The 47971-nt window shown below is 72.4% G+C and carries 39 protein-coding genes; 16 read left to right on the top strand and 23 right to left on the bottom strand.

Annotation, left to right across the window (positions count from 1 at the left end; genetic code table 11):
- Positions 1-478: 478 nt before the first annotated feature.
- The 3 genes from AH6_RS36070 to AH6_RS36060 form a co-directional block, all read right to left on the bottom strand.
- Entirely contained in the window at positions 479-1021 is a 543-nt protein-coding gene (locus AH6_RS36070) for a hypothetical protein (protein ID WP_067489319.1), read from the bottom strand.
- A gap of 88 nt (positions 1022-1109) precedes the next feature.
- Entirely contained in the window at positions 1110-1493 is a 384-nt protein-coding gene (locus tag AH6_RS36065; RefSeq protein ID WP_067489316.1) for a DUF6578 domain-containing protein, read from the bottom strand.
- Positions 1494-1563: 70 nt separating this feature from the next.
- The gene (locus AH6_RS36060) at positions 1564-2532 is read right to left on the bottom strand and encodes a TIGR03557 family F420-dependent LLM class oxidoreductase (protein ID WP_067489314.1); all 969 of its coding nucleotides are present in this window, start codon (positions 2530-2532) and stop codon (positions 1564-1566) included.
- 156 nt (positions 2533-2688) lie between these two features.
- On the opposite strand from AH6_RS36060, the gene AH6_RS36055 reads away from it, so the two are divergent.
- Together AH6_RS36055 and AH6_RS36050 are read left to right on the top strand one after the other, a co-directional pair.
- Complete coding sequence (locus AH6_RS36055; protein WP_067489312.1) at positions 2689-3978, top strand: erythromycin esterase family protein; 1290 nt, start codon at positions 2689-2691, stop codon at positions 3976-3978.
- Between the two features lie 73 nt (positions 3979-4051).
- Positions 4052-4471 (top strand): hypothetical protein, encoded by a 420-nt coding sequence (locus tag AH6_RS36050; protein WP_067489305.1) that lies wholly within the window; start codon positions 4052-4054, stop codon positions 4469-4471.
- Positions 4472-4477: 6 nt separating this feature from the next.
- On the opposite strand, the gene AH6_RS36045 is transcribed toward AH6_RS36050, so the two are convergent.
- Together AH6_RS36045 and AH6_RS44390 are read right to left on the bottom strand one after the other, a co-directional pair.
- Entirely contained in the window at positions 4478-4972 is a 495-nt protein-coding gene (locus tag AH6_RS36045; protein ID WP_083983812.1) for a GNAT family N-acetyltransferase, read from the bottom strand.
- Positions 4973-4986: 14 nt separating this feature from the next.
- The gene (locus AH6_RS44390) at positions 4987-5838 is read right to left on the bottom strand and encodes a hypothetical protein (RefSeq protein ID WP_157431931.1); all 852 of its coding nucleotides are present in this window, start codon (positions 5836-5838) and stop codon (positions 4987-4989) included.
- A gap of 204 nt (positions 5839-6042) precedes the next feature.
- On the opposite strand from AH6_RS44390, the gene AH6_RS36035 reads away from it, so the two are divergent.
- From AH6_RS36035 to AH6_RS36020, 4 genes are all read left to right on the top strand, one after another.
- Positions 6043-7014, top strand: a complete 972-nt coding sequence (locus tag AH6_RS36035; protein ID WP_067489296.1) for a YihY/virulence factor BrkB family protein — start codon at positions 6043-6045, stop codon at positions 7012-7014.
- 110 nt (positions 7015-7124) lie between these two features.
- On the top strand, positions 7125-7619 hold the full coding sequence (locus AH6_RS36030; protein WP_067489294.1) for a (2Fe-2S)-binding protein: 495 nt from the start codon (positions 7125-7127) through the stop codon (positions 7617-7619).
- Complete coding sequence (locus AH6_RS36025; protein WP_067489291.1) at positions 7616-10096, top strand: xanthine dehydrogenase family protein molybdopterin-binding subunit; 2481 nt, start codon at positions 7616-7618, stop codon at positions 10094-10096. Before AH6_RS36030 ends, AH6_RS36025 begins: the two co-directional genes overlap by 4 nt.
- Positions 10093-10950 (top strand): FAD binding domain-containing protein, encoded by an 858-nt coding sequence (locus AH6_RS36020; RefSeq protein ID WP_067489288.1) that lies wholly within the window; start codon positions 10093-10095, stop codon positions 10948-10950. Before AH6_RS36025 ends, AH6_RS36020 begins: the two co-directional genes overlap by 4 nt.
- Positions 10951-11181: 231 nt before the next feature.
- On the opposite strand, the gene AH6_RS36015 is transcribed toward AH6_RS36020, so the two are convergent.
- From AH6_RS36015 to AH6_RS35995, 5 genes are read right to left on the bottom strand one after another with little or no spacing between them, the layout of a single operon-like run.
- The gene (locus AH6_RS36015) at positions 11182-12891 is read right to left on the bottom strand and encodes a hypothetical protein (protein WP_067489285.1); all 1710 of its coding nucleotides are present in this window, start codon (positions 12889-12891) and stop codon (positions 11182-11184) included.
- A 15-nt stretch (positions 12892-12906) separates the two neighbouring features.
- A complete protein-coding gene (dprE2, locus tag AH6_RS36010; protein WP_067489282.1) occupies positions 12907-13662 on the bottom strand; it encodes a decaprenylphospho-beta-D-erythro-pentofuranosid-2-ulose 2-reductase in 756 nt (251 codons plus the stop codon).
- Positions 13659-15017, bottom strand: a complete 1359-nt coding sequence (gene dprE1 / locus AH6_RS36005; protein ID WP_067489280.1) for a decaprenylphosphoryl-beta-D-ribose oxidase — start codon at positions 15015-15017, stop codon at positions 13659-13661. Before dprE1 ends, dprE2 begins: the two co-directional genes overlap by 4 nt.
- Positions 15010-15948, bottom strand: coding sequence for a decaprenyl-phosphate phosphoribosyltransferase (locus tag AH6_RS36000; RefSeq protein WP_067489277.1), 939 nt, complete (start codon positions 15946-15948; stop codon positions 15010-15012). The genes dprE1 and AH6_RS36000 overlap by 8 nt, the downstream gene beginning before the upstream one ends.
- A complete protein-coding gene (locus tag AH6_RS35995) occupies positions 15945-16628 on the bottom strand; it encodes a phosphatase PAP2 family protein (protein WP_067489274.1) in 684 nt (227 codons plus the stop codon). Before AH6_RS35995 ends, AH6_RS36000 begins: the two co-directional genes overlap by 4 nt.
- Before the next feature lie 220 nt (positions 16629-16848).
- Here AH6_RS35995 and AH6_RS45545 point away from each other — a divergent pair, with 220 nt between their 5' ends.
- Together AH6_RS45545 and AH6_RS35980 are read left to right on the top strand one after the other, a co-directional pair.
- Positions 16849-17949, top strand: a complete 1101-nt coding sequence (locus AH6_RS45545) for an SRPBCC family protein (protein WP_067489271.1) — start codon at positions 16849-16851, stop codon at positions 17947-17949.
- A 1583-nt stretch (positions 17950-19532) separates the two neighbouring features.
- Positions 19533-20234: a class I SAM-dependent methyltransferase gene (locus AH6_RS35980; RefSeq protein ID WP_067489265.1), complete on the top strand. Its 702-nt coding sequence runs from the start codon at positions 19533-19535 to the stop codon at positions 20232-20234.
- A gap of 22 nt (positions 20235-20256) precedes the next feature.
- On the opposite strand, the gene AH6_RS35975 is transcribed toward AH6_RS35980, so the two are convergent.
- The 8 genes from AH6_RS35975 to AH6_RS35940 form a co-directional block, all read right to left on the bottom strand.
- Positions 20257-21777 (bottom strand): hypothetical protein, encoded by a 1521-nt coding sequence (locus AH6_RS35975; RefSeq protein WP_067489263.1) that lies wholly within the window; start codon positions 21775-21777, stop codon positions 20257-20259.
- Entirely contained in the window at positions 21774-22940 is a 1167-nt protein-coding gene (locus AH6_RS35970) for a glycosyltransferase (protein ID WP_157431929.1), read from the bottom strand. The genes AH6_RS35975 and AH6_RS35970 overlap by 4 nt, the downstream gene beginning before the upstream one ends.
- A gap of 150 nt (positions 22941-23090) precedes the next feature.
- A complete protein-coding gene (locus tag AH6_RS35965) occupies positions 23091-23786 on the bottom strand; it encodes a class I SAM-dependent methyltransferase (RefSeq protein WP_067489257.1) in 696 nt (231 codons plus the stop codon).
- Positions 23787-23844: 58 nt separating this feature from the next.
- Positions 23845-27435 carry a bifunctional glycosyltransferase/CDP-glycerol:glycerophosphate glycerophosphotransferase gene (locus tag AH6_RS35960; RefSeq protein WP_067489254.1) on the bottom strand — a complete coding sequence of 1197 codons (3591 nt, stop codon included), beginning with the start codon at positions 27433-27435 and terminating at the stop codon, positions 23845-23847.
- 76 nt (positions 27436-27511) lie between these two features.
- The gene (locus tag AH6_RS35955) at positions 27512-29467 is read right to left on the bottom strand and encodes an arabinofuranosyltransferase (protein ID WP_067489251.1); all 1956 of its coding nucleotides are present in this window, start codon (positions 29465-29467) and stop codon (positions 27512-27514) included.
- Positions 29468-29476: 9 nt separating this feature from the next.
- The gene (locus AH6_RS35950; protein ID WP_067489248.1) at positions 29477-31015 is read right to left on the bottom strand and encodes an NAD(P)/FAD-dependent oxidoreductase; all 1539 of its coding nucleotides are present in this window, start codon (positions 31013-31015) and stop codon (positions 29477-29479) included.
- A 167-nt stretch (positions 31016-31182) separates the two neighbouring features.
- Positions 31183-34674 (bottom strand): bifunctional glycosyltransferase/CDP-glycerol:glycerophosphate glycerophosphotransferase, encoded by a 3492-nt coding sequence (locus tag AH6_RS35945; RefSeq protein WP_067489246.1) that lies wholly within the window; start codon positions 34672-34674, stop codon positions 31183-31185.
- Positions 34675-34809: 135 nt separating this feature from the next.
- The gene (locus AH6_RS35940; protein WP_245679623.1) at positions 34810-35715 is read right to left on the bottom strand and encodes a hydrogen peroxide-inducible genes activator; all 906 of its coding nucleotides are present in this window, start codon (positions 35713-35715) and stop codon (positions 34810-34812) included.
- 179 nt (positions 35716-35894) lie between these two features.
- On the opposite strand from AH6_RS35940, the gene AH6_RS35935 reads away from it, so the two are divergent.
- The 3 genes from AH6_RS35935 to AH6_RS35925 all read left to right on the top strand — a co-directional run bounded on the left by AH6_RS35935 (position 35895) and on the right by AH6_RS35925 (position 38148).
- Positions 35895-36449: a peroxiredoxin gene (locus tag AH6_RS35935; protein WP_067489240.1), complete on the top strand. Its 555-nt coding sequence runs from the start codon at positions 35895-35897 to the stop codon at positions 36447-36449.
- Between the two features lie 247 nt (positions 36450-36696).
- Entirely contained in the window at positions 36697-37239 is a 543-nt protein-coding gene (locus tag AH6_RS35930) for an alkyl hydroperoxide reductase (RefSeq protein WP_067489237.1), read from the top strand.
- A gap of 123 nt (positions 37240-37362) precedes the next feature.
- The gene (locus AH6_RS35925; protein WP_169807961.1) at positions 37363-38148 is read left to right on the top strand and encodes an SAM-dependent methyltransferase; all 786 of its coding nucleotides are present in this window, start codon (positions 37363-37365) and stop codon (positions 38146-38148) included.
- 86 nt (positions 38149-38234) lie between these two features.
- Here the strand turns inward: AH6_RS35925 and AH6_RS35920 are convergent, their stop codons facing one another.
- Positions 38235-39266 carry a zinc-dependent alcohol dehydrogenase family protein gene (locus tag AH6_RS35920; RefSeq protein WP_067489230.1) on the bottom strand — a complete coding sequence of 344 codons (1032 nt, stop codon included), beginning with the start codon at positions 39264-39266 and terminating at the stop codon, positions 38235-38237.
- A 101-nt stretch (positions 39267-39367) separates the two neighbouring features.
- Here AH6_RS35920 and AH6_RS35915 point away from each other — a divergent pair, with 101 nt between their 5' ends.
- Positions 39368-39724, top strand: coding sequence for an ArsR/SmtB family transcription factor (locus AH6_RS35915; protein ID WP_067489227.1), 357 nt, complete (start codon positions 39368-39370; stop codon positions 39722-39724).
- 62 nt (positions 39725-39786) lie between these two features.
- Here AH6_RS35915 and guaA read toward each other — a convergent pair whose 3' ends face one another.
- Entirely contained in the window at positions 39787-41355 is a 1569-nt protein-coding gene (gene guaA / locus AH6_RS35910) for a glutamine-hydrolyzing GMP synthase (RefSeq protein WP_373861860.1), read from the bottom strand.
- Positions 41356-41570: 215 nt separating this feature from the next.
- Between guaA and AH6_RS35905 the strand changes: the two genes are divergently transcribed.
- The gene (locus tag AH6_RS35905) at positions 41571-42500 is read left to right on the top strand and encodes a zinc metalloprotease (protein ID WP_245679622.1); all 930 of its coding nucleotides are present in this window, start codon (positions 41571-41573) and stop codon (positions 42498-42500) included.
- Here the strand turns inward: AH6_RS35905 and guaD are convergent.
- Complete coding sequence (guaD, locus tag AH6_RS35900; protein WP_218006010.1) at positions 42488-43768, bottom strand: guanine deaminase; 1281 nt, start codon at positions 43766-43768, stop codon at positions 42488-42490. The two genes, AH6_RS35905 and guaD, sit on opposite strands and share 13 nt — an antisense overlap.
- A gap of 2 nt (positions 43769-43770) precedes the next feature.
- On the bottom strand, positions 43771-44484 hold the full coding sequence (locus tag AH6_RS35895; protein ID WP_083983808.1) for a DNA alkylation repair protein: 714 nt from the start codon (positions 44482-44484) through the stop codon (positions 43771-43773).
- Positions 44485-44633: 149 nt separating this feature from the next.
- Between AH6_RS35895 and AH6_RS35890 the strand changes: the two genes are divergently transcribed.
- On the top strand, positions 44634-45518 hold the full coding sequence (locus AH6_RS35890) for a zinc metalloprotease (RefSeq protein ID WP_067489224.1): 885 nt from the start codon (positions 44634-44636) through the stop codon (positions 45516-45518).
- Positions 45519-45734: 216 nt separating this feature from the next.
- On the top strand, positions 45735-46019 hold the full coding sequence (locus AH6_RS35885) for a hypothetical protein (protein ID WP_218006009.1): 285 nt from the start codon (positions 45735-45737) through the stop codon (positions 46017-46019).
- A gap of 345 nt (positions 46020-46364) precedes the next feature.
- On the opposite strand, the gene AH6_RS35880 is transcribed toward AH6_RS35885, so the two are convergent.
- Entirely contained in the window at positions 46365-46802 is a 438-nt protein-coding gene (locus AH6_RS35880; RefSeq protein WP_067489218.1) for an ATP-binding protein, read from the bottom strand.
- 208 nt (positions 46803-47010) lie between these two features.
- Here AH6_RS35880 and AH6_RS35875 point away from each other — a divergent pair, with 208 nt between their 5' ends.
- Positions 47011-47856 carry a GntR family transcriptional regulator gene (locus AH6_RS35875; RefSeq protein ID WP_067489215.1) on the top strand — a complete coding sequence of 282 codons (846 nt, stop codon included), beginning with the start codon at positions 47011-47013 and terminating at the stop codon, positions 47854-47856.
- Positions 47857-47971 lie beyond the last annotated feature (115 nt).

Genomic DNA, 47971 nt, shown 5'->3' with positions numbered 1-47971 from the left:
GGGGGTCTACACGAGACCGCCCAGCTCAGCCCCGCGCGGGGTTGGTGCACGTGCCCAACCAGCTCAGCCCGCGCGGGGTTAGGGACAGGTGCTCAACAACCTCACCCCGTGCGGGTTTTCTGTACCTGACCACCAACCCCAACCCCGTGCTCCGCACCCAACCAACAACCCCAACCCGCGCGGGGTTGATCCAGATACCCAGCAGCCCCAGCCCGTGCAGGTTTTCCGCACCCGAGCACCTACCTCAACCCCGCGCCCCGCACCCAACCAACAACCCGAGCCCGCACAGGGTTGATCCACATGCCCACCAACCCCAGCCCGTGCGGGTTTTCTGCACCCGAGCACCTACCCCAACCCCGCGCCCCGCGCCTGGCCAGCGACCCTGGCCCCGCGCGGGTTGGTGCACATGCCCAACAACCCCAGCCCGCGCGGGTTGATACAGGTGCCCACCAGCCCCAGCCCCCCGCCCACTGCCCCCTCAGCGAGTGCGTGCAGCCTCCGCGCCCACCTCACCATCCACCACACCCCCGGATGCGCGCTTCTCAATCTCCGCGCGCATCCGGGACACGCGCTTGCGCTGGAAAATCTGGCTGACCAGCACGAATACGCCAAGCAGGGCCCAATAAACAGCCGAAGGCCAGCCCAGCCCCTTGGGGAACCCCGTGAAGTAGCCCACCACGCCACCCAGCACAGCCACGACCGGGGCGAACCAGACGCCGTGGGTCAGCCGCTTGAGTCGGTCATCAGCCCACACCAGGGCGACCCGGTCCAGTTGCGGGTCCTCAGGCGCGCGTCCCTTCCGCCCTGCCCGCCAGAGATCCGCCAGCTTGGTCTGGTCGAGCCCGGTCAGCTCGCGCTGCCGTCGCCGCTCCTCCCTCGTCCACAACACGGCCGCGGCCATGCCGACCACGAACACCACCACGCCGGGCAGCACATTCACGAGCCGCCCGAGAAGCAGCCCGCCGAAGATCCCCAGAGTGCCCACCGTGCCGTACGACCACGCCTTCGCCTCAGTCCGCATGGTGAAAGTGATCCCCGATGATCCCGCCGCATGCCCTTCTGACCGTTAACGGCCAACGACGATTCGCGCGAGGCACGGTCGGCGGTGGTCAGTGTTCGGCGATCTGGACCAGGTAGCCGACGAACCTCAGGTCGTCCCGGTCAGGGGAGCCGTCGTTCGTGCTGGTCAGCCTGGTCAGGACCGTGGTGCCCGCGACCGGCCAGTAGGTCCGGGTGTCGCCGCCCGGTCTGGGTGCGTAGCGGCAGTGCACGGCGGAGATCGACTTCACCTCGCCGCTGATGCGTGCGACCCGGTCGGTGTCGGTGTGGTGTTCCTCGGTTGCATTCACCTTGGCGGCGGTCTCCGCGCCCAGGACCGTGGTCAGCCAGGCGCGGTCCAGGTCGCCCAGCGTCCACGTCACCGTCGAGCCGACCGAGTAGGGGTCGCCGCAGCACTCCATTTGCCACGCGTCCATCCACACGGTCTTCTTCATGGCGGCAGTATCGCGTTTCGGTTGAGAGTGTCGGTTCCTCGATGGCACCTCGTCCTCGGTGGCACCTCGCTCACCCAAACCGTTCGCGCAAAGCCGGCAGCAACTCCGCCTTCGCCCAATCCCTGAAGTCCTGCTGCCGGTCCGCCCCCACCTGGCAGAACGACATGTGCGTGAAGCCCGCGTCAGCCCACTGCTGCACCGTCTCCAGGTAGTGGTTCACGTCGTTGCCGCACGGCACCGCCTCCGCCACGTCCTCCGGGCGGACCGTCTTCGTGCTCGCCTCGAAGTTGACCGGGCCCGGCAGTTCCGCCATCACCTTCCAGCCCGCCGTCCCGAACTTCCAGAGGCGGTGGGCGTTCTGTTTCGCCTCCTCGTAGTCGGTGCCGTACGAGACCGGGATCTGGCCGTAGACCGGCTTGCCCGCGCCGCCGTCCTTCTGGAAGAGCGAGACGACGTCGCCCACCGGCTGGTCGGAGATCAGCACGTCGGCGTACTGGGCGGCGAGGCGGCCCGCGCGGGAGCCGAAGGCCGCCATGCCGATGGGCACCGGCTCGTCGGGCAGGTCGTAGATCTTGGCGGAGTCGACGGTGAAGTGGCGGCCCCGGTAGTTCACGTAGTCGCCGCCGAACAGCTCCTTGATGATCTGCACGGCCTCGGCGAACATCTCGTGCCGCACGTCCACCGACGGCCAGCCCCGGCCGATGATGTGCTCGTTCAGGTTCTCGCCCGCGCCCAGCCCCAGCGTGAAGCGTCCCTCCGACAGCACCCCCACCGTGGCGGCCTTCTGCGCCACCACCGCCGGGTGGTAGCGCATGATCGGGCAGGTGACGAAGGTCATCAGCGGGATGCGGTCGGTGGCCTGGGCGAGCGCGCCCAGCACTGACCAGACGTAGGCCGAGTGGCCCAGCTCCTCCAGCCACGGGAAGTAGTGGTCGGAGATGACCGAGTAGTCGAACCCGATCTCCTCCGCCGCGACCAGGTCGGTGACGAGCTGGCGGGGCGGGGTCTGCTCGCAGAGCAGCGTGTATCCGAATTCCATATGGGCTGCCCTTCCCGGGGGCAGGGCCGGGGATAGCCAAGGGTGTGGGCCGGTTCGTCCGGTGAGGTAAAGACGCCACGAAATGGGAGTAATCGCCAAGGTTGTCGTGGTGGGGCGGGGTAGAGGTACCCCTGGCGACCGGTCTGGGGGATCGGCATGAGCGATATCGAGGACGTGCGGCGGACCGCCCTGCCCCTGACGGGCGAGGAGGATCTCGATCCGCTCCTAGAGCGGATCGGCGGGGCCCGGTGCGTGCTGCTGGGCGAGGCCAGCCACGGCACCCACGAGTACTACGCTTGGCGGGCCGCGATCACCAGGCGGCTGATCAGCGAGCACGGGTTCTCGTTCGTGGCCGTGGAGGGCGACTGGCCGGACTGCTGGCGCGTCGGCCGCAGCGTCGCGCTGGCCTCCGGCGCGCCTGGAGATCCCCGCCAGGCCTTGGACGCCTACCACCGCTGGCCGACCTGGATGTGGGCCAACGACGAGACCACCGAGTTCTGCCGCTGGTTGCGACGGCACAACGAGGACCTCCCCGAGCGGGAGCGCGTCGGCTTCTACGGCCTCGACGTCTACAGCCTGTGGGAATCGTTGCGCGCCGTCATCCTGCACCTGTCGGAGCACCGGCCCGAGTACCTGGAGACCGCGCTCGCCGCCTACCGCTGCTTCGAGCCACACGGCGAGGACCCGCAGGCGTACGCGCGCGAGATCGCCCTCGCCCCGGACGGCTGCCGCCAGGAGGTTCTCGACCTGCTCACCGACCTGCGCCGTGCTCCCCCGCCGGATAAGGCCAGCGGCCCCGTCGAGGAGCTGAACGCGCGGCAGAACGCCGAGGTCGCGGCGGGCGCCGAACGCTACTACCGCGCGATGATCGACGGCGGCCCGGAGTCGTGGAACGTCCGGGACGGCCACATGGCCGACACCCTCGACCGCCTGCTCGACTTCCACGGCGGCAAGGCCGTCGTGTGGGCGCACAACACGCACGTGGGCGACGCCCGCGCCACCGATATGGTCCGGGCCGGAATGACCAGCCTCGGGCGGCTCGCCCGGGAGCGGTACGGCACCGGCAACGTCGCCCTGGTCGGCTTCGCGGGCGGCTCCGGGACGGTGATCGCCGCGCCGCGCTGGGGCGCGACCATGGACGTCATGACCGTCCCGCCGCCGCGCGCCGGGTCGCTGGAGGCGCTGCTGACCGACGCCGCCCCGGACCGCGCGCTGTTCGTCCCGCCGTCCGGACGCGACTGCCCGTCCTGGCTCACCCGGACGCTGGGCCACCGCGCCATCGGCGTGGTGTACGACCCGGGCCGCGACCACCACCAGTTCGTGCCCACCAGGGTCGCCGAGCGCTACGACGCGCTGTGCTGGATCCGCGACACCTCCGCGCTCCGGCCCCTGCACCTGGAAGCGGCCCGCCGGGGCGAGCTGGAGACCCTGCCGACCGGCGTCTGACCAGGTCCGGGGCTTGCGGGCGGCGGTTCCGGGGTAACTCCCCTCGTGGATCTTCCAGCGTGCAGGGGGCACCATGGAGTACGAGGCAGAACGGGCCATGCCCGCCGGCAGCGGCACCGTGTTCGGCGTCGCCGCCGACGTGGCGACGATGGAGCGCTGGCTCCCCCGCGAGATCGACGTGCAGCGGATCGCCGACGACCTGGCCGAGGGCGAGGTCGGCGACGACGGCGCGGACGTCCTGATGCGCGCCGTCCCCGACCAGCTCCGCCTGGAGTGGGGGCTGCGCAGCCGTCCCGACTACACCGGCTGGATCCAGGTCATGGACCGCGCCGACGGCGCGAGCAGCGTCGTGGCGCACCTGTCCTTCCTCGGCGACCAGCCCCAGGCCAGCGGCGCAACGCGGACGCGCGAGGCCACGCAGCAGCTCCTGGAGCGGTCGCTCGACCGGCTGGCGGACGAGGTGGAGCGCCAAGCGTCGCAGTCCAAGGGCTGAGACGCCTTAATCGTCCACGCGGGCGAGCAGGTGGCGCGTCCAGGAGCCGAAGCCCAGGCGCTCGTACAGCCGCACCGCGTCATGGTTGGCCTCGACCACGCCGATCGTCCAGTACGTGGTGCCACGGCTGCGCAGTTCTTGTTTGCACGCCTCCAGAAGCGCCGAGCCGACGCCGCTTCCGCGCGCCTCCTCGGAGACCACCAGGGAGTGGACCTCGCCGTACGACTCGCCGAGATCGAAGGTGGGTCCGGCGGGCTGGACCTGGCAGAACGCGTAGCCCACCGGCTCGCCTCCGTCGGCGGGACGGGCCACGAACAGGAATCCGCTGCCCTCGTCGAGCCACTTCAGGTAGTCCTTGCGGCACATCGCCCAGGATTCCGCGCGGCCCCGCACCGGCCACTGCCCGCCGACCACGTCGCGATGGTGCTCGACCATCGCCAGCCAGAGCGACTCCAGCGCGCCGACGTCGTCCACCGTCCCGGCCGAGATCTCCATGTCCATGATCCGACGATAGGTCAGAGGAGCATCTGCTTGAGGGTGGCGGCCATCTGGCGGCGCTCGGCGGGCGGGACCACGTTCGGCGTCTTGCGGCCCGAGAACGACAGGGTGTAGCGGCCCACGCGCTTCACGTCCGCCGGGTCCTTGACGGAGAGCTGGTACGCGCGCGCCTTCTCGACGGTCACGAACTCCGCGATCGTCACCCGGTCGGTGGTGATGAGCTGACGGCAGCCGCGCTTCACGCACTTGGGGGTCGTGTCGCGCGGGTTGGGGAGGCGGTAGGTGGCGGTCAGCTGGGTCGCGAGTTGTTGCGCGGTCAGCTCCGGCGCGGGGGTGGGCGCGCTGGCGGGGGTGGGCGCCGCTGACGTCGTCGTGGTCGTTTTCGTGGAGTCGGTCGTGGCCTGACCTGCACGTTCGACCGCTATGCCCGCGCCGCCCAAGACCAGCGCCGCGCCCAGGACCGCGCCGCCTACTACGGCTGCTTTGGAGCGCTTGCGCTTGACGGGGGTCGGCTTGGGCCTGGGTGAGGTGGGGGTGAGGTGGACCGGCTCGGGACGCGTGGGCTCGGGACCTGCCGCCCCAGGGCGCGCGGATTCAGGGCGGGCCGACTCCGGACGGGCTGCCTCCGGGCTCACGGCCTCGGGGCGGGCCGTCTCAGGGCGCACGGGCTCGGGACGCCAAGATGCCCCGGGAGCGGACTGCTCGGCAAACGACCCGGAAGCGGGCCGTTCGAGAAGCGCGCCTGCCTCAGGCGCGGCGACCTCCGCCGCGCGCGCCCGCCCCGCGTTCTCCCTCAGCAGCCGCGCCAGCACCACGCCGCCCGCCGTGGCGGCCAGCAGCAGGCCCAGGCCGACCGGGTCACGACGCAAGGGCTTTCGTCCACCCCTACCCGGGACGCCCGCATTGACTGGCATGCCACATATTGAACCGCGTTCCCGGCCCGCCCGCTGCGCTCGCGCGCCAAGAGTCCGCCACCGTTTTCCCCGCACCCCTCTTGCGGCCCGCGCCCCCGCCTGATCCACCCGCCCCCACCCCCGCCGGTTGACCCGTCCCGAGGTGGGCAAAGTGCGCCCATGAGCGTGGTCGAACGGGTGGACGCCTACCAGCAGCGGCACACGTGGGCGGGCCTCCCGCTGGCGGTGGTCTACAAGTTCTTCGACGACCAGGGCGGCTACCTCACCGCGCTCATCACCTACTACGCCTTCGTCTCGCTCTTCCCGCTGCTCCTGCTGCTGGTCACCGTGCTCGGCTTCGCCCTCCAGGACGACCCCGGCCTCCAGCAGAGGGTCCTGGACTCCGCGCTCGCCCAGTTCCCCATCATCGGCGACCAGATCAAGAACAACATCCACTCCTTCAAGGGCAACACGTTCGCCCTGGTCACCGGTGTCCTCGGCAGCCTCTACGGCGGGCTCGGCGTCATCCAGGCCACCCAGAACGCGCTCAACAAGTTGTGGGGCGTGCCGCGCAACTCCCGGCCCAACCCGATCTTCTCCCGGGTGCGCAGCCTGGCGCTGCTGCTGGTCGGCGGGGGCGCGGTCCTCGCGCTGACGGTGTTCGCGTCGATCAGTTCGAGCCTGTTCGGCGGGGGCGCGTGGGCTGCCGCCTCGATCACGGGCGTCGTCGCCGTCAACGCCGTGCTGTTCACCGTCGCCTTCCGCGTGCTCACCGCCCGGGAGTTGTCGATCGCGCAGGTCCGGACCGGGGCGATCGCCGCCGCCGTCGCCTGGCAGGTCGTGCAGTGGGGTGGCAACCTCGTGCTGGGCCACATGCTCAAGGGCGCGACCGCCACCTACGGGCTGTTCGGCATCGTGCTGGGCATGCTGACGTGGATCTACCTGGGCGCGCTCACCTTCGTCATCTGCGCCGAGGTCAACGTCGTGCGCGACCGCGAGTTGTGGCCGCGCAGCCTGCTCACGCCGTTCACCGACAACGTCACGCTGACGGCCGGCGACCGCCGCTCCTACCGCTCCTACGCGCAGACCGAGCGGCACAAGGGTTTCCAGACCGTGGACGTCGAGTTCAACGAGCCCGGCGACACCCGCTGAAATCAACCCGGTAAAGGGCTGGCCGCCGACCCCACCTCGGCATACGTTCGTTGCGTGTGTTCCGCGTCACAGTGACAGTTCCACCCCCGCGACCGTCCCTGGGAGAACGAATGCCACGTATCCGCGTCGAGGTCGACGGCGTCCCGTACGAGGACGACGTCGAACCCCGGCTCCTGCTCGTGCACTACCTGCGCGACCGCCTGGGCAAGGTCGGCACCCCGGTCGGCTGCGACACCTCCAACTGCGGGGCCTGCACGGTCCTGCTGGACGGGCTGAGCGCCAAGAGCTGCTCGGTGCTCGCCGTCCAGGCCGACGGCCACGAGGTCACCACCGTCGAGGGACTCGGCACGGGGGCGCGCCCGCACCCCATGCAGCGGGCCTTCCATGAGGAGCACGCGCTCCAGTGCGGCTACTGCACCCCCGGCATGATCATGGCGGCGATCGACCTGCTGCGCGAGAACGCCGACCCGTCCGACGAGGAGATCCGCGACGGCCTGGAGGGCAACCTGTGCCGCTGCACCGGCTACCAGAACATCGTGCGCGCCGTCCGCGGCGCCGCCGGTGAGATGCGGCAGGGCGCGCCGGAGCGGGAGGTGTCCCCATGAGCGAGATCGCCCCCGAGGCCCTGGCCGAGAAGGCCGCCGAGGACGCGCCGGTCAGCTCCCCCGACCCGGCGCGCGAGATCGGCGCGCCGCGCCGCCGCAGCGAGGACGCCCGGCTGATCACCGGCCGCACCCGCTGGACCGACAACCTCCAGCCGCCCGGGACGCTGCACGTCGCGTTCCTGCGCAGCCCGCACGCGCACGCGCGCATCGTCTCGGTGGACGTCGAGCAGGCGCGCGCCCGGCCCGGCGTCGTCGCCGTGTTCTCCGGCGCCGACCTCGCCGAGGAGCAGGGCGGGTTGCCGTGCGCGTGGACGGTCACCGAGGACATGAAGACGCCGCTGCACCCGCCGATGGCGGTGGACGAGGTCCGGCACGTCGGCGAGCCGGTGGCGTGCGTGGTGGCGCGCGACCGGTACGCGGCCGTGGACGCGCTCGAAGAGATCGACATCGACTACGAGCCGCTGCCCGCCGTCGTGGACATGGAGCAGGCCGTCCGGGACGGGACCCCGCTCGTCCACGCCGACCTCGGCACCAACGAGAGCTACCGCTGGGTCTTCGAGAACGGCGACGTCGACGCGGCCCTGCGCGACGCGCCCGTCGTGCTGGAGCGCCGCTACGTCCAGCAGCGCCTGATCCCCACCGCGATGGAGCCCCGCGCGGTGTTGTGCGAGCCCGACGGCGAGGACTTCACGCTCACCTCCGCCACCCAGATCCCGCACATCCTGCGGCTGATGCTGGCGACGGTCACGCAGATCCCCGAGCACCGCATCCGCGTCGTCGCCCCCGACGTCGGCGGCGGGTTCGGCTCCAAGCTCCAGGTGTACGGCGAGGAGGTGCTCTGCCTGCTGCTGGCCCGCCGCCTCGGCCGCCCGGTCAAGTGGACCGAGTCCCGCAGCGAGGGCAACCAGGCCACCCACCACGGCCGCGACCAGATCCAGCGCCTCACCCTCGCCGCCGACCGCGACGGCCGCATCCGGGGTCTGAAAGTGGACCTGCTGGCCGACATGGGCGCCTACCTGATGCTGGTGACGCCGGGCGTCCCGCTGCTGGGCGCGTTCATGTTCAACGGCATCTACAAGATGGACGCCTACTCCTTCACCTGCACCGGCGTGTTCACCACCAAGACGCCCACCGACGCCTACCGGGGCGCGGGCCGCCCGGAGGCCACCTTCGGCATCGAGCGGCTGATGGACGAGCTGGCCGCCGAGCTGGACCTCGACCCGATCGAGGTGCGGCGGCGCAACTGGATCCGGCACGAGGAGTTCCCCTACGACACGATCGCGGGCCTCACCTACGACTCGGGCAACTACGAGGCCGCCACCGACCGCGCCCTCGCGCTGTTCGAGTACGACAAGCTGCGCGCCGAGCAGGCCGACCGGCGCGAGCGGCGCGACGGGGTGCAGCTCGGCATCGGCGTGTCCACCTTCACCGAGATGTGCGGGCTCGCGCCGTCGCGGGTGCTGGGCTCGTTGTCCTACGGCGCGGGCGGCTGGGAGCACGCGTCGGTGCGGGTGCTGCCGTCGGGCAAGGTCGAGGTGGTCACGGGCTCGTCGGCGCACGGGCAGGGCCACGAGACGGCGTGGGCGCAGATCGCCGCCGACCGGCTCGGTGTGCCGTTCGAGGACGTCAAGGTGCTGCACGGTGACACCGCCGTCTCCCCCAAGGGCATGGACACCTACGGTTCGCGGTCGCTGGCCGTCGGCGGCATCGCGCTGTACGGGGCGTGCGACAAGGTCGTGGACAAGGCCCGCAAGGTCGCCGCGCACCTGCTGGAGGCGGCCGAGGACGACCTCGAATTCGACGCGGGCCGGTTCAGCGTGCGCGGCGTGCGGGAGGCGGGCGCGACGTTGCAGGAGGTCGCGCTGGCCGCGTTCGCCGCGCACGACCTGCCCGACGGCGTCGAGCCCTCGCTCGACTCCGACGCCACCTACGACCCCGACAACTTCTCCTTCCCGCACGGCACCCACCTGTGCGCCGCCGAGGTCGACACCGAGACCGGCATGGTGAAGTTGCGCTCCTACGTCGCGGTGGACGACGTCGGCTCGGTCGTCAACCCGCTGATCGTGGAGGGGCAGGTGCACGGCGGCCTCGCGCAGGGCATCGCGCAGGCCCTCTACGAGGAGGCCGTCTACGACGCCGAGGGCAACCTGACCACCACCACGATGGCCGACTACCTGGTCCCGTCGGCCGCCGACCTGCCCGAGTTCGTCACCGACCGCACCGAGACGCCCGCGACGTCCAACCCGCTGGGCGTCAAGGGCGTCGGCGAGGCCGGGACGATCGCCTCCACGCCCGCCGTGGTCAACGCGATCGTGGACGCGCTGCGCCACCTCGGCGTGGACGACGTGCCGATGCCGTGCACGCCCGAACGCGTGTGGCGGGCGCTGCGCGAGGCGTTCGACGAGAATCCCGAACCGTCCACTGGCACCGCCCCCGGCGCGGGCGGCGGCCTCGGCTCCGCAGGAGGCGCGCAGTGATCCCGGCCTCGTTCGAGTACGTGCGCGCGCTGTCGGTCGAAGAGGCCGTCACCGCGCTGTCGGCCGCCGGAGAGGACGCGAAGGTGCTGGCCGGAGGGCAGAGCCTGATGCCGCTGCTGCGGTTGCGGCTCGCCTACCCCGACCCGCTGGTGGACGTCGGGCGGATCGAGGAGCTGCGCGAGATCCGCGACACCGGCGACGCCCTGGTGATCGGCGCGCTGGCCACCCACCACCAGGTGTTGCGCGACCCGCTGGTCCGCGCGCACGCGCCGCTGATCGCGCAGGCCACCGCGACCGTCGCCGACCCGGCGGTGCGGCACCGCGGCACCTTCGGCGGATCGCTGGCGCACGCCGACCCGGCCGGGGACCTGCCCGCCGTGGCGGTGGCGCTGGACGCGGTGTTCCTGCTGCGCTCGGTGCGCGGCGAGCGGGAGATCCCGGCCGCCGACTTCTTCGTGGACTGGATGACCTCGGCGCTGGAGCCCGACGAGCTGCTCACCGGCATCCGGGTGCCCAAGCTCGGGCCGGGCTGGGGCGTGCACTACGAGAAGTTCCACCGCACGGCGCAGGCGTGGGCGATCGTGGGCGTGGCGTGCGCGGTGCGGCGCGAGCGCGGCGCGATCGAGGACGCCCGGGTGGCGCTGACGAACATGGGGCCGACGCCGGTGCGCGCGCACGCCGTCGAGCGGTTCATCGAGGGCCGGTCGGTGTCGGGCGACGCGTTCCGCGCGGCGTCCGAGCACGCGGCCGAGGGCACGTCACCGCCCGCCGACCTGCACGGTTCGTCTGAATACCGGGCGCATCTGGCCAGGGTGCTGACCGCCCGCGCGCTGACCGCGGCCGCCGCGGTCTGACCGGAACGTGATCATGCGGCCGGACCCGTTCGCCCCCGGGACCGGCCGCATGATCACCCGGACGGCGGGCCGGCTCCGGCCGCGCGGTGAAGGGCCGGCCGCGTGGTCACCCGGCTGGGGCGTCAGCCCCGGCCGCGCGGGCAGAGGTCGCACCGCATGATCATTCCGTCGGGACGTCGGCTCCGGCCGCGCTGGTGAAGGGCCGGGCCGCGTCGTCATCCGGTCGGGGCGTCAGCCCCGGCCGCGCGGGTAGAGGGTCGCGCCGCAGCTTCGTAGCGGGGCCGTCTTGTTGCGGCGTGCCATCCGGGCCTCGTTCGTGCGCGCCCACGCCCGCGTCCGCTCCAGCGCCTCCTGGCTCGGCACCATGTCGCGGCGCACGTAGTCGCGGGTGCCGAAGATCGGGACGTAGTCGCGCTGGAAGCGCGGGTCGGCCCGCATCACCCGATCCTGCTTCCACCGCACGTACAGCCGGATCAGCTCGGGCCGCACGTCGGTCAGCAGGTAGTCGATGGTGCCGGGCAGCGTGTGCCGGTGGTAGTTGCGGGCGATCGTGATGTCGGTCAGCCCGGCGAGGTCCACCGCCTTCAGCCGCGAGGTCATCAGCGTCCCGCCGAGGTCGGCCAGCGCGACCGTCCCGGACCCGATGCCCAGCATGTCGGCGTAGGTCTCCTGGGTGCGGCTGCGCTGCTCGACGACGTGGCACAACGACAACACGGGCTGCTCGGAGCGCGTCACCATGTGCGCCCACGCCGTGGCCCCCGACATCGCCGCCCCGAACACCGCCATCGCGACCAGCGCCACGCGGGTGCGGCGACCGGCCAGCCGCAGGCCCTCCACCAGCACCACGCCCGCCAGCAGCGAGCCCGCCACCCACACCGGCGTCGCGAACCGGAAGTACAACATCCAGTCCCAGCTCAGCACGCCGTAGTCGAGCAGGCCGACCAGCAGCACCCCGCCGATGACGACGACGCCGCCGCGCACCGCCGCGTCCGCCCGCGACAGCAGCAGCCCGACCAGCAGCGCCAGCGTCAGCACCGTCAGCCACCCGGCGTACTCGACCAGCTCCCCGACGCGCGACAGCGCGATCAGGTCCGGGACGTGCTGCTCCTTGCCGAGCGCGGGCGCGGGCACCAGCAGCCCGAACGTCGTGTAGCGCCAGGCCAGGAACACCACCATCGGCGCGCCGAGCACCACCGCGTACACCATCAGGGCGCGCAGCGCGTCCCGCCACCGCGACCAGCGGAAGGTCGCCACGAGCAGCACCGGGTACGCGACGGCGAAGATCGCGCCGTCCGGCCGGGTCAGCACCAGGGCCAGCACCGCCGCCGCGCTCAGGGCGGCGGTCCGCATCGCGGCCGGGCGCTCGCGCGAGTAGGCGATGACCAGCACGGCCGTCAGCGCCGCCACGCCCAGCCCGTACAGGCCGTTCTCCAGCCCCGAGAAGGCGTAGTTGACGAACGACGGGTTGAGCGCCAGCGCGACGCCCGCCACCAGCGTCACCACCGACGGGTACCGCGTCACCGCCCGCGCCGCCAGGTAGAAGCAGACGAAGATGCCCAGGCAGCACACGAAGGCCGCCGCCTTGGGGAACGCCACGTAGTCCGGGACGCCGAACCACGTCCCCCGGTCGAACAGCCCCAGGAACCGGCCCACCAGCATGACCGCCAGCCACAACGGGTTGGAGTAGCCCTCCACCGGCGCCATGCCGGGCTGCGACACCACGCCGTGCCCTTCGGCGATGTTGCGGGCGTAGGCGAAGGTGAGGCCGGCGTCGTCCACGATCCAGCGCCCGTAGCGTTCGACGTGGGCGGCCAGCACCGCCGCGCTCACGGCGACCGCGGCGGCCGGGGCGGCCCAGCGCGGCGTCCGGCGGCGGCGGGCGGACGCCTGCGGAGCCGGGAGCGGCGCGCCCGTCTCGGGACGCAGAACAGCCTGTGTCACGGTTCCTCGTTTCGGTCAGATGTTCAGGCGGCGGAAGACCGGGCGCGGCAGGTGGCGCAGGCCCGCCATGACGTAGCGGAGCGCGCCGGGGGCCCACACGGTGTGCGCGCCGGTGCGCAGGCCGCGCTGGACCGCCTCGGCGACGGCTTCGGGCGTCGTCGCCAGCGGCGCGGCGGGCAGCCCGGCCGTCATCTTGGTGTGCACGAATCCCGGCCGCACGACCAGCACCTGCGCGCCCGACCCGTGCAGCGCGTCGCCCAATCCCTGCGCGAAGGCGTCCAGCCCGGCCTTGGACGAGCCGTAGACGAAGTTGGACCGGCGGGCCCGCTCGGCCGCGACCGACGACAGCACCACCAGCGACCCGTGCCCCTGCCTGCGCAGCGCGGCGGCGGCCACCAGCCCCGCCGACACCGCGCCCACGTAGTTGACGTGCGCGACGCGGGCGGCGTCCACCGGGTGGGCCTCGTCGTGCGCCTGGTCGCCGAGCGTGCCGAACGCCAGCAGCGTGCAGTCGATGTCGGCGGCGGCGTACACCTCGCCGAGCACCTTCTCGTGGCCGTCCACGTCGGCGGCGTCGAACTCCAGCGTCTCGACGGTCACGCCGGGGGCGCGGAGCCCTTCGGCGGCGCGTTCCAGCGCCTCCGGGGAGCGGCCCGCCAGGATGACGCGGCGCGTCCGGTCGGCGATCAGGGCGCGCGCGGTGGCCAGCGCGATGTCGGAGGCCCCGCCGAGGACCAGCAGGGACTGCGGTGCGCCGAGCGCGTTCTTCATAGGGCGAGCCTCCGGGCCAGATCCGAGACGAAGACCCCGTCGGGGTCGAGCGTGGAACGCGCCTGGCGGAACTCCGCCAGGCGCGGGTACATGTGCGGGACGAGGTCGGGCGCCATCCGCGAGTCCTTGGCGAGGTAGACGCGGCCGCCCGCCTCGGCCACCTGGCGGTCGAAGCCGTCGAGCAGCGCGGCGAGGCCGGGCGTCGCGGCGGGGAAGTCCAGCGCCAGCGTCCAGCCCTCGATCGGGAACGACAGGTGGCCGGGGTCGCCCGGTCCGAACCGCTTGAGCACCGTCAGGAACGACGGCGCTCCGGCGGCGCTGATGCTCTCCACGATGCGGCGCAGCGTGCGCTCGGCCCCGAACGGGACGACGAACTGGTACTGGAGGAACCCGGCGGGCCCGTACATACGGTTCCAGTCGCGCACCCCGTCCAGCGGGTGGAAGAAACCGGCGATCGTCTTGAGGTGGCCGTCCTTGCGGCGCGGGGCCTTGCGGTACCAGGTCTCGTTGAACAGCGCGATGCTGTGCCGCCCCAGCAGGCCGCCGGGCAGCGCGGACGGCACGCCGCCCAGCGTGCGCGGCCGGAAGCGCAGCGGGTCGCGGGCCGGGCGGGCGGGCAGGTCGGCGAGCGCGGCGTGCTCGCCGCACTCCAGCACCGAGCGGCCCAGCGACGCGCCGGTGGCCAGGCAGTCCAGCCAGGCCACCGAGTAGCGCCGGGAGGCGTCGCCGTCGGCCATCCGCGCCATCACGTCGTCGAGGTCGGCGCAGCGGGCGACGTCCACCTTCATCCACGCCGTCTCGACGGGGATCAGCCGCAGCACGGCCGACAGCACGATCCCGGTGAGCCCCATGCCGCCCGCGGTGGCCCAGAACGTCTCCGGGTCCGACTCTGGGGAGACCTGCCGGACGGTCCCGTCGGCCTGGAGCAGCTCGAAGCGCTCGACGTGCTGGGCGAAGGCGCCGTCGGCGTGGTGGTTCTTGCCGTGGATGTCGGAGCCGATGGCCCCGCCAATGGTCACGTGCCGGGTGCCGGGGGTGACGGGCACGAACCAGCCGAACGGCAACACCAGTTCCATCAGCCGGTGCAGGCTCAGCCCGGCCTGGCAGGTGACCAGGCCGCGTTCCAGATCGAGGTCCAGGACGCGGTCGAGGCCGGTCATGTCGATGACGGTGCCGCCCGCGTTCTGGGCGGGGTCGCCGTAGCTGCGGCCGAGGCCGCGTGCGATGACGCCTCTGTCGGTGCGGCCGATGAGCCGTTCGTGCACCTCGGCGGGGTTGCGGGGCGCGGCCACCCGGGCGGTGGTGGGGCTGGTGCGGCCCCAGCCGGTGAGCGCGCGCGTGCGGACGTCAGACATGCATCGCTCCCAGGGCGACCAGGGTCAGCCAGCACAGGCCGAGCAGCGGCAGCGCGGGCGTGCCGAGGACGGCGTCCTCGGGCTTGCCTGCCCGGCCGCTGTCGATCACGTAGGCGTAGCTGAGCATCGACAACGTGAACGGGGCGATGCTGAGCTGCTGCCACGGCACCTCCAGACCGCCCGCCGGGGGCGTCTCGGAGGCCCACAGGCAGTAGGCGGTCAGCGTCACCGCCGCCGCCGTGCCCCACACGAACCGCAGGTAGGAGGCGGAGTACCCGGCCAGCGAACGGCGCGAGCCGGTCTCCTGCCCGACCACGACCAGCTCCGAGTAGCGCTTGCCCGCCACCACGAACAACGACCCGAACCCGGCCACCAGCAGGAACCAGCGGGAGATCGGCAGCCCGGCGGCCACGCCCCCGGCCAGCGCGCGCAGCAGGAACCCGCTGGCCACCACTGCCAGGTCCACCACGACGATGTGCTTGAGCCGCAGGCAGTAGGCCACGTTGACCAGCAGGTAGCCGCCGACGATGACGGCGGTGGCCGCGTTGGTCGCGAGGGCGGCCAGCGCCACGGCCGCGACGGCGCACACCGCGCCTGCCGTCCAGGCGAGCGGGGTGGGGACGGTCCCGGCCGCGATGGGACGCGTCCGCTTGTCGGGGTGCCGGCGGTCGGCCTCCACGTCGAGCAGGTCGTTGAGGAAGTAGACGGCCGAGGCCGCCAGGCAGAACGCGGCGAACGCCGCACCGGCCGCGAGCAGGATGCCCGGCTCCATCCGGGCCGCCGCCAGCGGGACCGCGAGGACCAGGGCGTTCTTCGTCCATTGGCGGGGCCGCGCGGTGCGCACCAGGCCGGTGAGCGGCGCGGTGCGGCGGCGGGGCGGGGGCGGCGGGGACGTCCGGGCCGCCTCCTGGACCAGACCGCCGAGGGTCATCGGACGCCCTGCCGGTGAGGTTCTGTCGTGACCATGCGCCCCACCACACCGACGGCCACGCCGGTCGGCGTGTGGGCCGCCGTAGTAGCCGCAGGGTCGGTCATCGCGCGAGCCGTCGCGGCGATCGCGGGGCCGGTCATCGCACGGGCCGCCGCGCCGACGGCTGCGCCGAGTGCTGCGCCGGTGAGCACGTCCGACGGGTAGTGCGCCCCGAGCACGACGCGGGACGCGCAGGTCAGCGCGGCCGTCGGCGCCGTCAGCCGGCTCGGCAGCAGCCCGCCGAACGCGATGACGGCGGCGGTCGAGGAGGTGGCGTGCGCGCTGGGGAAGCTGCGCGCGCTGAAGGTCCGGGTGAGCGCGGGCAGGCCGGGCAGGTCCGGGCGCGGGCGCGGGACGACGCGCTTGACCGCGACGGCGGCCGCGTGCGCGGCGGCGACGGTGGCCGTGGCGGCGAGCCAGCGGCCACGGCGGCGGTGGTCCAGGACCGCGCCCGCCGCACCGGCGACCAGCCACAATCCGGCGTGCTCGGCGCTGTGCGACAACACCCGGCCCGCCTGGACGACGCCCGTCCCGTTGACGCGCTCGCGCACGCGGCGGCAGAGGCGCAGGTCGGCCTCGTGCACCGCGGCCAGCCCGTCGGACCAGGCTCGTGCGAACAGCGAACTCCCCGAAGCCGCCACTTCCCACCTCCACTCGCCACCTAGGCAACGAACAGTAGTGACACGCATCCATGGAGTGACGTTCGCGCCGGAGGCTTTACCGAGGTCGTGCCTTGGGGTGAACCAGACCGGGTACGCGTGCGCGCGCCCGGCCCGGCCGCCGGGAGCCGGGGGTGCCTGGCGGCGGGCCCGGGGGTGGCCGTAGGGTCGCCGCAAGCCCCCGGATGACAAGGACCTGACGATGGAGCTGGATCACGAGTTCACCGTGCCCGTGCCGGTGGACCGGGCCTGGTCGGTGCTGCTGGACGTGGAGCGCGTGGCGTCGTGCATGCCGGGCGCCACGCTCGACTCGGTGGACGGCGAGGAGTACGCGGGCCGGATGAAGGTGAAGGTCGGCGCGATGACCATCACCTACCGGGGCACCGCGCGCATCGTCGCGGCCGACGCCGCCGCGCGCACCGTGACCATCGAGGCCGCCGCCAAGGAGGCGCGCGGCGCGGGCACGGCCGCCGCGACCGTGCGGGCGCTGCTGCACGACGAGGGCGACCGCACCCGCGTCACCGTGCGCACCACGCTGAACGTGACCGGGCGGCCCGCCCAGTTCGGCCGCAACATCCTGGCCGAGGTGGGGGCCAAGCTGATCTCCCGCTTCGCCAAGGCGCTGGCGGCGGAGCTGGAGGCCCCGGGCGAGGAGCCGACGGAGCCGAACATCGTGCAGCAGGCGGCCGTCGCCGAACAGCGCTCCGCCGAGCCGGAGTTCGTGCAGCCGCTGATCGTGGACCAGCAGGGCGCGGAACAGGCCGCCGAGGCGCAGGCCGTGCAGCCGCAGACCGCGGAGCAGGCGGCCGAGGCGGAGACCGTGCAGCCGCAGGCTGTCGAAGCCGAAGTCGTGGAGCCTCAGCAGGTTGTCGATCAGCAGGGCGCGGAGCAGGCCGCCGAGCGCGCCGCCGACGCGTCGCAGGTCGTGGACCAGCAAGGTGCCGAGCAGGCCGCCGAAAGTGCCGCGGCCTCGGCGGAGACGCCCGTCGCGCCCGTCGCGGCCGTTCCGCAGCAGCGGCCCGCCAGCCCCGTCGAGTCCACCTCCGACGACACCCCGCCCGACCCCATCCGGATCGTCGAGCCCATCCAGCCCGCCGAGCCCGCGCCCGTCACCGCCGAGGCCGTGCGGCCCGCCGAGCCGCTGCGGCCGGTGACCCCGATCCGGCCCCGCGACGACTCCGACGACGCCATCGACCTCCTGGAGATCGCCGGTCCGTCGCTGGCCAAGCGCGCCGTCCCCGCCCTGGGCGCCCTGGTCGCGCTGCTGCTGGTGTTCCGGTACCTGGTGCGGCGTCGCCGCTGAGCACCGCCGTCCGCTCGTGGCGGCGCGGCGCGAACGCCAGCGCCGCCGCGAGCGCCGCGAACGGCATCGCGGGCAGCACGTACCGGTAGTCGAAGTCCGCCGTCGCCGCCGGTACCCCCAGCAACGCCCACGCCACCAGCCACGGCAGCAGCGCCATGCGCCGCGCGCCCCGGTCCGGCCACAGCAGCCCGGCCGCCCCGACCAGCAGCACCGCCCCCAGCACCGTGCCCGGCAGGAACACGTGCTCCTGGTAGGCGCGCATCCAGCCCGCGTACGGCTCCACCACCTTCCGCGGCCCCGCCGATCCCGTGTACGCGCGGGCGACGCGCGCCTGCTCCTTGTTCAGCTTCGCCGTCCGCTCCGGGAACTCGTACTTCTGGAACGTCCACGGCGACGGGTACACCGTCCGCTCCCACGCGAACGCCCGCGCCACGTCCCGTCCGACGACCCGCAGGTAGTCCCCCGGCTGCTCCCTGATCGCCGCGAAGGCGAACTCCCCCGCCAGGTCGTTGCCCGCCGCCTTGCCCCCGCGCATCTCCGCGAACGGCGACCGGTCCGTCCACAACGCCGCGTACGCGGGCGACACGTCCTCGGGCGGCGGCTTCGGGCACAGGCGCGCCAGCTCCGGACGCGGCTTGATCAGCGCGCAGTCCGCGAAGTCCGCCGTGCGCCCGTACAGGAACACCTTCTCGGTGTTGGTCAGCGCGACCCGCTCGTGCGCCGCGTGGAACCACCCGACGTACAACCCCAGCGGCACCAGGTACGCCCCCGTCAGCGCCACACCCGGCACCACCATCGCCCGTTTGCCATGCCGCCGCAGCAACAACCACGCCAGCACGAGCAGCAGCAGCGGCCACCCCACCGACCGCGTCACCGCCGCCAGCCCCAGCAGCCCGCCGGACGACGCCGCCGTCCGCCAGCCGACCTCCGTCCGCCACAGCAGCACCACGACCGCCGCGACCAGCAAGAACATGAACAGCGCGTCCGACAGCCCCAGGTGCTCCAGCTCGATCTGGTAGGCGTCGAACAGCACCGGCGCAGCCACCGACGTCCCCAGCGCGCCCGGCAGCCAGGCCCGCGACGGCCATGCCGCCCGCACATGCCGCCACACCAGCGCGTACACCATCAGCGCGACCCCCAGGCCGAGCAGGTGTTGCACCGTGACCACCACGATGAAGCTGTGGAACGGCTTCAACACCGCCAGCAGCACCGAGTACCCGCTAGGCCGTGTCCCCGACGGCGCAAGCCGCACCGCCGACCGCAGGTACCCCACCGAGTCCCCGAACCACAGGATCGTCGGATAGCCCAGCACCGCCAGCACGCGCAGCGCCAGCGCGACCGTCACCGCGCCCGCCATCGCCCAGTGCGTCCGCAGGAGACGAGTCAGCCGCCGCACCGGGCACCTCCGGTGATTTCAGGCCAAAGGGGTTGCCCGTCTCCTACCCGCCTCCGCCGGTTCATTCGCCGGGGCCGGGCCCCCGTCGGGGACGCCGGACCGGGCGGCGGCCAAGTCCGGGTCAACGATCCGGTCATGATCGGCGGCGCTGGTGGTCCCCGCCCGCGCCATCGCGTCGGCTAGGGGCGTGGACACCGTCGAGATTGAGCGCGTCGTCGAGATCGAGAACGGCAACTGGTGGCACCGCGAGCGCCGCGCGCTGCTCACCCGGGAACTGCGGCGGCTCGGCGATCCCGGCCACGCCGTGGACATCGGGGCCGGGGGCGGCGGCGTGTCCCGGCTGCTGATGGACCAGGGCTGGGAGGTCACCGCCGTGGACGGCTCGGCGACGGCGGTGGAGTTGTGCGCGGCGCGCGGCGTGGCCGCGTGCCGGGCCGACGCGCGGTGGTTGCCGCTGCCGTCGGAGGAGTACGACCTCGCGCTCGCGCTGGGCGTGCTCGCCCACGTCGACGACGACGGCCAGGCCGCCGCCGAGATCGCGCGGGTGTTGCGGCCGGGCGGCGCGGCGCTGGTGTCGGTGCCCGCCGACATGGCGTTGTGGTCGGCGCACGACGTGGCGCTGTCGCGGGTGCGCCGCTACTCGCGCGCCGCGCTCGCCGAGGTGCTCGCCGGTGCGGGACTGCTGGTGGAGCGGGTGTGGAGCTGGAACGTCCTGGTGCGGCCGATCGTGCGGTGGATGCGGCACCGGCGCGCGCACTGCGAGGACCTCGGGACGCCGCCGGTCGCCGTGGACCGGCTCCTGGCCTTCGCCACCGCCGTCGAGCAGCGTTTGCCGGTGCGGTCGTGGCCGGGCGTGACGCTGTTCGCGTGGGCGCACCGCCCGGACTGACCCGAGCGGCGCGCCCGCGCCGTCACTGTCCCGGCGGCAGGTGCGCGTACAGCGGGACGTCCGGCAGCAGCCGGACGCGCCGCCAGCCGCGCGGGAAGTCGCCGGGCCGCTCCTCCAGCGCGACGACCGCGACCTTGCGCCCGGCCTTCGTCTCCGCCGCCAGCCGTTTGCCCACCGCCTTGGCGGCGGCCCCCTTGGGCAGCACGCCCGGGTAGACGCCCCAGGCGCTGCACCGCGTCAGGTAGCCCAGCTCCGGAGCCTCGTACCCGTAGACGAAGCACGGCGAGCCGACGCCGAGCGCGCGCAACCGCGCGGCGGCCTCGGCGACCGGACGGCGCTGCCGCTCGATCCTGTCCGCGAACACCGCCGCGATCGCCGCCTGCCCCGCCAGGTGCGCGAACACGAGCGCCCCCACGACCGCGACGCGGCCGGGCCGGTCCCCGCGCCCCGCCAGCCACCACAACCCGGCGGCCACCGGCAGCGCCAGCAGCGCCTCGCTCGGCAGCAGGTAGCGCGGGTTGGCGTGGCCGGTCAGGAACAGGTACGGCACCGCCACCACGACGGCGGTGCCGATCGCCAGCACCATCACCGGAGCAAGCCCCGCGCGCCGCGCCGCCCACAAGCCGAGCAGCGCCAGCGGCGGCAGCACGCACGCCAGCAGCACGGCCGCGACGGTGTAGCCGCCGCAGTCGGGCTCGCCGTCCCGGCATACCAGGGCCGTGCTGCCGAAGCTCTCCACGTGCCGCAGCAGCAGGAAGTGCAGGCCGCCGCCGTTGACCTGGTCGATCAGCTCCAGCCGGTGGGCCGGGCCGCCGAACCGGGCGTAGGCGTCGTAGAGCCAGTGGCCCCAGCCGACCGCCGACCCGGCGGCCACGGCCGCGAGCGGCGCGACCCGCCGCCAGCGCCGGTACACCAGCGCCGCCGCGAACAGCGGCAGCGCGGTCCACGGCGCGTCCATCGGGCGCAGCAGCGACATCACCGCGAACGCCGCGACCAGCCCCGCCAGCGCCGCCGCCTTGCGGGCGCGCCGGTCGGCGGTCGCCGCGAGCGGGAACAGCGCGACCGCCGCGACCGTGCATCCGGCGGTGTAGACGTTCGGCATCGCCTGGCCGCCGTAGAAGACCGTCAGCCACAGGCCGCCGTACAGCGCCGCCGCCAGCGGGACGACGCGGCCGCCGCGCAGCGCCAGCCACGGCAGGAACGCCAGGAACAGGCACACCGCCGACAACACCGCCAGGTACAGGCGGATCGCGGTCACCGACGCGGTGAGCAGCGTGACCGGCGCGACCAGCAGGCCCATCCCGATCGAGCGCGGCGCGGTGAGCACCGACGGCGGGACGCCGGGCGCGTACTGGCTGACGTACATGCTCTCGTCCCAGGCGAACGTGATGTCCAGCGGAACGAGCAGGATTTGCACGCCGAGGTAGGCCAGCGCGACGCCCGCCAGCGCCCACATCGGCCGCCGGTCCGCCCGTCCGGGCACGTTCCCGCCGGGTGCGGCCGCCGCCCGGCGCGCGGCGGGCATGGTCCGCGTCGCGCTCATGACCGCCTCCGCGCGAACACCCAGCGGTCCAGCGCCACGAAGCGCAGCACGGTGACCAGCAGCGCCGCCGCGACCAGCGTGGCGATCTCCCCGGCGCGGCCCAGCGCGGGCGGCGCCATGAGCACCGCGCCGGAGGTGACGAGGTAGGTCAGCACCAGCAGCGCGACGGCGCGCAGGTGCGGAACGGTGCGCGGGCCGTCGTGGTGGAAGGTCCACCGCCGGTTGGCCTCGGTGTTGGCGACCGCGCACAGCAGCAGGGCCGCGAGGTTCGCCGCCGCCGGGTCCCAGGCCGTGCGCAGCAGCGCGTACAGGCCCGCGTGCACGCCGGTGGACAGCCCCCCGATCACGGCGAAGCTGGCGAACCGGGCCAGCGTCGCGCCCCGCTGCGGGGCCACGACCGCGTCGGGATGGGCCGGGCGTAGCTCGGGCCGGGGCGGTAGGTCGGCCCGCGCCGCGCCGGACGCCATCGCGCGGGCGGTCCGCACCATGCCCTTGAGGTTGTGCGCCGAGGTCCCGGCCACGCGGACGCGCGAGTCGGTGTCCTCGATCCAGTCCACCGGTACTTCGTGGATGCGCAGCCCGTTGTGCTCGGCGAGCAGCAGCAGTTCGGTGTCGAAGAACCAGCCGTCGTCGCCGACCCGGTCCAGCAGCGGCCGGACCGTCTCGGCGCGCGCGGCCTTGAACCCGCACGCCGCGTCGCTGAACCGCGCGCCGAACCCGGCGCGCAGCAGCCCGTTGTAGCAGCGCGACACCGCCTCGCGCCGCAGGCCCCGGCGGATGCGGGCCCCGTTGCCGAGCCGGGTGCCGATCGCCAGCTCGGAATGGCCGCTGGCCAGCGGCGCGATCAGCGGCAGCAGCGCGCCCAGGCCGGTGGACAGGTCCACGTCCATGTAGGCGACGATGTCGGCCGGGCTGTCGGCCCAGGCCGCCTTGACGGCCGCGCCCTTGCCGCGCACGCCGAGCCGCCGCGCGTGCACGCCGTCCAGGTCCCGGGACAGCTCGGTGGCGATCTCCCAGGTGCGGTCGGTGCTGCCGTTGTCGACGATGGTCAGCCGCCAGGGCAGCGGAAAGGAGTCGCGTAGGAAGTCGTGCAGCGTCCGGACACATCCCGACAATGCCCGCTCCTCGTTCAGAACGGGGATCGCGATGTCCACCGACGCCATCTGGGATGCTACGGAGCGCGGTTCGGGAACGACCGCCGTCCGCATTTCTTCCGAAGTCACCTGCACGCTACACATCCTTGCGTCGGAGGTTCTACGCGACCGTCGCCCGATGTTTCCTTGCGCATTTCTTTGCCGTTCCCGGGCGAACCGTTAAAGGCGGCGGACGCGTGCCATCAGCGAGACGCCCGGAAGTGACTTGACGGGCAGGTGCCGCTCGACCGCCACGATCGACCGCAACACCGCGTTCGTCAGCGGCGACAGCTCCTCCAGGTCGCAGCCGGTGGCCTTGCGGCGGCGCACCCGCACCACCGGGCGCAGCAGCACGTTCCAGCTCCACATCTCCTCCACCCGCAGCCCGGCCCCCTCCAGGACCTCGCGCAGGGAGGCGCGGGTGTAGCGGCGCACGTGCCCGAGCGCCACGTCGTGCGCCGACCACAGCGCCATGTCGCACGGCACGGTGACGAACCCGGCGCCGCCCGAGCGCAACACCCGCGCCATCTCGGCCGCGGCGGCGCGGTCGTCGTGGACGTGCTCCAGCACGTCCAGGGCCATGGCGAAGTCGACCGAACCCGAGGGAAGCGGCAGGTCACAGGCATCACCCTGGCACGCGTCCACGCCGCGCGAACGGGCGAAGTCCACGGCCGTCTCCGACATGTCGACCGCGACGGCCTCCCAGCCGTGCTCCAGCAGCACCCGCGTGTTCCCGCCCCCGGCCGCGCCGATGTCCACGGCCCGGCCCGGCGCGCCGAGCCGCCGCAACTGCTCGGCGATGATGCGGCGGCGCTCCTGGTACCACCAGTTCTGCTCCTCGACCGCGACGACGCGCTCGATCTCCAGCGTCTGCATAGCCCCGTCCTCAGTGTGTGTTGGTTGCGGTCCGCGCGCGGTGGCAGGACGCGCGGGATCAGCCCGCCAGCAGCCGGTCGACGGCCCGGCGCGCGGCGTCGCCGCCGCGGTGCGGGCAGAAGCGCGCGCTGAACTCCTGATAGGCGCGCGCGTGGGATTCACGTATCGTGTCGGCGTCGCGCACGGCGTCGATCAATTCCGCCGAAGTGCGCAACAACGGCCCGGGGGCGTCCTTTTCGAAATCGAAACAGAAGCCGCGGACGTCGTCACGATAACGTTCCAGGTCGTAGGTGAAGAAGAGCATCGGCCGGAGCGTCATGGCGAAGTCGAACAGCACCGACGAATAATCGGTGACGAGAATGTCGCTGATCAGGAGGAGTTCCGCGATGTCCGGATAGGCGGTGACGTCGATGACGAAAGCGCCGTCCGCGCCCGCCACGGTCTCCCCCACGTTGAAGTGGCCGCGCACCAGCAGCACGTGGTCGTCGCCGAGGGCGCGCCGGGCGGCGTCGAGGTCGATCCGCAGGTCCATCAGGTAGCCGTGGGACGCCCGCTGGTCGTCGCGCCAGGTCGGCGCGTAGAGCACCACGCGCTTGCCCGCGGGGACGCCGAGCCGCTCGCGGACCCGGCGCGCGCGGTCCTGCGGCAGGGTGGCCAGCAGGTCGTTGCGCGGGTAGCCGGTCTCCAGCACCTCGCCCTCGTAGCGGAACGCGCGCTGCAGGACGGGGGTGCTGAACGGGTTGGGCGACAGCAGCGCGTCCCACTTCGCGACGTCCTCGCCGAACCGGCGCAGGTAGTCGCGGGCCCCGTTGAAGCGGGGCGTGGCGATGTCGAACCCGATGCGCTTGAGCGGCGTGCCGTGCCAGGTCTGGAGGTAGAACTGGCCGGGCCGCTTCACCAGCCACTCCGGCTGCGGGTCGTTGCTGACCAGGTAGCGCGCCTGGGCCAGCGCGCGGTAGTGGGCGCGGCTGTCGTACAGGACGGCCTCGACGCCTTCCGGCGGGCGGCACCGGCCGTCGTGGCTGACCCAGAGGCACTCGATGTCGGGACGCCGGCGGCGCAGCTCTTCGTAGATGGCGCGGGGACTGTCGGAGAACTGGCGGCCCTTGAAGCTGTCGAACACCGCCAGCTCGCGCAGCGGCGCGGACCGGTAGCGGGGGTAGTCGTCGCGCTGCAACAACGCTTGCGGGTACCTGCCGCGCTCGTCGTCAGCCAGAGCGGCGGCCACCGCCAGCCGGAAGGCGCCCTGCTGGGACAGTTCGGGCGTGAAGCGGAGCAGTCCGGCCTCGCGCGGCTTGGGGAACGCCGCCACCACCTCGCGCGCGGCCCGGACGGGGGTCCCGGCGACGTCCTCGGCGAGCCAGGCACCGGCGGTGAGCGGGACGTCCTCGCCCAGCACGGGCAGGGCGGCCGGGTCGAACTCGAAGCGGAGGCCGTCGGGCGTACGCCGTCCCGGAATCTCGCGGCGGTCGCCGCTCTGCCGCAGCCGCAGGACGAGAACGGGCGCTGCACTCTCGGCCGCGCCCTCGGTCGCACTCTCGGCCGTGCCCACGACCGTGCCCACGACCGTGTCCTCAGCCGCGCGTTCGGCCGCGTCTTCGGCCACGTTCTCAACCGCGTCTTCAGCCGTGGCTTCGGCCGCGCCCCCGTCAGGGCCCTCGGCCGACAGCACCAGCTGGCCGTCCTCCCAGGCCGCGCCCGTCAGCACCAGCCCGTCCGGGCGCACCTCCACGCGCAGGTTGCCGCGCGTGCTCCGCCCGACGACCAGCAGCCCGCCGTCCATCCGGTGCCGCAGCTCGGGGACGTCGGACACCATCATCCGGAACGGCTTGCCCTGCCCCTCGGCCTCCAGCAGCACCGACCACCGGGCCTCAGCTTCGAGAAGATCCGGAGCGTTGGCGAACGGCGGTGCCGTCAGCGGCAGCCGCGCGGTGAACAGGACGCCCGTCCCCTCGGCCTGCTTCGTCCTGGCCGGGAAGCGCGCCACCGTGCGGTCGTTGTCATCGCTGAACAGCAGCTCGACGGGCCGCCCGGCCGGGCACGCCGCCGACCCCGTCAGCACCAGCTCCCCGCTTACGACCTCGGCCCCGGTCACCTCGACCTGCGGCGTCTTGACCTGCACGCCGAACCGGTCGTCGGGCAGCGGCACGGGCCGGATCCACACCCCGTCGGCGGGCCGCGACGCCTCCGGCCAGCGGTGCGCGCCGTGCGCGGGGAAGCCGAGCTGCCCGGCGCGGCGCAGGCCCCGGGTGCGGACCTCCGCGTGCAGCTCCCAGGTCGCCGTCCGCCACCGCTTGTCGGTGCGCAGCGCCGCCGCCGGGACCTCCACCTCGAAGCCCGACCAGTCGTACCCGGCGGTGGCGTACCGGGCGGCGGCCGTCACGTCGGGCCGGTGCGTGCGCCGCACCGGCAGCCGCACCACCGTGCCGGTGCGGGCGTCGCGCAGCCACACCTTGATCTGGGCCGCGCCGGGCGAGGACATGTCGAGCCGCCCGATGTAGGCGTGCCCCTCCAGCACCAGCGTCCCGTCGCGCCAGCGCGTCCGGTCCACCCGGCCCCACAGCGCCAGCTCGTCGGTAACGTCGTAGACCGCGTCGGGCACGTCCCGCCCGTAGAACGGGTAGCGCGCGTACCAGCGGGGCCGCAGCGCGCCCTTGCGGACGGCCTGCCCGAACGGCATCCGCCGCCGCTGGAACAGCAGCACCTCCAGCAGGTCGTCCATGCGGCCGTGCCGGATGAGGTGGTACTTCAGCCGCTTGAGCGCGTCGATCTCGGCCAGCAGCGCGTCGTCCACGTGCTCCAGGAACGCGGTGACGGCCACGCGCAGCCGCTCGCGGTAGGCCGCGTCGGCCTCGTCGGCCACGTTCACGAACAGCGCCAGGTCCGAGCCCAGCGCCGAGGTCAGGTAGCGGCGGCGCAGCTCGGGGTCGCGGCCCCGGAAGAACCCGGCGACCCGCGTGACCGAGCCGATGCGGTCCTCCATGTTGCCCGCCTCGGTGCGGCGCTGGGTGATGGAGCGGCAGTCGCCCTCGCGCTCGCGCCAGTGGTAGACGGTCTCGCGCAGCAGGTCCACGCTCCCGGCGAGCACGTGCGCGGGGACGGTCACCGGCGCGTCCTCGTACAGGCCGGGCGGGAACAGGAAGCCGTGCTCGGTCCAGAACGCGCGCCGGTACAGCTTGTTCCAGGCGGTCCGGTCGCCCAGCAGGTCGGGGCGGCGGGACACGTGGGTGCGCTCCTCCGGCGCCGTGAAGATCTTGCGGTGCATCGGGGAGGGGTGCAGGCCGAGCGAGTTCAGCCGCCGCACCGCGCCGCAGGCGATGTCGGAGCCGGTGCGCTCCAGCGAGCCGGCCAGCAGCTCGTAGGCGTTGGGCGGCACCACGTCGTCGCTGTCCACGAACGCCAGGTAGTCGCCGGTGGCCAGCGCCGCCCCGGCGTTGCGGGCCGGGCCGAGGCCCTGGTTGTCCTGCTGGACGAGCCGGAACCGCTCGTCGCGGTGCGCGAACGTCTTGGCGACGACGGCGCTGCCGTCCGGCGAGCCGTCGTCCACCATGATCACTTCGAGGTCGCGGTGCGTCTGCGCGGCCAGCGACTCCAGGCACTCGGCGAGGTACCGCTCGACGTTGTGGAAGGGGACGACGATGCTGATCACGGGTGCCAAGGCGGGGCTCCTCCAACTGGTCGCGGGATGGGGGCGGCGGGGCTGCGGCGCGGCGGCGCGCGGCCGGTCAGCCGCCCGGCGATCCGCGGCGGACCGCCATGACGAGGCCGTTCGGTAGGTCGGCCCGCGCGAAGGCGGGCGACGCGAACTGCCCAGGGGTGAACCGCACCCGGGTCGGGTGGCCGTAGGCCGTCCACTCCCAGTGCGGGCCCTTCCGCCTGAGGACGAAGGCGTCGATGCCCCCGAACGGGGTGCGCGCCGACGCGGCGGCGAAGCGGGCCGGGTCGCTGACCCGCGCGAGCTTCTTCAGCGCGCGGACGCGGGAGTACCAGTGCGTAGTGCTGCCCGAGGCGCTGCGGTCCACCCCGACGTAGCCGGGCCACGGCATGACGGCGAACAGCCGCTCGTCGACCGACAACGTGACCGGCCGCGCGCCCGGCCCCAGCACCGACCTGACCTGTTCGGCCACGGGACCGGCCGGGAACCAGCCCGCCCGCAGCCCCTCGGGCGCGAACGGCGAGTAGTTGCCGTCCGGGAGGGGCTCGGTGAAGGCGCGGGTGGCACTGTTGGGCGTCAGGGTCGCGGAGATCTGGAACTCCTCGCCCGCGCCACCGGACGGCGGCGCGCCGGGTAGCCACGTCCGCCACATCTCCACGCCGGTCCAGGCCACCAGCACCGCCAGCGCGAGCACGGGCAGCCCGGCGGGCGCGGACGCCTGGAGGCGGCGCGCGACGACGGGCGCGGCGCGCGTCACGGTCAGGACGCCCGCGCACGCCAACACGACTTGGATGAGGCCGTCGGTGTAGTGCAGGACCTTGGTGTGCCCGTTCAGCACGTAGCCCGCCAAGAACACCAGCCGGTACAGGTAGGCGCTGGCCAGCAGCACCAGCAGCGTCTCGGCCCAGCGCTCGCGCCGCCGGTACCAGACCAGGCCGGCGAGCCCGGCCAGTTCCAGCGCGCCCAGCGGCGTCGCGGCCAGGAACGGCATGGGGTGGTCGAGCATCCGCGTGCTGTTGAACACGTCGGTCATCTGGAGCCCGCGCGTGGCCATGATGGCCAGGTACGGGCCGAGGTACCACGAGGCGGCGACGGCGGCGGTGAGCACGAGGCCCAGCAGGTGCAGCGCGTAGCGGCGGCGGTCCGGCGACCGTCGCCAGGCCAGCACGGCGAGGGTGACGATGCCGAGCGCCGCGAACATCAGGTAGCCCTGGTACAGCAGCACCATCAGGCCGCCGAGCAGGCCCGCGACGGCCCAGTGCAGCCGGTCGCGGCGCGCGGGGGCGGCGACGGCGGCCAGCGTCCACGGCACGACGACCATCAGCGCGAAGACCTCGAACGCCTTGTCCGGCCGGGGGAACACCACCAGCGAGACGACGGCCAGCGCCAGCGCGACCGGCGCGGCCACCGACCGCCGCCACAACACGAAGCACACCACGACCGCGAGCGAGCAGGCGATCGCCTCGGCCGCGCCGAACAGCCGCCACGCCGGGACGTCCAGCAGGACCCCGGCGCGGCCGATCAGCCACGGGTACAGCGGCGGGTACTCCGACGGCGCGGCCTGCACGATGCCGTCGCTGCTGTGCATGGTCACCGTGTGCCGCATGGCCAGCGCCGACAGCCGGCCCTTGTCGCCGCGCAGCCCGGCGTAGCCGTAGGCCGCGCCGGTGAGGCCGACGCGCATGGTGAACGCCGTCCACACCGCGAAGAGCCCGGCCGCGACACCACAGACCACCGCAACCGCCCGGCCACCGCCGCCCCGGCGCATCGCCGTCGCCGTGATCGCCGTCGCCAGCAGCAGCGCCGCCCCCACCACGATGGGGATCATCGCCGTGCGCAGCCGGAACGGGTCGGCCCCGAGCGCGCCCGGCGCCCAGAGCGCCACCGGCAGCAGCGCCGCGTACACGGCCACGGCCGCCGCCGTCGCGCCCGGCCGGGGTGCCCGCCACCGCGTGCGCGCGGTGGGCTTCCCGGTCGCGGACGGCGCGTCGGCGGCGGCCGTCGCGGAGGTCGCTGTGTCCAGCATCGCCGGTCGTTACCGGGAGGCGACCGGGGGCCGCCCGGCCGTCTCCTGCGGTCCGGTGGAGCGCGGCGCGGGCACGACCGGCGCGGAGCGGCCGGTCCCGGCGGGCGCGCCGCCGCTCTTGGTCTCGTGGTAGTCGGCCTCGACGTTGACGGCCCAGATGTCGTGCTCCGCGCCCTCCACCAGGTTCTCCACGGTCAGCATGGCCGTGAGCATCGAGTGGTCCTGGTTGTTGTAGCGGTGCATGCCGTTGCGGCCGACCGGGTGCACGTCGGGCCACTCGGCGGCCAGGTAGGCGCGCAGCGTCTCGACGTTGGCGGCGTAGTCGGCGTCGTAGACCGGGTACGCCTTGGGCATCCGGACCACGTGCCCGGCCTCGACGGCGTCGGCGTCCACCAGGCCGAGCCGGTCCAGCTCGCGGCGGCCGAGCTCGACCAGGTCGGCGTCCTCGGCGCTCCACAGGTCGTCGCCCTCGTTGACGAAGTACTCCAGGCCGAGGCAGGTGCGCCCGTCCTTGACCAGGTACGGCGACCAGGACCCGAAGTTCTGCACCCGGCCGAGGCGCACCTCGGGCGAGTGGATGTAGATCCAGTTGTCGGGGAAGGAGTACTTCTCCGGCACCACCAGCGCCACCGTCAGGAAGTCGCGGTAGGCGAGGCCGCGCGCGGCCGCCAGCACCTCCGGCGGGGCCTGCGGCGTCAGCGCGTCGATCAGCGCGGCCATCGGCATGGACGAGATGAGCTGGCGGCAGGCGACGGTGCGCTCGGCGCCGTCGGCGGAGCGGGTGGTCAGCTCCAGGCCGCCGTCGGCGGCGCGGGAGATGCGCTCGACGCGGGTGCCGAGGCGCACCTCCGACCCGGTGTCCTGGAGCTTCTCGGCGCACGCCTCCCACATCATCCCGGGCCCGTACTTGGGGTAGCGGAACTCCTCGATGAGGCTGGTGATGTCCTTCTGGTTCCGCTTGGGCATCAGCGCGTTGACGATGGCCTTGGCCAGCGACAGGTTCTTGATGCGCTGGGCGGCCCAGTCGGCCTGGATGGAGGCGGCGGGCACCCCCCACACCTTCTCGGTGTAGGTCTTGAAGAAGATCCGGTAGAGCCGCCAGCCGAACCGCGCGGCGACCCAGCCCTCGAAGGTGGTCTGGTCCTTGGGCGGGCGGAGGCGCGCCCAGGCGTAGGAGCCCAGGCAGCGCAGCGCCTCCGGCACGCCGAGGTTGGACAGCGCGTTCTGGGCGCGTAGCGGGTAGTCGAAGAACTTGCGGTCGTAGTAGATGCGGCTCATGCGCGGGCGCAGCAGGAAGTCGTCCGGGCCGAGGATCTCGTTCCAGAAGTCCTCCACCCGCTGGACCTTGGTGAAGAAGCGGTGGCCGCCGATGTCGAAGCGCCAGCCGTCGCGCAGCACCGTCTGGGAGATGCCGCCGACCACCTGGTCGGCCTCCAGGACCAGGCAGCGCCGGTCGCGGCGGGCCAGCTCGAACGCGGCGGTCAGGCCGGCCGGCCCGCCGCCCACGGCAGCGAACTCGACCTGCTCCGCCTCAGGGCCAACCACCATCTACTGCTCCGATCGAAGTTCTCGCATGAACGTGCGAAATTCAGAAAGTAACGACTCGCTGACGGCGCGTGCGTGCGCGCCGAATTCGTTTGCCGAAGGATGGGCGCGTGCTTGACGGCAAATGGACGCTCGCTGGAGCCGTCCTTGCCCTGGCGCGGGAACGCCGGCTAGGAGAGCCCGCCAAATACCTGGTCCACGACGCGGGCGGTGGCCTTTCCGTCGTCCAGCGCGCAGTGCAGCCGGGCGAATTCGGCGTAGGCGTCGGCGTGCTCGGCGGCGACCTCGTCGATGCGCGCGATGGCGTCCACGACCTGCTCGCCGGTCCGTAGCAGCGGGCCGGGGGCGAGCTTCTCGAAGTCGAAGTAGAAGCCGCGCAGCTCGTCCCGGTAGTTCTCCAGGTCGTAGGTGAAGAAGAGCATCGGGCGGCCGGTGATGGCGAAGTCGAACATGACCGACGAGTAGTCGGTGACGAGGATGTCGCTGATCAGGAGCAGTTCCTGCATCTCCGGATAGAGCGACACGTCGAAGACGAAACCCTCGCCGCTGCCGGGCAGGCGGTCCACGATGTTGGGGTGGCGGCGGACCATCAGGACGTGGTCGTCGCCGAGTTCGGCGCGCATGCGCTCCAGGTCCAGGCGCAGGTCCAGGCGGTAGCGGCCACGGCCGTAGAAACGGTCGTCGCGCCAGGTCGGCGCGTACAGCACGACCTTCTTGCCCGCCGGGACGCCGATGCGCTCGCGGACGGCCTCGGCGACCTTGTCGCGGTCGTCGGCGTGGAAGATGTCGTTGCGCGGGTAGCCGGTCTCCAGGACGTCGCCCTCGTACCCGAACGCCTTCTTGAGGATCGGCGTGCACCAGGGACTCGGCGAGACCAGGCGGTCCCACTGCCCGATCTCGGTGCGCAGCCGCTCGTGGTAGTCGCGGGCGGCGAAGCGCACCTTCTCGATGTCGAACCCGATGCGCTTGAGGGTCGCGCCGTGCCAGGTCTGCACGACGCGCTGCCCCTTGCGGCGGCGGAACCACATCGGCAGGTGGCTGTTGGTGACCACGTACGCCGAGCGGGCCAGCGCCTCGTAGTAGGCGCGGCTGCCCCGGCGCACCACGGTCAGCCCCTCGGGCGGCGCGGCCTGCCCATCGGCGACGACCCACAGCAGGTCCAGGTCGGTGCCGCGGCGGCGCAGCTCCTCCAGGATGGCGCGCGGGCTGTCGGAGTACTGGCGGCCGAAGTAGCTCTCGAACACCGCCTGCCGCAACATCGGCTCGTCGCGCAGCGCCGGGTAGACCTCGCCGGTCAGCCGGTTCTGCCGCTGCCGGCCGGTCTCCTCGGCGGGCAGGTCGCCGAGCACGCGCAGCCGCAGCGCCAGGTCGGGCCCGGCGGACAGCGCGAGGCGGCGGCCGTCGCGCAGCACCTCCTCCAGCGGGGGCGGCGCGGCGGCCTGGACGGGCGCGTCGCGGGTGCCGTCGTCGCAGACCAGCCGCACGTACATGCGGTAGGTGCCCTTGGGCAGCGGCAGCGCGCCCGCCAGCGACTCCACCCGGCACGGGTCGAACTCGACGGCGAAGCAGCCGTCGTGGTGCTCCAGCGGGAACAGGTGCTCCCCGACGCGCCCGTCGGCCTTGACGACCAGCCCGGCGGCCAGCTCGGCGCGCACCGGCAGGCCGCCCGCGATCCGCAGGCCGCCGGGGGTGTGGTCGACGGTGTCGGCGAGCGGCCGCACGGGCCGGGCCACCAGCTCCAGGTGGCCGGTGGCCGAGCGCAGCGCGACGATCTCGCGGCCGTCGGCGCCGTGCCGGACCGGCAGCGCGGGCGCGGGCAGGATCAGCGGCGTCGCGGTGCCGTCCGCGCCGACCAGCTCGATCCGCCAGGCGGTGGTGTCGCCGAACGCGGCGGCCTCCGGGCCGTCCTCGGCGAACACCGGCGCGGGCGCCGACGGCAGCAGCTCGGCCAGCGGCAGCCGGGTGGTGAAGCCCGCGCCCTCGGGGCCGCGGGTCAGCGGGTGCAGCTGCGGCGCGCAGCCGGGCAGCCGGGTGATGCGCAGGTGGCTGCCCCACAGCAGCCTGGCCGGGGCCGAGCACGACAACTCCAGCGTCCCGCCGGTCGGCTCCATCCCGGTGACGATCACCGCGTCGTCGCCGGTGCGCACCACCAGGTCGCCGCCCGCCGCCCACTCCGGGCGCACCCACACGCCGCCGACCTGGCGGGCCTCCAGGCGGCGCGCGGCCGCCGACGGCGAGCGCAGATCCACGCGGCGGAAGATGCCGCGGTTCAGCATCCACAACTCCACGCGCCAGGCGGTGCCCTTCCCGGCGAGCCGGCGCGGGTCCACGATGATCCGGTAGCCGCTCCAGTCGTGGCCGGACGCGGCGGACGCGGCCGCCGGCGTGGCGGCGCGGTCGAAGGTCGCCACCCGCACCGGCACCCGCTCGCCGGTCTCGCGGCACACCAGCCAGGCCATCATCCGCTGCTGCCAGCGGCGGCGCGGCGTCAGCCAGCGCAGCCGCGCCGAGCCCTCCACCACCAGGCGCTCGCCGTCCCAGGCGACCGACTCGGCCTTCTGCCGGACCTCCAGCTCCTCGCCGAGCCGGTAGACGTGGTCGGGCACGCCCGGCTGCGCGTCGCCGAAGAACGGGTAGGCGGCGTAGTAGCGCACCCCGCGCCGGATCACGCCCGCGCGGGCCATCTCGCGGCTCTTCTCGAAGGTCAGCGTCTCCAGCAGCTCGGGCATCAGGCGGCGGCCGACCAGGTGCCACTTGAGCCGGTCGATGACCTTCAGGCCCGCGACGGTCTCGGGGTCGCACTCGGCGAGGTAGGTGTTGGCCTGGTCGAGGAAGCGCGCCCGGTAGTCCTCGTCGCCCTCGTCCAGGACCTGGAGGAACAGGCGCAGGTCGTCGGCCAGCACCGCCTGGTCCCAGCGGCGCTTCTGGTCGGTCAGGCCCTGGTCGGACAGGAACCGGGCGACGGTGCGGACCGCCTGCACGCGGTGCTCCAGCGCGCCCTCGCGGGTGCGGTTCTGGGTGATGGAGCGGTCCTCGTCGGGGCGGACGCGCCACAGGTAGACCGGGGCCTCCAGCACGTCCACGGCCGAGGCCAGGAAGTGCGCGGAGATCGCGATGAGGATGTCCTCGTGCAGCACGCCCTCGGGGAACTCGAAGCCCTGCTCGTCCCAGAACGAGCGCCGCCACAACTTGTTGGTGACCAGCCGGTCCACCAGCAGCTCGTCGCGGCGGGTGACGTGGGTGGCGTGCACGGTCTCGGCGAACGCGCGGCGGTGCATCGGGGACTGGCGGACCCCGGCGGCGTCGAAGCGCTGCACGTTCCCGGCGGCGAAGTCCGAGCCCGTCTCCTCCAGCGCGGTCAGCAGGTACTCCAGCGCGTGGGGCGGCAGCAGGTCGTCGGAGTCGACGAACGCCAGGTACTCCCCGCACGCCTCGGCGACGCCGGCGTTGCGGGCCGCGCCCAGGCCCGCGTTGTCCTGGCGGATCAGCCGGAAGCGGTCGTCGCGCTCGGCGAACTTGGCGGCGACGCGGCCGCTGCCGTCGGTGGAGCCGTCGTCGACCATGACGACCTCGATGCCGGCCAGGGACTGCGCGGCCAGCGACCGCAGGCAGGCGTCGAGGTAGGGCTCGACGTTGTAGACCGGCACGACGACGCTGATCATGGGAGACAAGGAGCGCTCCTGCTGCTGGAGGACGGGGGCCGGGTGCGGAACCGGCGCCCCGCCAGCATGGTTACGCAGAGCATTCGCATGACTGCGCATCGCGAATGCTGGACCGTCCGCTGACCCAGTCTTGACCTACGCGGGCTGGCGCACGTTGACGTCGCTCTCGGCGACGGCGGCGCGGATGGTGTCGGCGAGCGCGCGGAACTCGTCGGCGCGCGGGGAGGTGGCGCGGTAGCCCAGGCCGATGCGCCGGAAGGGGGCGGGCGCGGCGAAGCGGTGCTCGCTGAGGCCGGGGGCGCGGCGCGTCTCGACGGGCAGCGCGGTCTCGGGGACCAGCGTGACGCCGAGGCCGCCGGACACGAGCTGGACGAGGGTGGAGAGGCTGGTGGCGTAGGTCGCGGCGGCGGCGCGGGCCCCGGCCTCGCGGCAGACGTCCAGGGCCTGGTCGCGGAGGCAGTGGCCCTCGTTGAGCAGGATCACATCCAGCTCGTTGAGCACCTGGCGCTGCACCGGCCCGTCCAGGCGCGAGGAGGCGGGGGCCACCAGGACGAAGTCCTCCTCGTAGAGCGTGAGTTCAGTCACGCCATGGGCGGGCGCGGGCAGCGCGAGCACCACCACGTCGAGGCGTCCGGCGAGCAGCTCGGCGACGATCGTCTCGGTCTGCTCCTCGTGCACCGACAGTTCGAGATCGGGGAACCCGGCGGCCAGCCGGGGCAGCACCGGCGGCAGCAGGTACGGCGCCACCGTGGGGATGACGCCGAGCCGCAGCGGCCCCACCAGCGGCCCGCGCACCGCGTGCACCTCGTCCACGAGTCGGTCCAGGTCGGCGAGGATGTGCTGGGCGCGGCGGGCGACGCGCTCCCCCGCCGCGGTGAGGAGCACCCGGCGTGTCGTACGCTCCACCAGCCGGGTGTTCAAACTCTCCTCAAGAGCCGCCACGGCGCCGGACAAGGCGGGCTGGCTCATGCGCAGCGCGGCGGCGGCGTCCCGGAAGTGCAGGTGCTCGGCCAGTGCGGCGAAGGCGCGCAACTGGGCCACCGTGGGTCTGCTGATAGCAAACTCCTATCACGTTGACGCGATAGATCGATTTCTCTTTTCACGATACCTGAGGCACTCTGAGTGACGCCGGTGGACGGGCGCGGCCCGCCCTCCCGGCCCCACCCACTCGACCCACCCTGTTCAGGTGGGTGACACACGCGAAAAACCAAGGAGCCTGCGTGCTTACTGTCGGTGACCAGTTCCCCGAGTACGAGCTGACCGCCTGCGTGTCCCTGGACGCTGACAACGCGTTCGAGACGATCAACCACAAGTCCTACGAGGGCAAGTGGCGCGTCGTGTTCTTCTGGCCCAAGGACTTCACCTTCGTGTGTCCGACCGAGATCGCCGAGTTCGGCCGTCTCAACGAGGAGTTCGCCGACCGCGACGCGCAGGTCCTGGGCGCCTCGGTCGACAACGAGTTCGTGCACTACGCCTGGCGCAAGGACCACCCGGACCTGCGCGAGCTGCCGTTCCCGATGCTCTCGGACCTGAACCGCGAGCTCGCCGGCGCCCTGGGCATCCTGACCGAGGACGGCGTCGCCCAGCGCGCCACCTTCATCGTGGACCAGAACAACGAGATCCAGTTCACGATGGTGACCGCGGGCTCGGTCGGCCGGAACGTCAAGGAGGTCCTGCGGGTCCTCGACGCCCTGCAGTCCGACGAGCTGTGCCCGTGCAACTGGAACAAGGGCGAGGACACCCTCGACGCCGGCAAGCTGATGGCGGGTGCCTGACAGAGCCCCGGCCCAGGGGCGCTCGCCTGGCGGCTCGCACCCCTGACCGTGTCTTGGCGAGTGCCGCATCGCTTCGCGATCTGGATCGGCGGGACTCGCCTCCGGCATCGCCCCGCCGATCCAGTCAGTCACTCGCGTGACGGCTGAGGTCCTCGCGTCGAGGACCGCGCGCCTTCACCCCGTAACACCCCGACGGCCGGCCGCCGTGTCGCGCGGCCGGCCGTTCGTTTGAAAGGACCCAGGAACCATGAGCGTTGACGCGCTGAAGTCGTCCCTTCCGGACTACGCCAAGGACACCAAGCTCAACCTGGGCTCGGTGACCTCCACCTCCCAGCTCAGCGAGCAGCAGCTCTGGGGCACCGTGCTGGCCACCGCGCTGGCCAGCCGCAACCCGGTCGTCATCCGGGAACTGGCCGAGGAGGCGGGCGACTACCTGTCGGCCGAGGCGTTCGACGCCGCCAAGGGCGCCGCCTCGATCATGGCCATGAACAACGTCTACTACCGCTCCACGCACCTGCTGAGCGACGACACCTACGGCACCCTGCGCGCGGGCCTGCGGATGAACATCATCGGCAAGCCGGGCGTGGACAAGGTCGACTTCGAGCTGTGGTGCCTCGCCGTCTCGGCCATCAACGGCTGCGGCCAGTGCCTGGACTCGCACGAGCGGGTGCTGCGCGAGGCGGGCATGCCGCGCGAGCAGATCCAGGAGGCGATCAAGATCGCCGCCGTGGTGCACGCCGCCGCGCTGACCCTGGAGGGCGAGGCCGCCCTGGCCCCCGCCACGGTCTGACCCCCCGAACCCCGAAAGGCCCGGACGCCCGCCGTCCGGGCCTTTCGCGTCCCCTGCCAAAGCCACCGGAAGTGCCCTAGCATCCACGGTCAAGCGCGCCCGCCGCCGACCCGAGAGGTGCTCGTGGAACCCGACGCCATCGACCCTTCCCGTCCGGCACCGGCCCGGATCTACGACTACTTCCTGGGCGGCAAGGACAACTTCGAGTCCGACCGCGCGGTGGCCGAGCAGCTCATCGCCCTGGACCCCGAGGTGGTGCGGGCCGTCCGCGAGAACCGCCGCTTCCTCGGCGCGGCCGTGCGCCACCTGGTGCGCGAGGAGGGCGTCCGCCAGTTCCTGGACATCGGCGCGGGCCTGCCCACGCAGGACAACGTGCACCAGGTGGCCCACCGCGACGCCCCGGACGCCCGCGTCGTCTACGTGGACAACGACCCGATGGTGCTGACCCACGGCCGGGCCCTGCTGGACGGCGGCAACACGACGATCGTGCAGGCGGACCTGCGCGACGCCGCCGGGATCCTGGACCACCCCGAGGTGCAGAAACTGATCGACTTCACCGAGCCGGTGGCGATCCTGCTGGTGGCGGTCCTGCACTTCATCCGGGACGAGGAGGACCCGGCGTCCCTGGTGGCGACGCTGCGCGACGCCCTCCCGCCGGGCGGCTTCCTGGTGCTGACCCACGGCACGGCCGACGGCGTGGACGGCAAGCTGAAAGCGGCGACCGAGGCGTACCGACCGGCCAGCTCCCAGCTGTCCCTGCGCTCCCGCGACGAGGTGGAACCGTTCTTCGGCGACCTGGAACTGCTGGCCCCGGGCCTGACCTGGATCCAGGACTGGTGGCCCCCGACCCCGATCACCTCGACCGAGCAAAAGGGCCTCTACGCAGCGGTAGCCCGCAAGAACCCCTGATCCACCTGCACAAACACACTTTCGATTCCCTTCTCCGGACACGTAGCGCGAGAATGGGTAACGTTCGGCGACATGTCCGGACGTCGTCATGACGCGCTGAACGACCTGGTGCGCACCGCTCCCCACCTGACAGTGATGACGATCTTGCCTATCTGGTTGCCCGCCTCCATATAGCGGTGGGCCTCGGCGGTCTCGGCCAGGTCGAAGGTGCGGTCCACCACGGGCTGGAAGGCTCCGCTGCTCAGGCCCGAGTTGACGAACGCCGCGGCGCGGCGCAGGCGCTCGGGGTCCCGGGTCGTCTCGTGGATCGTGTAGGTGCGCATGTTCAGCGCGGGCATCCCGAGCTCGAAGCCCGGGTACGGGGTCGGCAGGCCGCTCACCATCCCGTACAGGAACAGCGTCCCGCCGGGCGCGACGGCCTTCGCCAGGTCCAGCACGCCGGGGCCCGCCACGCTGTCGAAGACGAACTCGGCACCCCGGCCCGCCGTCAGGTCCAGTACGCGCGACGCGACGTCCTCCTCGTCGGTGACGATCACCTCGGCCGCCCCCGCCTTGAGCAGCGCGTCCTTCTTCGCGCGGGTCCGCGTGGTGGCGATGGGCACCGCGCCCACGCGGCGCGCGATCTGGATCGCGGCGAGGCCCACGCTGCTGGAGGCCGCCGTCAGCACCACCGTGTCCCCGGCGGACATGCCGCCGACCTCCACCAGCGCCCCGTATGCCGTCACGTACGGCATCCACACCGCCGCGCCCTCGACCGCGCCGACCCCCTCGGGACGGTGCACGACCGCGGCGGCGGGGACGATCGCGCGCTCCGCGTAGACCCCGTAGTCGTTCATCGAGAAGCTGGGCACCACGCTGATCCGCTGCCCTGCCTCGAAGCCCGTGACGTCCGCGCCCACGGCCTCGACCACGCCCGCCGCCTCGGTCCCGAGCCGTGCGGGGAACCGCCGCACCGGCTCGATGTAGTTGCCGCTGCGGAACAACGTCTCGGCCCGGTTGAGCCCGATCGCCTCCACCCGGATCGCCAGCTCACCGGGGCCGGGCTCGCCGACCTCCACGTCCTCCAGCCGCAACACTTCCGGGCCGCCGTGCTCGTGGAACCGCACCGTCCTGGCCATCGCACATCTCCTTCGCGTCAGTGGCGCTCACCGCCGCGCCCAGCCAAACCCATAAGTACGATCATTGTCAAACTTCGATGCTCGTCGTACGATAAGGCACCATGGCAACGACACGGCGCACCGCGCAGGACCGCGTCCCGCCCCACCCCGACCTCGGCACGGTCACCCTCCAGCAGGTGCTCGAAGCCCTGGTCGACCCGGTGCGGCGCCTGATCGTCGGCGAGCTGCACGCCGCGCGCGAGGACCTCCCCTGCGGCGCGATCGACCTGCCGGTCGGCAAGTCCACCGCCACCCACCACTTCCACGTGCTGCGCGAGGCCGGGCTCATCCGCCAGTACTACGCCGGCACCTCCCGCATGAACGCGCTGCGCCGGGAGGAGGTCGACGAGGCCTTCCCCGGCCTGCTGGAGGCCCTGGTGATCGGGCCCCGGCGCCGGGCGGGCCGACCCGTCGCCTGAAACGCCGAGGGCCCGGCCGGACGTGGCGTCCGGCCGGGCCCTCGCTCCCCGTCAGGGGCGGGTCACTCCCACTCGATGGTGCCCGGGGGCTTGCTCGTGATGTCCACGGTCACGCGGTTGATCTCGCGCACCTCGTTGGTGATGCGGGTGGAGATCTTCTGGAGCACCTCGTAGGGCAGCCGGGCCCAGTCCGCGGTCATGGCGTCCTCGCTGGTCACCGGGCGCAACACCACCGGGTGGCCGTAGGTGCGGCCGTCGCCCTGCACGCCCACCGAGCGCACGTCGGCGAGCAGCACCACCGGGAACTGCCAGATCTCGCGGTCCAGCCCGGCGCGGGTCAGCTCCTCGCGGGCGATCGCGTCGGCCTCGCGCAGGATGTCCAGGCGCTCGCGGTCGACCGCGCCGATGATCCGGATGCCGAGGCCGGGGCCCGGGAACGGCTGGCGCCACACGATCTCGGCGGGCAGGCCGAGCTGCTCGCCGAGCGCGCGCACCTCGTCCTTGAACAACGCGCGCAGCGGCTCGACCAGCTGGAACTGGAGGTCGTCGGGCAGGCCGCCGACGTTGTGGTGCGACTTGATGTTGGCCGCGCCGGTGCCGCCGCCCGACTCCACCACGTCCGGGTACAGCGTGCCCTGGACCAGGAACTCCACCGGCTCGGGGGCGTCCGCGCCGACGATCTCGCGCGCGGCCTCCTCGAAGACCCGGATGAACTCGCGGCCGATGATCTTCCGCTTCTCCTCGGGGTCGGTGACCCCGGCGAGCGCGGCCAGGAAGCGCTCCTGGGCGTCCACCACGTGCAGGTTGACGCCGGTGGCGGCGACGAAGTCCTTCTCCACCTGCTCGGCCTCGCCCTTGCGCAGCAGGCCGTGGTCGACGAACACGCAGGTCAGCTGGTCGCCGATGGCGCGCTGCACCAGCGCGGCGGCCACCGCCGAGTCGACGCCGCCCGACAGGCCGCAGATCGCGCGCTTGCCGCCGACGCGGTCGCGGACCGCGTCGATCTGCTCCTCGGCGATGTTGACCATGGTCCAGCCGGGGCGGCAGCCCGCGCCCTCGTACAGGAAGCGGCGCAGCACCTCCAGCCCGTGCTCGGTGTGCAGCACCTCGGGGTGGAACTGCACGCCGTAGAAGCCGCGCTCGCGGTCCTCCATGCCGGCGACCGGCGTCACGTCGGTGCTCGCGGTGACGGTGAAGCCCGCCGGGGCCTGGCTCACGAAGTCGCGGTGCGACATCCACACCGCCTGCTCGCCGGGCAGGCCCTCGAACAACATGCCGGGGTCGGTCACCGCGATGGTCGCGCCGCCGTACTCGGCCACGTCGGAGTTGGCCACGGTGCCGCCGAGCGCCTGCGCCATCACCTGGTGGCCGTAGCAGATGCCGAGCGTCGGCACTTTCAGGTCGAACAGGCCCTCGGGCGCGGCCGGGGCGCCCTCCTCGTACACCGAGGAGGGACCGCCCGACAGGATGATCGCCTTGGGCTTCTTCGCCAGCATCTCGGCCGCCGGCATGGTGGACGGCACGATCTCGCTGAACACATGGCACTCACGGACCCGTCGCGCGATCAGCTGCGCGTACTGCGCGCCGAAGTCGACGACGAGGACGGTGTCAAAATTCTGGTCTACGGCCACCAACAGCGCCTTTCGCAGGAGCACGACGGGATCAGGCGGAGGATTCCAGTCTACGGGCCCGCTGCCTGCGCCGATGCGGTCGCCCGTTATGACGGATGACACGCAGCGTTTCCGACCGGTAACGGTCGGCTCCCGTTTCGCCGGACCCCGCCCGTGGCGACCGGCCCCTCTGGTACCAGTTGGTGACGGTGCGTATCCCCTCCCCAAGGAGTGCCGTGAAGCTGCTGGCCGCCGCCGTCCTCGTCGCCGCCGCCTTGGTGCCGGCCGTCCCGCCCACCGCGCTGACCGGGGCTGCGGCGTCCGGCGGGGGCGGCTGCGCACCGGACGCGGCCCGCGTGCGGCCCGGCGCGCACGGCGTCCGCGAGCGCAACGAGCTGACGCCCGGGGCCGCGCAGGCGGTCGAGAACGAACTGTCGGCGCTGCTGGCCCGCCTGGGCTCGGCACCCGACGCGCGGGCGCGCGCACGCGCGGCCGGGGTGACGCAGCTCACCGTCCCGGTCTATGTGCACGTGCTGCACGACGGGAGCGAGGGCAACCTGCCCGAGGCGAAGATCCGGGAGCAGATCAACGTGCTGAACTCGGCGTACGGGGGCGGCTACGGGGGCTCGGACACGGGTGTCTCGTTCAGCCTGAAGGGCGTGACCCGCTCCGACAACGCCAACTGGTACCGCGACGCCGAGGCCTACGAGACCACCTACAAACCGAGGCTGCGCAAGGGCGGCGCGGGCACCCTCAACCTCTACACCGCCAGCCTGGGCGAGGAACTGCTGGGCTGGTCCACCTTCCCGTGGGAGTACAAGGCCCAGCCGAAGCTGGACGGCGTCGTCATCCACATCGGCAGCATGCCCGGCGGGTCGATCCCGAACTTCAACCGCGGTTTCAGCGCCACGCACGAGGTCGGCCACTGGCTCGGGCTCTTCCACACCTTCCAGGACGGCTGCGGCGGCCAGGGCGACCGCGTCTCCGACACCCCGCCCGAGCGCGACCCCACCAATGGCTGCCCGACCGGCAAGGACACCTGTGCGGGCGGCGATGCGGACCCCGTCCACAACTTCATGGACTACGGGTGGGACGCCTGCATGAACCAGTTCACCGCCGGTCAGGGCGACCGGATGCGCAAGGTGTGGGCGGCCTACCGGGGATGAGCGCGGCGGCCCATGACGTAGGTGGCCTTGACGGCGCGCTCGTCGCCGAGCATCGCCAGGGCGAACAGGCGTTCGTGGATGTCGCCCACGTTTTCGGTACGGCGCTTGAGGACGGGTGTGGCGGCGAAGTCCAGCACTACGAAATCGGCCTCAGCCCCGGAATGGAAGCCGCCGATACGATCCTCCAATTGCAGAGCCTCCGCTGCTCCTCGCGTCATCAGGTAGAAGCCCTGGAGGGCGGTGAGGTGGTCGCCCTGGAGAGCCGACACCTTGTAAGCCTCGTTCAAAGTAGCGAGCAGCGAGTACGAGGTTCCCGCCCCCACATCTGTGCCGAACGCTACACGCACACCCGCACGGCGAGCCCGCGCCAGGGGAAACAGGCCGCTGCCTAGGAAAAGGTTGGACGTGGGACAGAACGCTATGCCCGCGCCCTTGCTGCGTAGGACGTCCCAGTCTGCGGGGCCGTCGGTCCAGATGCAGTGCGCCCATACGCTGCGAGGCCCGACCATGCCGCACTGGTCGTAGACGTCCAGATACGAGCGCGGCTTGAGGTCGGCGAAGCGCTCTAGGGAGTGGTCGACCTCGTCGCGGGTCTCGGCCAGGTGGCTCTGCATCCAGAGGTCGTGCTCGCGGTAGAGGCGTCCGGCCATACGCAGCAGCTCCACTGTTGACGTGGGGCCGAAACGCGGCGTCATGGCGTAGAGCGCGCGGCCCTCGCCGTGCCAGCGTTCGATGAGCTCGCGGCAGTCGTCCTCGGCCTGCCCCACGCTCGGGTCGAGCAGTTCGTCCGGGGCACCGGTGTCCATCAGGACCTTGCCCGCGACCATGCGCAGGTCACGTTCCTTGGCGGCGGCGAAGAAAGCGTCGGTGGAGGTCTTGAAGGACGTGGTGTGGACGCAGGCGGTGGTGGTGCCTGCCGCCAGCATCATGTCCAGGAACGCGCTTGACGCTTCCCGCGCGTAGTCGACGTCCCGGAACTTCGCCTCGGCTGGATACACATAGTCCTTGAGCCAGGCCATGAGATCGCCGCCGGGGCTGGCGATGGCGTCGACCTGCCCCGAGTGGGCGTGCGCGTCGATGAAGCCCGGCAGGATCAGGTCGTCCCGGTAGTCCTGCACGGCGTTGACGCGCTGCTCGCCCGTCAGCTCGTCCCAGCGTGCGACACGTTCGACGTGGCCGCTCTCGTCCACGACGAGCGCGCCGTCCTCCACCAGGTGAACGTCCTGCTCCCCCGAGAACCACAGAACGGTTCCCCGATACACGGCCACGGTCAGCGCCTCCGGTAAGCGTCCAGCAACCCTTGGGCGTCCGCTTCGGGCAACCTGCGGACCGCCTCTCGGATGGTTACCCCGGAAATCGTGCCGATCCTCTCGGTGACCCACTTGTGAACCCAGGCGGGGTCCTTCTTGGACAACTCGCGCAGCACCCAGCCGAGGGCCTTGCGGATGAAGAACTCGCGCTCGCCGATCACCAGGTCCCCGTAACGGGAGATACGTCCCAGATCAGGCCGCCCGCTCCGGACGCCAGGCAAAAGAGCGAGCAGAGCCGTCCGCCGCACCCACATGCAGGAATCCCCGACCCACACATCGAGCACCTCACCCGAAGCCAGCTGACCCACGACCTTCTCGGCAAGCCCGTCCACGTAGACCCAGCTGGCGGAGTCGCGGACCAACCGCTCGACAAAACCGACATCTTTCGGCTCCAGCAATCGAACCCAGCGCACCAAAATCTCGATTGCGGCCATCCGCGCCTCATGCACGGCAAGGCCGCTTTCGGTCAGCGTCCACAGGGTTTCGGCAAGCGCCAGGGCATCGTCACGACTGCGCACCGCCGCCGTCCGCGCGACCTTCCGCACCTCGGGGACCGTCGTCCCCAGATGCACGAAATCGCTCTTGAGGTAGCGCTTCTCCCCTTCGGCACGACCGGGAACGGCCCGCCGCCGCATTTCCGCCACGATCCGGGCGGTCTCCTCCTCGACGTCCACGGAGCAACGCTACGCCCGCGTCCCCCGCGATCCGCCGTATCCCCGCATACGCAATTTGACGGTAGTTGCGGCCTTTCTAGTGACTTACCCATGTTTTAGCGGTTCTATAACCACGCCCCACCGGCCCCTCCGCTCCCCCTAGGAGACCCGTGAAACGAGCCCGCGTCATCGCCGTCGCCCTCGCCGCGTTCGCCTCCGTGACGGCCCACGCCCCCGCCACCGTGGCCGCCGCCCCCACCACCGACTGCGCCCCGCAGAACGCCCGCGTCCGCGCCGGAGCGCACGTGAAGGAGCGCAACCAGCCGAGCGCCGCCAAGGCGGCCGCGATGGAGAAGGACTTCCGCGGCAAGGTCCAGACCCTGAGCGCCAACCGGACCAACTGGACGAAGCCGCTGGTGATCCGGGTGCACTTCCAGGTCGTCCACAACGGCACCGAGGGCAACGTCCCGACCAGGCAGCTCCTCAAGCAGCTGCTGGTGATGAACCAGGGCTTCGCCAAGCAGCAGATCTACTTCGTGCCCGCCTCGGTCAAGCGGGTGAAGAACGCCGCCTGGTTCAGCGACCCGGAGGGCAACGAGCAGGCGATGAAGACGGCGCTGCGCAAGGGCGGCCGGGCCGACCTGAACTTCTACACCGCCGACCTGGGCGAGAGCCTGCTGGGCTGGGCGACGTTCCCGACGGACTACGCGGCCGACCCGAAGCTGGACGGCGTGGTGGTGCACTACCAGAGCCTGCCGGGCGGAGCGATCACGAACTACAACGAGGGCGACACGGGCACCCACGAGGTGGGCCACTGGATGGGCCTGTACCACACGTTCCAGGACGGCTGCGGAACCGCCGGCGACCGCGTGGCCGACACGCCGGAGGAGGAGAGCCCGGCACAGGGCTGCCCGACGGGCCGCGACACGTGCCCGGCCCCGGGCGCGGACCCGATCCACAACTTCATGGACTACAGCTACGACGCGTGCATGTACGAGTTCACGAAGGGCCAGGGCCAGCGAATGCGAGAAATGTGGGCGGCCTACCGAGCCTGACCCCACCCTCCGCATCCGACAGAGCGCCCCGCTGGGTGGCGGGGTGCTCTGTCACGTCCATGCCTTGGCAGGCGGCAGCAGCTCATCGCTGATTTGGGCAGAGCCCGTGTAGAGCAGGATGGCCTGCGGGATAATCCCAACATGGCCGTCTCTCTAGCGACGCCACCCACAGCTGAGGTTCTGCGGACGCGCTACCAAGCACGCTTGCCCGCGTCATTGGACGAGCTGGTCGGACCATCACACGGAACAGCGCACCTTCCGCTGCACATCGCATGGTCGGGGAGGACGGTCTTCGACCTGGAAAAGCCCAAGCAGCGGATGAGCGTCTACCGAACGGTTCTCGTCGAAGGCCAGCGCGACGACCTGATGGTCTTGCTGAACAAGGATCTGCTCACCGCCCAGTGGCCGTTCCTACGGAACTTGGTCAGCCGGACGATCCGTGAGGTATGGGAGTCCGCGTTCACTGAGTTGGCCGCAGTCCGCCCCGCCACCACCACATGAAACCGACCGACCTGCGCCGCCGGCTTCCCTTGACGGACAAGTACGGTCTGTCCTGGCGCTGGACGACGTCATCGACACCAAAGTGCGGGCACTGGCCGATCGCGGCGCGGCCCGTGATCTCATCGACGTGCACGCCGCCACCCGGTATCGCACGACCGCCGACTGGAGAACCCGGACCGCCGTCATGCCCGGGAGCCCTTTGACCTCCAGGAACTTCATGATCGCTTGGCCGGGGCGGACTGGTACGAGGACGAAGAGTTCATCGCCTACGGCCTCAAGGCCGCGGACGTAACGGCGCTGCGGGTGGCGGGCCTGGGAGTGGGGCAAAGATCTCGCTGCGCTCTGTCATGTCTGGCAGCTGGGCGGGATTTCCATGAGCGCGTAGACGGTCTTCCATCCGCCTGCGGAGCGGCGCTGTCCCCAGTGCAAGGCGAGCGCTTCCACCAGGAACAGGCCGCGTCCGGACTCGCCCTCTGCTCCCGGCTTCTGGAGGACGGCGGATTCCTGGTGCTCGTCGGACACCTCGATGACCAGCACCGTGGGCCACTTGAGCAGGGCGAACCCGATGAGGTGGCCCGGAACTTTGGCGACGGCGTTCGTCACCAGTTCGGAGACGACCAGCAGACTGTCGTCCACGATGGCGGCGAGTCCCCATTTGTGCAGGTGAGCCTCGGCCAGGTCGCGCAGCAGACCGACGGAGGAGGGGACCGCCAGGGCGGCGCGCTCCAGCTTCTCTTCGCGGAGGCGTTCGGGGGGACGGTGGTCTGGGCTGTGTGGGGGCATGACACGTCCTCGCGATGTACCGGGCATCCGTGCGGCAGAACGCTTGTCCGCGTCTTCACCCCGGGTATTGACGGAACGGAGAGTATGGATCTACGCGGCGAGACCGCAGCTATTTGTTACAACAAAAGGCCGTCACCATGTGAACATGATGAACGGCGGAACGTGACCCGTCAATAGCTTCAACAAAACCGCTGAGGAGTGAGCGCCTGTGGGGTCGGCTCGGTACCACGAGATCGCTGACAGCCTGCGCCGCCGGATCAGGGACGGGGAATGGGGACCCGGCGACACGCTGCCGCGCCATGTGGATCTCGCCGAGGAGTTCGGCGTCTCACGTAACGTCGTCGCACGGGCCATCGCCGCGCTGGAAGATGAGGGCCTGCTCTGGGCTGTGCCCCGACGTGGAACGATCGTCCGCCCCGACAAGCGGCGCGTCCTCATGCGCACCCACGTGGTACGCCGTAACACTCGGCATGAGATCGACGGTCGGCAGGTGGCGGGAGGCTACAGCTTCCCCGCCGCCCAGGGCGACGAGTTGTGGGTGCACCACACCGAACCGACGGTCGGGGAAGAACCCATGACCGACACCCGGCTGGCGCACATGCTCAACGTCAAGCCCGGCTCCCTGGTGCTGCGCCGACAGCGGGTGACGGGTCCGCCGAACGAGCCCCCGTTCCAGGTCAGCAACTCTTGGATTCATCCACGCGGCGTCGAGGCTGCACCGGAAGTGCGGGAACCGTATGGCACGGGACCGGGAGCTTGGCTCGACCGGCTAGAGGAGGCCGGGCACGGGCCGATCGAATGGCTGGAACGGCGTCGGGCCAGGATGCCCGAGGCGGAAGAGGCGGCTTTGCTCCAGATCCCGATCTCGCTGCCCGTCTGGGAGATCGTTCGGATTGGCTACTCGGGCGGAGATGAGAACGCCATCGAGGTCACCCAGGTCGTCATCCCGTCCGACCGGATGGAGGAAGTGTCCCGCCTCCAGCGCGACGACTCCGCCCGCTGGCCACACCACGGCGACGGCCCGGACGGACGGCCTGTGGCTCCCCTGGAGTGAGCGGTCGGCCCGGTTCGTGTCCGTCCCTGACCTGCAACTCCAGCCCCGTGCCCTGCACCTGACCAACGACCCCAGCCCGCGCCCGAACATGCCCACCGACCCCGGCCACCGGGGG

It is taken from the genome of Actinomadura hibisca NBRC 15177, from assembly GCF_001552635.1.
Lineage (GTDB): Bacteria > Actinomycetota > Actinomycetes > Streptosporangiales > Streptosporangiaceae > Spirillospora > Spirillospora hibisca.
The sequence above is the reverse complement of the archived record's forward strand: the minus strand, read 5'-3'. Positions and strand labels throughout refer to the sequence as shown.

Coding starts and splice junctions, on each gene's coding strand:
- AH6_RS36000 (WP_067489277.1), bottom strand. CDS start 15,948: ATGACCCTCGGCGGTCTGGTCCAGGAGGCGGCCCGGACGTCCCCGCCG.
- AH6_RS36050 (WP_067489305.1), top strand. CDS start 4,052: ATGGAGTACGAGGCAGAACGGGCCATGCCCGCCGGCAGCGGCACCGTG.
- AH6_RS35975 (WP_067489263.1), bottom strand. CDS start 21,777: ATGAGCGCGACGCGGACCATGCCCGCCGCGCGCCGGGCGGCGGCCGCA.
- AH6_RS35955 (WP_067489251.1), bottom strand. CDS start 29,467: ATGCTGGACACAGCGACCTCCGCGACGGCCGCCGCCGACGCGCCGTCC.
- AH6_RS35880 (WP_067489218.1), bottom strand. CDS start 46,802: ATGCCCCCACACAGCCCAGACCACCGTCCCCCCGAACGCCTCCGCGAA.
- AH6_RS35965 (WP_067489257.1), bottom strand. CDS start 23,786: ATGCAGACGCTGGAGATCGAGCGCGTCGTCGCGGTCGAGGAGCAGAAC.
- AH6_RS36070 (WP_067489319.1), bottom strand. CDS start 1,021: ATGCGGACTGAGGCGAAGGCGTGGTCGTACGGCACGGTGGGCACTCTG.
- AH6_RS45545 (WP_067489271.1), top strand. CDS start 16,849: ATGGAGCTGGATCACGAGTTCACCGTGCCCGTGCCGGTGGACCGGGCC.
- AH6_RS35945 (WP_067489246.1), bottom strand. CDS start 34,674: ATGATCAGCGTCGTCGTGCCGGTCTACAACGTCGAGCCCTACCTCGAC.
- AH6_RS36065 (WP_067489316.1), bottom strand. CDS start 1,493: ATGAAGAAGACCGTGTGGATGGACGCGTGGCAAATGGAGTGCTGCGGC.
- dprE1 (WP_067489280.1), bottom strand. CDS start 15,017: ATGTCTGACGTCCGCACGCGCGCGCTCACCGGCTGGGGCCGCACCAGC.
- AH6_RS35920 (WP_067489230.1), bottom strand. CDS start 39,266: ATGGCCAGGACGGTGCGGTTCCACGAGCACGGCGGCCCGGAAGTGTTG.
- AH6_RS35970 (WP_157431929.1), bottom strand. CDS start 22,940: ATGGCGTCGGTGGACATCGCGATCCCCGTTCTGAACGAGGAGCGGGCA.
- AH6_RS35915 (WP_067489227.1), top strand. CDS start 39,368: ATGGCAACGACACGGCGCACCGCGCAGGACCGCGTCCCGCCCCACCCC.
- AH6_RS36030 (WP_067489294.1), top strand. CDS start 7,125: ATGCCACGTATCCGCGTCGAGGTCGACGGCGTCCCGTACGAGGACGAC.
- AH6_RS35930 (WP_067489237.1), top strand. CDS start 36,697: ATGAGCGTTGACGCGCTGAAGTCGTCCCTTCCGGACTACGCCAAGGAC.
- dprE2 (WP_067489282.1), bottom strand. CDS start 13,662: ATGAAGAACGCGCTCGGCGCACCGCAGTCCCTGCTGGTCCTCGGCGGG.
- AH6_RS36025 (WP_067489291.1), top strand. CDS start 7,616: ATGAGCGAGATCGCCCCCGAGGCCCTGGCCGAGAAGGCCGCCGAGGAC.
- AH6_RS36060 (WP_067489314.1), bottom strand. CDS start 2,532: ATGGAATTCGGATACACGCTGCTCTGCGAGCAGACCCCGCCCCGCCAG.
- AH6_RS36035 (WP_067489296.1), top strand. CDS start 6,043: ATGAGCGTGGTCGAACGGGTGGACGCCTACCAGCAGCGGCACACGTGG.
- AH6_RS36045 (WP_083983812.1), bottom strand. CDS start 4,972: ATGGACATGGAGATCTCGGCCGGGACGGTGGACGACGTCGGCGCGCTG.
- AH6_RS36055 (WP_067489312.1), top strand. CDS start 2,689: ATGAGCGATATCGAGGACGTGCGGCGGACCGCCCTGCCCCTGACGGGC.
- AH6_RS35950 (WP_067489248.1), bottom strand. CDS start 31,015: ATGGTGGTTGGCCCTGAGGCGGAGCAGGTCGAGTTCGCTGCCGTGGGC.